The 57,671-nt window shown below is 38.1% G+C and carries 47 protein-coding genes and 4 pseudogenes; 10 read left to right on the top strand and 41 right to left on the bottom strand.

From position 1 onward, the window contains the following. Window positions 1-726: 726 nt before the first annotated feature. Window positions 727-1,086, bottom strand: a complete 360-nt coding sequence (locus tag J2S08_RS16915; RefSeq protein WP_307231592.1) for a response regulator — start codon at window positions 1,084-1,086, stop codon at window positions 727-729. A gap of 344 nt (window positions 1,087-1,430) precedes the next feature. On the opposite strand from J2S08_RS16915, the gene J2S08_RS16910 reads away from it, so the two are divergent. Continuing rightward, complete coding sequence (locus tag J2S08_RS16910; RefSeq protein WP_307231590.1) at window positions 1,431-1,955, top strand: DUF2529 family protein; 525 nt, start codon at window positions 1,431-1,433, stop codon at window positions 1,953-1,955. Window positions 1,956-2,141: 186 nt separating this feature from the next. Here the strand turns inward: J2S08_RS16910 and J2S08_RS16905 are convergent, their stop codons facing one another. The 13 genes and pseudogenes from J2S08_RS16905 to J2S08_RS16845 form a co-directional block, all read right to left on the bottom strand. Further along, a complete protein-coding gene (locus tag J2S08_RS16905; RefSeq protein WP_307231588.1) occupies window positions 2,142-3,752 on the bottom strand; it encodes a CTP synthase in 1,611 nt (536 codons plus the stop codon). A gap of 703 nt (window positions 3,753-4,455) precedes the next feature. Continuing rightward, the gene (gene rpoE / locus J2S08_RS16900) at window positions 4,456-4,998 is read right to left on the bottom strand and encodes a DNA-directed RNA polymerase subunit delta (RefSeq protein ID WP_307231658.1); all 543 of its coding nucleotides are present in this window, start codon (window positions 4,996-4,998) and stop codon (window positions 4,456-4,458) included. A 1,569-nt stretch (window positions 4,999-6,567) separates the two neighbouring features. Next, on the bottom strand, window positions 6,568-7,215 hold the full coding sequence (locus J2S08_RS16895) for a TetR/AcrR family transcriptional regulator (protein ID WP_307231587.1): 648 nt from the start codon (window positions 7,213-7,215) through the stop codon (window positions 6,568-6,570). 102 nt (window positions 7,216-7,317) lie between these two features. Next, complete coding sequence (locus J2S08_RS16890) at window positions 7,318-8,457, bottom strand: acyl-CoA dehydrogenase (RefSeq protein WP_307231585.1); 1,140 nt, start codon at window positions 8,455-8,457, stop codon at window positions 7,318-7,320. A gap of 216 nt (window positions 8,458-8,673) precedes the next feature. Next, on the bottom strand, window positions 8,674-9,822 hold the full coding sequence (locus J2S08_RS16885) for an acyl-CoA dehydrogenase (RefSeq protein WP_307231583.1): 1,149 nt from the start codon (window positions 9,820-9,822) through the stop codon (window positions 8,674-8,676). Window positions 9,823-9,888: 66 nt separating this feature from the next. Beyond that, the gene (locus tag J2S08_RS16880; RefSeq protein WP_307231581.1) at window positions 9,889-10,740 is read right to left on the bottom strand and encodes a 3-hydroxybutyryl-CoA dehydrogenase; all 852 of its coding nucleotides are present in this window, start codon (window positions 10,738-10,740) and stop codon (window positions 9,889-9,891) included. 71 nt (window positions 10,741-10,811) lie between these two features. Then, window positions 10,812-11,999, bottom strand: a complete 1,188-nt coding sequence (locus tag J2S08_RS16875; protein ID WP_307231579.1) for an acetyl-CoA C-acetyltransferase — start codon at window positions 11,997-11,999, stop codon at window positions 10,812-10,814. Between the two features lie 799 nt (window positions 12,000-12,798). Next, on the bottom strand, window positions 12,799-14,922 hold the full coding sequence (locus tag J2S08_RS16870; protein ID WP_307231577.1) for a (Fe-S)-binding protein: 2,124 nt from the start codon (window positions 14,920-14,922) through the stop codon (window positions 12,799-12,801). A gap of 313 nt (window positions 14,923-15,235) precedes the next feature. Then, window positions 15,236-16,648, bottom strand: coding sequence for an ATP-binding cassette domain-containing protein (locus tag J2S08_RS16865; protein WP_307231575.1), 1,413 nt, complete (start codon window positions 16,646-16,648; stop codon window positions 15,236-15,238). Window positions 16,649-16,650: 2 nt separating this feature from the next. Beyond that, window positions 16,651-17,712 carry a FecCD family ABC transporter permease gene (locus tag J2S08_RS16860; protein WP_307231573.1) on the bottom strand — a complete coding sequence of 354 codons (1,062 nt, stop codon included), beginning with the start codon at window positions 17,710-17,712 and terminating at the stop codon, window positions 16,651-16,653. After that, the gene (locus J2S08_RS16855) at window positions 17,675-18,652 is read right to left on the bottom strand and encodes an ABC transporter substrate-binding protein (protein WP_307231572.1); all 978 of its coding nucleotides are present in this window, start codon (window positions 18,650-18,652) and stop codon (window positions 17,675-17,677) included. The genes J2S08_RS16860 and J2S08_RS16855 overlap by 38 nt, the downstream gene beginning before the upstream one ends. Window positions 18,653-18,841: 189 nt before the next feature. Further along, window positions 18,842-19,171 (bottom strand): annotated as a pseudogene (gene queF, locus J2S08_RS16850) (preQ(1) synthase); the annotation flags it as partial. A 260-nt stretch (window positions 19,172-19,431) separates the two neighbouring features. After that, window positions 19,432-19,605 carry a hypothetical protein gene (locus tag J2S08_RS16845; protein WP_370875707.1) on the bottom strand — a complete coding sequence of 58 codons (174 nt, stop codon included), beginning with the start codon at window positions 19,603-19,605 and terminating at the stop codon, window positions 19,432-19,434. A gap of 503 nt (window positions 19,606-20,108) precedes the next feature. Between J2S08_RS16845 and cls the strand changes: the two genes are divergently transcribed. Continuing rightward, entirely contained in the window at window positions 20,109-21,308 is a 1,200-nt protein-coding gene (cls, locus tag J2S08_RS16840; protein ID WP_307231570.1) for a cardiolipin synthase, read from the top strand. A 142-nt stretch (window positions 21,309-21,450) separates the two neighbouring features. Here the strand turns inward: cls and argS are convergent, their stop codons facing one another. The 4 genes from argS to speE (J2S08_RS16820) form a co-directional block, all read right to left on the bottom strand. Continuing rightward, a complete protein-coding gene (gene argS, locus J2S08_RS16835; RefSeq protein WP_307231568.1) occupies window positions 21,451-23,121 on the bottom strand; it encodes an arginine--tRNA ligase in 1,671 nt (556 codons plus the stop codon). Next, window positions 23,121-23,570 carry a YwiB family protein gene (locus J2S08_RS16830; RefSeq protein WP_307231567.1) on the bottom strand — a complete coding sequence of 150 codons (450 nt, stop codon included), beginning with the start codon at window positions 23,568-23,570 and terminating at the stop codon, window positions 23,121-23,123. Before J2S08_RS16830 ends, argS begins: the two co-directional genes overlap by 1 nt. A gap of 294 nt (window positions 23,571-23,864) precedes the next feature. Then, on the bottom strand, window positions 23,865-24,737 hold the full coding sequence (gene speB, locus J2S08_RS16825; RefSeq protein ID WP_307231565.1) for an agmatinase: 873 nt from the start codon (window positions 24,735-24,737) through the stop codon (window positions 23,865-23,867). 28 nt (window positions 24,738-24,765) lie between these two features. After that, entirely contained in the window at window positions 24,766-25,596 is an 831-nt protein-coding gene (speE, locus tag J2S08_RS16820; RefSeq protein WP_307231563.1) for a spermidine synthase, read from the bottom strand. Between the two features lie 586 nt (window positions 25,597-26,182). Between speE (J2S08_RS16820) and J2S08_RS16815 the strand changes: the two genes are divergently transcribed. Further along, a complete protein-coding gene (locus tag J2S08_RS16815) occupies window positions 26,183-28,240 on the top strand; it encodes a transglycosylase domain-containing protein (protein WP_307231561.1) in 2,058 nt (685 codons plus the stop codon). 185 nt (window positions 28,241-28,425) lie between these two features. Here J2S08_RS16815 and J2S08_RS16810 read toward each other — a convergent pair whose 3' ends face one another. After that, entirely contained in the window at window positions 28,426-28,947 is a 522-nt protein-coding gene (locus J2S08_RS16810; RefSeq protein WP_307231559.1) for a YwhD family protein, read from the bottom strand. A gap of 240 nt (window positions 28,948-29,187) precedes the next feature. Next, window positions 29,188-29,841, bottom strand: coding sequence for a site-2 protease family protein (locus tag J2S08_RS16805; protein WP_307231557.1), 654 nt, complete (start codon window positions 29,839-29,841; stop codon window positions 29,188-29,190). Window positions 29,842-30,649: 808 nt separating this feature from the next. Between J2S08_RS16805 and J2S08_RS16800 the strand changes: the two genes are divergently transcribed. Then, the gene (locus tag J2S08_RS16800; RefSeq protein ID WP_307231555.1) at window positions 30,650-30,835 is read left to right on the top strand and encodes a 2-hydroxymuconate tautomerase; all 186 of its coding nucleotides are present in this window, start codon (window positions 30,650-30,652) and stop codon (window positions 30,833-30,835) included. A gap of 95 nt (window positions 30,836-30,930) precedes the next feature. On the opposite strand, the gene J2S08_RS16795 is transcribed toward J2S08_RS16800, so the two are convergent. Both J2S08_RS16795 and J2S08_RS16790 read right to left on the bottom strand, forming a co-directional pair. Then, window positions 30,931-31,428, bottom strand: a complete 498-nt coding sequence (locus J2S08_RS16795) for a YwgA family protein (RefSeq protein ID WP_307231553.1) — start codon at window positions 31,426-31,428, stop codon at window positions 30,931-30,933. A 38-nt stretch (window positions 31,429-31,466) separates the two neighbouring features. Further along, window positions 31,467-32,765: an HD domain-containing protein gene (locus J2S08_RS16790; RefSeq protein WP_307231551.1), complete on the bottom strand. Its 1,299-nt coding sequence runs from the start codon at window positions 32,763-32,765 to the stop codon at window positions 31,467-31,469. A 464-nt stretch (window positions 32,766-33,229) separates the two neighbouring features. On the opposite strand from J2S08_RS16790, the gene J2S08_RS16785 reads away from it, so the two are divergent. Next, a complete protein-coding gene (locus J2S08_RS16785) occupies window positions 33,230-33,940 on the top strand; it encodes an RsfA family transcriptional regulator (RefSeq protein WP_307231549.1) in 711 nt (236 codons plus the stop codon). Between the two features lie 134 nt (window positions 33,941-34,074). On the opposite strand, the pseudogene tnpB reads toward J2S08_RS16785, so the two are convergent. From tnpB to pta, 4 genes and pseudogenes are all read right to left on the bottom strand, one after another. After that, window positions 34,075-35,198, bottom strand: a pseudogene (gene tnpB / locus J2S08_RS16780) (IS200/IS605 family element RNA-guided endonuclease TnpB). 10 nt (window positions 35,199-35,208) lie between these two features. Continuing rightward, a pseudogene (gene tnpA, locus J2S08_RS16775) lies at window positions 35,209-35,606 on the bottom strand (IS200/IS605 family transposase). Window positions 35,607-35,828: 222 nt separating this feature from the next. After that, window positions 35,829-36,671 (bottom strand): lipoate--protein ligase family protein, encoded by an 843-nt coding sequence (locus tag J2S08_RS16770; RefSeq protein ID WP_307231547.1) that lies wholly within the window; start codon window positions 36,669-36,671, stop codon window positions 35,829-35,831. Between the two features lie 151 nt (window positions 36,672-36,822). Next, window positions 36,823-37,797 carry a phosphate acetyltransferase gene (pta, locus tag J2S08_RS16765; protein WP_307231545.1) on the bottom strand — a complete coding sequence of 325 codons (975 nt, stop codon included), beginning with the start codon at window positions 37,795-37,797 and terminating at the stop codon, window positions 36,823-36,825. A gap of 258 nt (window positions 37,798-38,055) precedes the next feature. Between pta and hemQ the strand changes: the two genes are divergently transcribed. The 3 genes from hemQ (at window position 38,056) to gerQ (ending at window position 40,748) form a co-directional block, all read left to right on the top strand. Next, complete coding sequence (hemQ, locus tag J2S08_RS16760; protein ID WP_307231543.1) at window positions 38,056-38,799, top strand: hydrogen peroxide-dependent heme synthase; 744 nt, start codon at window positions 38,056-38,058, stop codon at window positions 38,797-38,799. Between the two features lie 1,043 nt (window positions 38,800-39,842). Further along, window positions 39,843-40,265: a cell wall hydrolase gene (locus J2S08_RS16755; protein ID WP_307231541.1), complete on the top strand. Its 423-nt coding sequence runs from the start codon at window positions 39,843-39,845 to the stop codon at window positions 40,263-40,265. Window positions 40,266-40,307: 42 nt separating this feature from the next. Next, entirely contained in the window at window positions 40,308-40,748 is a 441-nt protein-coding gene (gene gerQ / locus J2S08_RS16750) for a spore coat protein GerQ (protein ID WP_307231539.1), read from the top strand. A 295-nt stretch (window positions 40,749-41,043) separates the two neighbouring features. On the opposite strand, the gene J2S08_RS16745 is transcribed toward gerQ, so the two are convergent. Then, entirely contained in the window at window positions 41,044-41,412 is a 369-nt protein-coding gene (locus tag J2S08_RS16745; RefSeq protein WP_307231537.1) for a DUF423 domain-containing protein, read from the bottom strand. Between the two features lie 92 nt (window positions 41,413-41,504). Continuing rightward, the gene (locus tag J2S08_RS16740) at window positions 41,505-41,777 is read right to left on the bottom strand and encodes a YwdI family protein (RefSeq protein WP_307231535.1); all 273 of its coding nucleotides are present in this window, start codon (window positions 41,775-41,777) and stop codon (window positions 41,505-41,507) included. A 189-nt stretch (window positions 41,778-41,966) separates the two neighbouring features. On the opposite strand from J2S08_RS16740, the gene speE (J2S08_RS16735) reads away from it, so the two are divergent. Continuing rightward, window positions 41,967-42,821, top strand: a complete 855-nt coding sequence (gene speE / locus J2S08_RS16735; RefSeq protein ID WP_307231534.1) for a polyamine aminopropyltransferase — start codon at window positions 41,967-41,969, stop codon at window positions 42,819-42,821. 44 nt (window positions 42,822-42,865) lie between these two features. Here speE (J2S08_RS16735) and J2S08_RS16730 read toward each other — a convergent pair whose 3' ends face one another. The 12 genes from J2S08_RS16730 to J2S08_RS16675 all read right to left on the bottom strand — a co-directional run bounded on the left by J2S08_RS16730 (window position 42,866) and on the right by J2S08_RS16675 (window position 56,418). Further along, window positions 42,866-43,546: a uracil-DNA glycosylase gene (locus J2S08_RS16730; RefSeq protein WP_307231532.1), complete on the bottom strand. Its 681-nt coding sequence runs from the start codon at window positions 43,544-43,546 to the stop codon at window positions 42,866-42,868. A gap of 276 nt (window positions 43,547-43,822) precedes the next feature. Continuing rightward, the gene (locus J2S08_RS16725; RefSeq protein WP_307231656.1) at window positions 43,823-44,842 is read right to left on the bottom strand and encodes a ThiF family adenylyltransferase; all 1,020 of its coding nucleotides are present in this window, start codon (window positions 44,840-44,842) and stop codon (window positions 43,823-43,825) included. Window positions 44,843-44,898: 56 nt separating this feature from the next. Further along, window positions 44,899-45,132, bottom strand: coding sequence for a molybdopterin converting factor subunit 1 (gene moaD, locus J2S08_RS16720; protein ID WP_307231530.1), 234 nt, complete (start codon window positions 45,130-45,132; stop codon window positions 44,899-44,901). After that, window positions 45,129-45,593: a molybdenum cofactor biosynthesis protein MoaE gene (locus J2S08_RS16715; RefSeq protein WP_307231528.1), complete on the bottom strand. Its 465-nt coding sequence runs from the start codon at window positions 45,591-45,593 to the stop codon at window positions 45,129-45,131. Before J2S08_RS16715 ends, moaD begins: the two co-directional genes overlap by 4 nt. A 361-nt stretch (window positions 45,594-45,954) precedes the next feature. Beyond that, window positions 45,955-46,587, bottom strand: a complete 633-nt coding sequence (gene mobA, locus J2S08_RS16710) for a molybdenum cofactor guanylyltransferase (RefSeq protein WP_307231526.1) — start codon at window positions 46,585-46,587, stop codon at window positions 45,955-45,957. Window positions 46,588-46,813: 226 nt separating this feature from the next. Then, window positions 46,814-48,070, bottom strand: coding sequence for an MFS transporter (locus J2S08_RS16705; RefSeq protein WP_307231524.1), 1,257 nt, complete (start codon window positions 48,068-48,070; stop codon window positions 46,814-46,816). 20 nt (window positions 48,071-48,090) lie between these two features. Next, on the bottom strand, window positions 48,091-48,861 hold the full coding sequence (locus tag J2S08_RS16700; RefSeq protein ID WP_307231522.1) for a formylglycine-generating enzyme family protein: 771 nt from the start codon (window positions 48,859-48,861) through the stop codon (window positions 48,091-48,093). 12 nt (window positions 48,862-48,873) lie between these two features. Beyond that, complete coding sequence (locus J2S08_RS16695) at window positions 48,874-50,712, bottom strand: hypothetical protein (protein WP_307231519.1); 1,839 nt, start codon at window positions 50,710-50,712, stop codon at window positions 48,874-48,876. Between the two features lie 237 nt (window positions 50,713-50,949). Continuing rightward, window positions 50,950-52,128 (bottom strand): bifunctional diaminohydroxyphosphoribosylaminopyrimidine deaminase/5-amino-6-(5-phosphoribosylamino)uracil reductase RibD, encoded by a 1,179-nt coding sequence (ribD, locus tag J2S08_RS16690; protein WP_307231518.1) that lies wholly within the window; start codon window positions 52,126-52,128, stop codon window positions 50,950-50,952. Window positions 52,129-52,130: 2 nt separating this feature from the next. Continuing rightward, the gene (locus J2S08_RS16685) at window positions 52,131-53,966 is read right to left on the bottom strand and encodes a WD40 repeat domain-containing protein (RefSeq protein WP_307231516.1); all 1,836 of its coding nucleotides are present in this window, start codon (window positions 53,964-53,966) and stop codon (window positions 52,131-52,133) included. A gap of 11 nt (window positions 53,967-53,977) precedes the next feature. Beyond that, the gene (locus J2S08_RS16680) at window positions 53,978-54,721 is read right to left on the bottom strand and encodes a GTP cyclohydrolase II (RefSeq protein WP_307231513.1); all 744 of its coding nucleotides are present in this window, start codon (window positions 54,719-54,721) and stop codon (window positions 53,978-53,980) included. A 467-nt stretch (window positions 54,722-55,188) separates the two neighbouring features. Continuing rightward, window positions 55,189-56,418: a helix-turn-helix domain-containing protein gene (locus J2S08_RS16675; RefSeq protein WP_307231512.1), complete on the bottom strand. Its 1,230-nt coding sequence runs from the start codon at window positions 56,416-56,418 to the stop codon at window positions 55,189-55,191. Window positions 56,419-56,825: 407 nt separating this feature from the next. Between J2S08_RS16675 and J2S08_RS16670 the strand changes: the two genes are divergently transcribed. Beyond that, a complete protein-coding gene (locus tag J2S08_RS16670; RefSeq protein WP_307231510.1) occupies window positions 56,826-57,356 on the top strand; it encodes a hypothetical protein in 531 nt (176 codons plus the stop codon). 128 nt (window positions 57,357-57,484) lie between these two features. Here the strand turns inward: J2S08_RS16670 and J2S08_RS16665 are convergent. Beyond that, a pseudogene (locus J2S08_RS16665) lies at window positions 57,485-57,633 on the bottom strand (zinc ribbon domain-containing protein); the annotation flags it as partial. Window positions 57,634-57,671 lie beyond the last annotated feature (38 nt).

The raw sequence follows: 57,671 nt of genomic DNA, 5'->3' as shown, positions 1-57,671 counted from the left end.
TTCGTTTTATCATTTGTATAATACCAAAACAACCGTATGATTACCATCAAACATACATATTTTTTGAAAAATATTTTTTAATTATTGCGCTTAACGGAGTATTGTTTGCTTTTTTAACGATTAAATGAAACTGCTATTCATGGAGTTTTCCCCTCATCTTCCATTAAGAGGATTCCAAGGTACAAACAAAGTTGTTCTCAAAAAAATCACTTTTTTCTCTTGCGATCCTGTTACAAGAAGCTCTGATAGTCCCAAAAATTATCCCCATCAAAGCTGCTTTTATTACTTTGAATCATAAAGTAGAAGGCTTATTGTCATTGAAATGTGAGATGTAATGAATAGGCTTTAGACGAAGTCCGGTTTACTGGCATTTTGATCAAAGGCAGAGGTGCAATTACGAAAAAAATGAATGATGAATATAAATAAGAGGTTGGATTCTGTAGGATTAGAATCTGCCAATTGTTTCTAAATAATAACATATGATGTAGAGGCGGTTACTAAATGGTTCATCAAAAAATCCTATCAGTACGTTTTTGAGTCAATACAATACTGTGGGGAGAAATACTCCCCATCCGACTAGTCAATAAGTGAACAAACTGAATATAGGAAAATCAGATAAACGCTTACTATCTGATTAAATCCTTTTCATAGAAGCTGTTTTTTGAATATATCGGCAGGTTGATGAATTAATGATGAAGTAATCCACTGCTAACAATCCTATAAACTTTAGGAAATATATTGTTTAACAGCCTGGCGGATATCACTGATGTCAAAAGGTTTGGCAAAATGGGCAAGTGCTCCTAATTCCTTCGCTTCTTGTATCATATCAAGCTCACCATATGCAGTCATAATAATGACTCGTATATCTGGTTCAATTTTCTTTATGCGTTTTAAAATTTCAATACCATCCATTCCTGGAATTTTCATATCTAATAAGACGAGATCTGGAGAATGTTTCTTTGCAATTTCTTGCGCCTGTATTCCGTTTGCCGCTTGGAAAATGTTGTAGCCCTCTTTTTGCAGGACTTCATTCAGCAAAATGCGAATGCCGAATTGATCATCCACAATCAGTATTTTCTTATTCATCTCATCCACCTCTTTTTTCTATTTTGTTCAAAGATTCGATGTTTTCTTCCAAAACGATTCTCCTTAACACTTCTCCCCGCAAGTATACTTCGAGAACTGCCCTACATTCTCCTGCTAATTACAAAATTTTTATTTAATGGGAGACAAGAAATAGCGCTTTTTTATTTATTATCGTAATATATTAGAGAAGTGCAATTGATGATCGGAACTGTCGTTATCCATGACATCCATCGCACAACTCGCACTGAACAAGAAAAAATAGCTGCTCATGTATAAGCTTCTTACTATTCTGACTGTTTAATAGCCAATTATTTATTGACACGCATGACAAAAGGAGCGTTTTTATGTTAAAAATGTTTACAACTCAGTTAACTGGAAGATTTCAGCAATGCCAAAAAATCAATGAGGAAATGATTGAAGATGGTGCGCGATTACTAGCCCAAGCGATTGTTGGAGAGGGTACAATATACATAAAGGGATTTCACGAGATGGAAGCTGTTATGTTCGAAGCGTTGGAAGGAATAGAGCCGCTAAAGAAAGCAAAGCCTTTTACAGACTTGATATCACTTTCTACTACAGATCGACTTCTTCTCATTACCCGATATTCTCATGACAGTGAGGCAGTCATGTTGGGTGAAGCACTTCTGGAAAAGCAGATTCCTTTTACTGCTATTTCTACACATATCACTTCAGAAGAAGCTAACTTAACTGACTTAGCAGATGTACATTTAAATCTCGGTTTAACAAAAGGGGTGCTGCCGGGAGAAAACGGTGAACGTTTTTGTTTCCCAAATGCGTTAGTAGCACTTTATCTATATCACTGTCTCAAACTTAGTCTCGATGATATTTTAGTTGACTATGCTAGATAAAGTGAAACTTCCATCAGTGGGGGTTTTCTCTCATCCCCCACTGATGGCTAGTTGAACCAATCGGACATTTACTGGCAGTTAACCCCCACCTAGACTTCTTGATACTCTAACTCCCCGAGATGGGGGTCTTACTGCCAGTTAGATGTGGGATAAAAAACGGTATTAACAGAGAAAAAAGACGCCATTTTAGTATGCGGCGTCTTTTTTAGTTAATGCTGCTTCAATAAAGCCATGAAACAATGGCTGAGAGCGAGTTGGTCTGGAAGTAAATTCCGGATGAAATTGTGTTGCTACAAACCATGGATGATCTGATAATTCAATAACCTCTACTAATTGCTTCTCTGGATTTATACCAGAAAAAGATAAGCCAGCTTTCTCCATTTGCTCACGATAAACATTGTTAAACTCATAACGATGGCGATGCCGTTCGTAGACTAGTTCTTTATTATAAGCAGCAAATGCCTTCGTTTCTTGTTTTAGCTCACACGGATATAGGCCTAGACGAAGTGTTCCACCTAGATCTTCCACCTCTTTTTGTTCAGGCAGCAAATCAATGATTGGATGCTTTGTTTCTGGATTTATTTCTGTCGTATGCGCATCTGCAAGACCGAGTACATTCCTCGCAAATTCAACAACAGCCAGCTGCATACCGAGACAAATTCCTAAGAAAGGAATCTTGTTTTCGCGTGCATATTGAATCGCCATTATTTTTCCATCTACTCCCCGATCTCCAAATCCTCCAGGAACGATGATGCCATCTGTCTCTTTTAAGAGCTCATTTACATTTTCTTCATTAACTTGTTCTGCGTTTATCCAATCAATCTCTACATCCGCATCAAAGTCATAGCCAGCGTGCTTTAATGCTTCCACAACAGAGATATAAGCATCTTGCAGCTCTACATATTTTCCAACAAGTGCAATCTTTGTTGTCTTTGATAAATGGGTAACTTTGTCCACTAAAGCCTTCCATTCTGTCATATCTGCTTCATGGCAATCTAGTTTTAAATGCTGACAAACAATGTCATCGAGGTGCTGATTCTGAAGAGCTAAAGGAATAGCATATAATGTGTTTGCATCTTGGACCTCAATTACTTCATTTGTATGGATATCACAAAACAATGCAATTTTATCCTTCATTTCTTGTGAGATTGGTTCTTCTGTCCGCAAGACGATTACATTCGGCTGAATTCCAAGGCTGCGAAGCTCTTTCACACTGTGTTGTGTCGGTTTTGTTTTCATTTCTCCTGCAGCTTTTAAGTATGGAACAAGGGTACAATGAATATACATCACATTTTCATGACCTACATCCGATTTGATTTGACGAATTGCTTCAAGGAAAGGCAATGATTCAATGTCGCCGACTGTCCCTCCAATTTCTGTCATCACAATATCAGCATTGGTTTCACGAGCTGCACTGAATACTCGGTTTTTAATTTCATTTGTAATATGTGGAATCACTTGTACAGTTCCACCTTGGTAATCTCCACGCCGCTCTTTTTTCAGTACTTCAGCATACACTTTACCAGTTGTAATATTGCTGTATCGATTTAAATTAATATCGATAAAACGCTCATAATGGCCTAAATCCAAATCCGTTTCAGCACCATCATCCGTTACAAAAACCTCACCATGTTGATAAGGACTCATTGTACCAGGGTCCACATTTATATAGGGGTCGAACTTTTGGATGGTTACTTGTAAACCTCTATTTTTTAGCAAACGTCCCAATGAAGCTGCTGTAATTCCCTTCCCTAATGACGATACGACACCGCCAGTAATAAAAATATACTTTGTCACTTTCTTTTCTCCCTTCATACATTGTTCCTTTTACATCCATTCTTGCAGAACAACATTTGTACTACCCATAGTTTTCCGGATAAAGTGATACTTCACTCATTGGGATTTCTCCCCAGAAGAGGATCTCAAAAGAAAAAACTTTCTTCGCAAGGTCCCGCTGTCGAAGCAGTCCTTTCCTATTGCAACACATGTGATCTGAGTCCTCGAAAAATGTACAATGACGATTCAAACACTTTCCATTTCGGTACGAACCAATCGGACAAAAACGAAATAGAAGTGAGAGATGAGAAAGGAACTTGCTTCCCAATCACTTCTCACTTCCCATCCCTAGTATTGGTGGATATGGGATAAAGTGAAACTTCCATGAGTGGGGGTTTCTCTTATCCCCCATACAAAGGATCTCAAGCTAAAAGCACGACGTCCTCGAAAAAGGAAACCGCTTTTTCTTCGTGCGATGTTGATTCAAGAAGCTTTCCTTATCCTGTAGGCCCGAACCAATCGGACATTTGACTTTCAGTTATCCCCCACCTAGCGCTTCTGATTCCTCTTACTCCCTAAGGTGGGGGGCTTACTGCCTGTTAGATGTGGGATAAAAAATAAAACGCCCCACTTACAACAATGGTAAGGGAGCGCTCGGTAATTTCGTTCTTTTTAAGGAGCCCAAATAAAATACTACCCATCTAAATAAAAGAAGTCAAGTGGATTATTCTTCTTCTGCCTCTTCCAGCTCATCTTCTGAATCTAATTCAAATTCATCGTCATCAATGATCTCTTCATCATCAAATTCTTCCTCGTCTTCTTCAAGCTCTTCATCAAATTCTTCAACTTCTTCATCTTCTTCATCATTCTCAAGAAGATCATCTTCTTCATCAAATTCATCTACATCGTCATATTCTAGATCGTCGTCTTCCAAAAACACTTCTTCTTTCACTTTTTTACCTTTTTTCTTTTTCGTTTTTACTGATGGCACCACTTCTTCATCAATTTGATCGATCGGATACCAAGCACGAAGTCCCCAGCGATTTTCCCCCAAAGCCATAAAACGGCCGTCAATATTCAAATCTGTGTAGAATTGAACCATTCGAGCTCGTACTTGCTCTTCAGTCAATTGAAGTGATGAAGCAACTTTATCTAATAATTCTTTAAACGTCAGCACTTCTTTTTTGTTTTTAAAAATACTGTGTGCGGCATCAATAAAAGATTGCTCTTCAAGATTTTCAGTCGGTAATTCTTGCAGGCTCAACATCGGCACTTCCTTTCCCTCTTTAACACTATTTATCCCGCATTAACTGCTGGTAAGACCCTCATATTGAAGGGCAAGTTGTTCTGTGATGAACTGCTGGAAAGTTCCATTCATTATTTGAGACATGATCATTATTCAAGCTTTAAAAAAATGTAAAATATAATGGCTTTTTGTTGGCTTTTTAAGCTTGTTTTTTAGAAATGGCTCATCCTTGTTTGAATGGATTATTTCTTATCTCAATTTACTAAATGAGACTAACGGCTTTATTCTACCTTTTAAATGACAAGACAACAATACTTAAAACAAATAATTTTTAAGTATTAGCTTAACCGTAATGATTAAAGATCAAGATTCCTGCTTAAAAGATCGATTCTTCCATTAAGTGGGAGAAGCACCTCCGTCAGATCGTTTTGAATGTTGTAGATTCATTCAAGTACAACATGATTTTTCCTACAAATGCAGAAAATCATACTTGCCTTTAAAAAATAAGATTACAATATGGAAAAAATCGTACTAATCATTATAAACAATTTCTTTGCTTTTATGCTAGGCTGCTTAGATATTTCCCTCCTAATCTTTTCGCTTTTTAGGGGCATTTCCTTTTTTTGAACAAATTACGTGGGAAGCGTACTTGTGAGTGGTTTATGTCTTGATACGCTAAATAAAATAAGTAAAAAGATATCATCAATAATGGAATTGCTCCTAACATCCTTTGATATAGCATAAATGTTATAATGCAAACCCCAACGAAGACAGCATATTTCAATAAATATCTCACTAGATCGCTCCCTTCTTTCTTTATATGATACTTATTTTGTTCCTATATTCCCTTTTTGTACAGCTTAACTTTTTATCATCTATTTTCGCAAGTCCCTTTCCTTCTATGCTAAAAGTGATAAGGAGATAAGCAGCTAAAAGATGTCGAGGATTCATTCAAACAGCAGCATGTGAAGAGATATTAATAAGGAGTACTATACTTATCAAAATGTCATTAGTGGTTACCAATTTGCGAGGGACAGTTCTTTTATCTCGACAGGATGCCCCTTTCATTTCTCTGATATGCACAGCAAATTGAAACTTCTTGCACCTAATTGTTCGGTTTGAAAAGAATGTCTGCTATCAATTAGGTGAATGGAGAACCTAATTGATAGCAGATTGTCGTGATACTTCTTGTTTTTTGCCATGGAAACTCCCATTCATATAGAAAACATTTTATATCTTACTGTTCTTAATGTTGTGATAATGAACGGAAGCATCATGTGCAGCAAACAAACTAGATGCAGACATAAAGTGAAACTTCCATCAGTGGGGGTTTTCTCTCATCCCCCACTGATGGAAAATAGAACAAAGGCTAAGATCGCAGGCGTCCTCGAAAAGGAAACCGCTTTTTCTTTGTGCGATGTAGATTCAAGAAGCTTTCCTTATCCTGTCGACCCGAACCCATCGGACATTTGACTTTCAGTTATTCCCCACCTAGCGCTTCTGATTCCTCTTACTCCCTGAGGTGGGGGTCTTGACTCGCCAGTTAAATGTGGGATAAATGTATCGCTTCTTTTGGCACACCTCTATTTTTTATCTCCTTTCCTTTTGTCTATTTTCAAATCCTTCTATACCGGTAAACAATAAGTCTATTTGCAGTTGAATATATTCTTCCAGCGTATACGTTTTATGCAATGTCCAACGCCTAAATCCCCACATTTGACCCTGGACAAAAATGTTATTGGCTAATAGATGGACTTGAGCGGGCGTCATTTCCAGTTCTCCTTTTTCAATACAACAATTAATCAAACGCTCAAACATCCCAACCATTTCTAATTCCTTTTTCAACACATAAGGCAACGCTTCTTTGGAAAGAGACTTGGCTTCCTGATACATGACGAGCACTTCATCCTGCATCTCATCCATAATTTTAAAAAAATATGCAATCTCTCGTTTTAAACTAGCTAAATCTCCTATTTCGGCATTCATTTTTTCTAGGCGTTCACTTACTTGACTATAGATGCTATCGCAAACTAAATATAAAACATCCTCTTTTGTACGTATATATTCATACAATGTTCCAATACTAAAGCCTGCTTGACTAGCAATTTCTCTCGTTGTGGTTTTATGGTATCCTTTTTCTTTAAATAATGAGACAGCACCGCGAATCATTTGATCACGACGTACTTTCACAAGCCGTTCATCCTTCACTGATGCCTGTACTTCCCTTTTTTTATTCACCGCTTAATTGAACCTTCTCCCTTTTACAAGAAGTAAAGAATAGCTCCCACATCTTGCTTATTTTTAAAATGTTACGAAGTGGTTTGTTCAAAAAACCAGCCCTTATTTTGTGAGCATGCGTGAGATGACAAGACGTTGAATCTCCTGAGTGCCCTCATAAATTTGTGTAATTTTAGCATCTCGCATATAACGTTCTACCGGATAATCTTTTGTGTATCCATAGCCGCCAAATATTTGTACTGCTTCTGTTGTCACTTTCATCGCAGTGTCACCAGCAAACAACTTTGACATTGCTGATTCTTTTCCATACGGGAAACCGTTTGATTCCAGCCATGCAGCTTGGTACGTTAACAAGCGGGCAGCTTCAATGCTAGTTGCCATATCAGCTATTTTAAAAGAAATACCTTGATGTGCAGCAATCGGTTTGCCAAATTGTTTGCGTTCTTTCGCATATGCAACTGCTGCATCAAACGCCCCTTGTGCAATTCCTACTGCTTGAGCCGCAATTCCATTGCGGCCGCCATCTAATGTCATCATTGCAATTTTAAAGCCCTTGCCAACCTCTCCCAGTACATTTTCTTTTGGCACTTTACAATTCTCCAGGATCACCTCTGTTGTTGGCGAAGAACGAATTCCTAGTTTCTTCTCTTTTTTCCCTACTGAAAAACCTGGAAAATCAGCCTCAACAATAAATGCTGTCGTTCCCCGATGCTTGTCTTCTGAAGCTGTTAGTGCAAAAACAATATAAGTATCGGCAATGCCGCCATTTGTAATGAAGATTTTGGAGCCGTTTAAGAGATAATCGTCTCCATCGAGGCGAGCTGTTGTCGTCATTGCACCGGCATCAGAGCCAGACGCTGGTTCTGTTAAACAATATGCTCCAATTTTCTCACCCTTTGCCATCGGTTTCAAATATTTTTGCTTTTGTGCCTCTGTTCCAAAAGTAAAAATTGGCCAACCAGCAAGCGACGTATGTGCAGACAATGTTACACCTGTTGAAGCACAAACCCGTGATAGCTCCTCTACGGCAATACAATAGGCTACATAATCACTCCCAATGCCGCCATACTCTTCCGGCCATGGAATGCCTGTCAAGCCAAGTTCAGCCATTTGGTCAAAAATAGCCCGATCGAATCTTTCTTCCTCATCTCGCTCTGCTGCTGTTGGCGCCACTTCATTCATCGCAAAATCTCGAACCATTTTTCTAATCATTTCATGTTCTTCAGATAGTTTAAAATGCATGTTGATGCCCCCCTGAATTATATAAGATAGCTTGTAGTCTTCATACTGGTTATTATCCTTATCACTCTGTGTAAAAGATCCTAAGCGAAAAGCAAGAAAGCGTGTCATTCATTTTCCTTATCTTTTTGCTTCGAACTGAATAGAAGTGAGAGGTGCGAAAAACACTTTCTCACTTCCTATCGTCCACACCTGCTTCTCAGCCTTAGACGGGAAGCTTTAGTTGATGCTACAACGCAAAATATGCTTAGAAATAACAAGCCGTTGGATTTCGCTTGTACCCTCGTATATTTCGGTTATTTTTGCATCACGGAAATAACGTTCTACTGGATAATCTTCTGTATAGCCATAGCCGCCAAAAATTTGAATTGCTTCTATCGCTGCTTTCATCGCTGTTTCTGAAGCAAAAAGCTTCGCCATCGATGCTTCATTGCCGCATGGCAAACCTTTTTCACACAGCATTGCAGCTTGATAGACAAGAAGTTTTGCTGCTTCAACACTTGTTGCCATATCAGCTAATTTAAAGCCAACCCCTTGTTGAGCAGCAATCTCTTTTCCAAATTGCTTACGCTCTTTTGCATAGGCCGTGGCAGCTTCCAATGCTGCTTCTGCTATTCCGAGCGCTTGTGCTGCAATGCCAATTCTGCCAACATCTAAATTTGAGAGCGCAATTTTCATTCCACTTCCTGTTTTCCCCAGAAGATTTTCAACAGGAATCTTCATGTCCTCAAATATGATCGCTACTGTTTTTGACCCATGCAGACCCATTTTCTTTTCATTTTTACCAATAATAAAGCCAGGTGTATCTTTTTCGACAATAAAGGCTGATATTCCCTGCTCTTCTGTTCCTATCTTCGTTTGTGCAAAAACAAGATAAACTTCAGCTTCGCCGCCGTTCGTAATAAATATCTTTGAACCATTCATAATAAAATGATCGCCGGTTTGTACAGCTTGCGTCTTTAAGCTTCCTGCATCTGAACCAGAACCTGGCTCTGTTAAACAAAATGCACCAAGAGATTTTCCTTGAGCAAGTTTTGGCACATATCTTTCTATTTGTTTTTCTGTTCCAAACTGAAGAAGCGGATTGATAACAACAGATGTATGAACCGATAAAATGACACCGATTGTTGCACTTACTTTCGATAGCTCATGAATAGCAATAATGTATGAAATATAGTCCATTCCAGAACCGCCGTGTTTTTCTGGAGCGATGATTCCCATTAGCCCTAAATCTGCCATACGCATAATGATTTCTTTGGGAAATTCGCCAGCTTCCATTTTTGCAATAAATGGTGATATGTCAGACTCCGCAAAATCCCGCACCATTTTTCGCATCATTTCCTGTTCTGCTGTGAACGATAAATACATAACTTCCTCCTCCTGAAAATCTGAATCTTTGATACTGACGTTTAATTTTTAAATGGGAATTCGCTTTTACTCATATGTGTAGAAGCCTCTCCCAGTCTTCTTTCCGAGCCAACCCGCTTTTACATACTTTCTGAGCAAAGGACATGGCCGATATTTGTCATCTCCAAAACCGTCATGCAATGTTTCCATAATAAACAAACAAGTATCAAGCCCAATAAAGTCAGCAAGTGTTAATGGCCCCATTGGATGATTCATTCCCAATTTCATGACTTCATCTATCGCTTCTTTTGAAGCGACACCTTCATATAGTGCATAAACTGCTTCATTAATCATTGGCATTAATACACGATTAGAGATAAATCCAGGAAAATCATTGACAGCAACTGGCACTTTCTTTAATTTTTTCGTCATCATTTCAATGACAGAAAATACTTCTTCTGTTGTGGCCAACCCACGGATGATTTCTACTAATTTCATCACAGGCACCGGATTCATAAAGTGCATCCCAATCACACGATCCGGGCGCTTTGTTGCAGCAGCAATTTCAGTAATTGGCAAAGATGACGTATTGGATGCTAAAATTGCATGAGCTGGAGCATAGCGATCAAGCTCTGTGAAGATAGCTGTTTTCACTTCCACCTTTTCAACTACGGCTTCAATGATGATATCTGCGTTCTCCGCATCAGTTATTGTTGTCGATTTAATAACATTTGCTAGAATCATATTTTTATCGTCTTCTGTCATTCTTTCTTTTTCTACTTGTCTTGTGAGATTTTTCTGAATCACAGCTAGGCCTTTTTCGACTGCGGCCTCTTTGATATCATGAAGCAGTACCTGATAACCTGCTTGGGCACATACTTGTGCAATGCCAGCACCCATTTGGCCAGCACCTACAACCATCACATTTTTAATTTCCATCAGTTTTAACCTCTCTTTCCTCATCTAATACAGTTTTCATTTGATGCTGCTTTAAGATGGCTAATCTCTCTTTAATTCGTTGGCACTTCAATCATGATGGCATCGCCTTGCCCACCGCCTGAACAAATAGCTGCTATGCCAATACCACCGCCGCGGCGCTTTAATTCATAAGCAAGCGTTAAAATGATGCGGGCGCCACTTGCTCCAATCGGATGGCCAAGCGCAATAGCTCCACCGTTCACATTTACTTTCTCTCGATCTAGGTCTGCAATTTCTATACTTGCCAGCGCTACTGCAGCAAACGCTTCATTAATTTCAAACAAATCAATCTCTTTTATTTGTTTTTTCGTTTTCTCTAAAAGCTTTTTAATAACAAGTCCAGGTGTTTTCGGAAAATCCTTTGCTTCAACAGCGATAGCTGCATGACCTAAAATCTTTGCTAAGACTGCTTTCCCTTCTTTCCGCGCACGTCCTTCATCCATTAATACAAGCGCTGCTGCACCATCATTTATTCCTGGAGCATTGCCGGCAGTAATCGTTCCTTCTTTTGAAAAAACAGAGGATAATTTGGCTAGTTTTTCTAATGATGTGTCTCCGCGCGGCCCCTCATCTTTGTTGACAATGCTTGGCTCCCCTTTTCGTTGTGGTACTGCCACAGGAACGATTTCTTCGGCAAATTTTCCAGCTTCAATCGCTTTGATTGCACGTTGGTGGCTATGGAACGCCCATTCATCTTGTGCTTCGCGTGATATTCCTAATGACTGTGCCGTCTCATTCCCATAAATCCCCATGTGAACGCCGGAAAAGGAACAGGTTAAACCATCATGTAAAAGTAAATCCTTCAATGATGAATCTCCCATTCGCAAGCCCCAACGTGCTTTAGGGATAAAATAAGGAGCATTCGTCATCGATTCCATTCCGCCTGCAACGATGATGTTTTCATCGCCAGCACGAATAATTTGATCAGCAATCGTTACGCTTCTCATACCGGAAGCACAAACCTTATTAACTGTCTCTGTTTTCACTTCCCATGGAATTCCAGCATATCGGGCAGCTTGCCGTGATGGAATTTGTCCTTGCCCACCTTGCAATACTGCTCCCAACATTACTTCTCCTACATCCTCAGGTTGTATTTGTGCCCTTTTTAATGCTTCTTTCACTGCGGCGCCGCCAAGCTCTGCAGCAGTTAACGGACTAAAAGCTCCGCCAAATTTAGTAAAGGACGTTCTTGCACCACTGACAATCACTGTATTTGTCATGTTCTTCTCTCTCCCTTTCTCGTTATAAAGTGAAACTTCCATCAGTGGGGGTTTTCTCTCATCCCCCACTGATGAGAAGTAGAACAAAGGCTAAGGTCGCAGGCGTCCTCGAAAAGGAAACCGCTTTTCTTCGTTCGATGTATCGCTGCCGAAGCTTCCCTTGTCCTGTTGCAACGCCTTTGTGACCGACATCCTCGAAAAAGAAGAGCACTTTTTCTTCGTGCGATGCTGATTCAAGGAGCTTTCCTTATCCTGTCGGCCTGAACCAATCGGACATTTGACTTTCAGTTATCCCCCACCTAGACTTCTTGATTCCTCTTACTCTGAGGTGGGGTTCTTACTGCCAGTTAGATGTGGGATAAAATATTCACTCTTTTCCTCATCACTAACTAACAATGATGAAAGCTATTAAAAAAACAGTTCCCTCTTCGTAATCGCTTACATTTCTAGTGTTCAATTCAAGTATAAAATGGAGGACAAAAGCACAAGAATTACGATGAACAAGCAAAACGCATACTAATACGTGAGGAAACGCAGCTGCAAAGCGACAAAGAAATTCGCCGGTTGTTTTCTCCGGACATGATGAACATCATATACCCCTAAGCTAAATCACGAATAATCAGCACCTGATGACTGAACGCTCGCTCATGCTACTCTTACATTTTTTTCTTTCTCTTTATTGTAGCGGAAGAAAAGATGTTTTAAAATACCTTATTTTCAAAAAAATTCAAAAGGAAAGCGCATAACGAAGCTGCGCTTTCCAAAACGAGCTGTTTTAAAAATATTTCGAGTACTTTCCTTAGTTAGATGAAGCTGCCTCTAAATGGCCTGGCTCTCCGCAAACTGCTTTTTCAAGCAACTCTGCCACATCATATGTTTTTACTTCGTCCTCTACTTCCTTCGCTTTCGTTCCATCGGAAAGCATTGTTAAGCAGTATGGACAGCCTGAGCTGATGACGGAAGGAGCAACAGCAAGTGCTTGTTCTGTTCTGACAACATTCACTCTGTGACCCGTATCTTCCTCCATCCACATTAAACCGCCGCCAGCTCCACAGCACATTCCTGTATCACGATTTCGTTCCATTTCTACAAGTGTTACACCTGGAAGTGATTTCAAAATTTCCCGAGGAGGATCATACACTTCATTGTATCTGCCTAAATAGCAAGAATCATGAAAGGTAATCGTTTCTTTCACTTCATATTGCGGCTGCAAACGCCCTTCTTGCAGCAATTGATGAAGCAGTTCTGTATGGTGGTACACTTCCGCTTCTAGTCCAAAATCAGGATATTCTTTTTTGAAAATATTATAAGCATGAGGATCGATCGTAACGATCTTTTTCACATGATTCTTTTCAAATTCAGCAATATTAGCAGCAGCTAGCTCCTGAAATAAAAATTCATTCCCAAGCCGCCTTGGTGTATCCCCTGAATTTTTTTCTTTGTTGCCAAGGATAGCAAATTTTACTCCTGCTTCATTAAGAAGCTTTGCAAATGATAATGCAATTTTTTGGCTGCGGCTGTCAAAGGCTCCCATGGAACCAACCCATAATAGGTATTCAAATTCCTCTCCGGCTTTTTTCAGCTCTTTCACTGTTGGAACATGTACATCATCTCGCACTTCTCGCCATTGTTCTTTTTCTTTTCTGTTCAGCCCCCAAGGATTGCCTTGCCGCTCAATATTTTGCATCGCTCTTTGCGCATCAGCGTCCATTTTTCCTTCTGTTAATACAAGATATCGCCTAAGATCGATAATTTTATCAACGTGTTCGTTCATGACTGGACATTGGTCTTCACAATTTCGACAAGTTGTACAAGCCCAAATTTCTTCTTCTGTAATCACATCACCGATCAAACTTGGATGATAGTCAAGGGCAGCAGCAGCTTCTTTCACACCTTCACTACCACTTGCTGCAGCAAGCTGGTTGCCCAGCGTATGGGAAAAAGCATAACTTGGAACCCATGGCTGTTTTCTCGTTACTGCGGCACCGTGATTAGTAAGATGATCACGCAATTTTAAGATTAAATCCATTGGCGAAAGCATTTTTCCTGTTCCAGAGGCGGGACACATATTCGTACAGCGTCCGCATTCGACACAAGCATATAAATCTACTAGCTGCTGTTGTGTAAAATCGTTTATTTTGCCAACGCCAAACGTTTCCTGTGTTTCATCTTCAAAATCAATTGGTGATAGTTTTCCTGCTCCATCCAATCGATGAAGATAAACATTAGCCGGCCCAGCAATTAAATGGGCATGTTTTGACTGTGGAACGTAAACGAGAAAAGCGAGCAGTAAAAGCAAGTGAATCCACCAAGAAAGATAGAAAACAATGGCCGAAGCCGAAGTACTCATCCAACTAAAAAGCAAAGCAATTCCTGATGCAACTGGCTCCGACCAGCTAAGCAGTTCATGATGCCAAATAATCGCCATACCATTTCCTAATAAAACAGAAAGCATTAAACCGCCAATAAAAATTAATACTAAACCTGACTTAAATCCGCGTTTCAATCGGACGAGTTTTTCCACATAGCGACGGTAAAACGCCCAAAAAACAGCAACTAAGATTGTCAAAGTAACAATTTCTTGAAAGAATTTAAATGCTGGATATAACGGCCCAAGCGGCAAATGTGAACCAGGTGCCAAGCCTTTCCAAATAAAATCTATGGCGCCAAATTGGACTAAAATAAAGCCGTAGAAAAACATCACATGAATGGCGCCGCTTTTTTTGTCCTTTAATAATTTTTTTTGTCCAAAAACATACACCCAAATATTCTGTAAACGCTTCTTTACATTACGATCAAACTCTGCTTTTTTCCCAAGTTTGATATATTCGATTCTTGTTTTTACTACATAGGCAAATAAGTACACCGCGTAAACGGTTACAAAAATAAATGCAAGCCAGTTTACCAATAGTAACGTATTCATAATAACAGAACACTCCCCCTCTTCATCGGTAATCTCTTTGGGTGAAACCCCCATTTTTTTCTTTTGTTCCTCATGATACATTATTTTCTGATCAATGACTACTTTCTGTCGCTATAAAATATTCTGAAATGTTATACCATTACTTTATATGTGAATGAGCATTCAGTCAATGCTTTTGTATCATATTTCTTTTTCTTTATCATATGAAATAGCAGATTTGTTCGTGATGCCTAAAGAGGAAACATGACACCCTCGATTTTAATACCTTTATTTTAAAATATAACGCAAAGCCGCTCATGTTAGAAATAAAAAATCATGAGCGGCTAAATATGGCGGCTTTTATACTTGCTTTAACGCCGTGTGCAATCAGTTTTCCTAATGGCGTACTTGCACTTGCTTCATTAAATTGCTTGCCATTTTGCGCTGCTGCGACTAACAAGCTATCTGTTGCAGCTGCTGTTATTTTCTCTTCGATTTCAAGCTCCCGCAATATCTTTGCCTTTGCTTCTGTTGCTGTCACAATACTTTGCACCAATGCTTCATCAGTTAAATTCCCGTTCACAAAAACCCACAAATTCATTCCCCCAGCTTCTTTTCTATCAGTATGCTGTTCGTCTCCTGCTATTGCCACCATAAAAACAGAAAATCCATCCCCTTTAAAAAGTTGATGAAAAACATGTCTTAGCTTCGCCGTTGTCATCATCCCGACTGTCTCTGTTGCTAAAAAGCCTTTTTCTGTAAAAAATACTGCTTTTTCTTGTTGCGAATGAGGATCGTGATTATTTTTTTCGACGCTGTGATTCACAAATGTATGACGCCATCCTATTCCTGAACCGACTAAAGCAGAAGAGATTGTTTTTAAAAATATCGGCGTATGAAACACAATCATTTCCTTTGTTTGTTGCAAATATCGTTCATCAAGGAGCAGAATTGGCTGTTCACGAGACTGTTCGTCAGGAACAAACATCATTTGGGGCTTTGAAATACATGGATGAGGGATAATTTTTATATTCGTCTGATATACTGCTTGCACAGGCCCTTCTTTTAACACTTCATTCGGATGATGAATCATTTCCATTTCGCCGTTATGTAACAGCAGGAGACGATCACAATAGAGTGCTGCAATATTTAAATCGTGAAAAATAGAAACAACAGTCAAATTACGTGTTTTCGTCCATTTTTTAAGCAGCTCTAAAAGCTCCTTTTGGTAAGAAAGATCCAAATGATTCGTCGGTTCGTCCAAAAGCAAGATTTCTGGTTGCTGTGCCAAGGCCTGCGCTAAAAATACACGCTGTTTCTCACCCCCCGACAGCGTTTGCAGATGCTGATGCTGAAATTGCTGGACACCAGTTTGTGCCATCGCTTCTTGAACGATTTTTTCATCATCAAAACTCCAGCTATGGAACAAACGTTTTTGATGAGCATATCTGCCTAGAGATACGGTTTCTTTTACCGTATAAGCAAAGGAATCCGTACTAAGCTGTGGGAGCACTGCCATAAGCTTTGCCAATGCTTTAGCAGAATAGCTTTCAAGCGGCTTTCCCAACACCGTTATACTTCCATGCTTTGCTTTTAACATGCCGCTTAACAGTTTCAGCAGTGTTGTTTTCCCACTGCCATTCGGTCCTAATATGCCAAATAATTCTCCTTTTTCAACAGAAAAAGAGAGGTTCTTTAATACTTTTTTTCCTGCATAGCCGCCGGAAAGAGCTTGTACTTTTATCATCCTTATCCTCTTCTTTCTGTTCGTCTTTTCAGCATAATGCCAGCAAATATTGGAGCGCCTATCAAAGCTGTAATCACACCAATTGGGAGTTCTGTCGGAGCAATGATTGTCCGGGAAGCGAGATCAGCTAAAATAAGAAAACTGCTGCCAGTTAAAAATGACAATGGCAATAAATGCTGATGAGTTGGCCCCCAAAGCATTCTTGTCAAATGTGGAATGACTAAACCGACGAAGCCTATTGTTCCTGATACGGCAACAGCTGCTCCTGTTAAAATGGAGGCAGCAATCAAGACAATTTTTTTCCGTTTTTCAACATCCACTCCTAAGTGCTGCGCCCTCTCTTCGCCAAAAGACATCGCATTTAATGCTCGCGCTTGAAATAGCAGCAAAAAGAAACCAATGAATAAAAATGGCAGTATGAGGAATACATATTCCCAGCCCCTCATCGATACACTCCCAAGCAGCCAGCCGATTATTTGCCGCAGCTCTTTTCCAGTCAACGCTATCATAAGTGAAATCAAGGCGCCTAAAAAAGAACTAAAAATGATACCAGTTAAAATAAGTGTTTCTACACGCATGGACTCATCTAACATACGAGCGAAAAACAGCACCATGACCATTGTCAGAAAAGCAGCAATCATACTAAAAAGCGGCAATGCAAATAATCCAAGCAATGGAAAATGAAGCTGGAAAAAGATTGTCATAACAGCCCCAACCGAAGCGCCAGACGAAATGCCCAATGTGTAAGGGTCTGCAAGTGGATTGCGCAAAAGCCCTTGAAATGCTGCGCCGCTAATTGCAAGAGCAGCACCTACTAACCCTGCCAAAATGACTCGCGGCAGCCGAATATTTAACACAATGTTTTCATGCATTGGATCAATGGAAGCAGGCATTGGCATGCGGAATATACTACGGGTAATAATATGAAAACTATCGAAGATCGGTACTGATACAGTACCGATGGAAACACCTAGCAGCACTGCAGCCGCGAGGATCGCGACTGCAATGACATATGGAAAGAACGTCTTACTTTGCAAAGATTTCTGGATAGACTGCTTTGGCAAGCTCTTCTACTCCTTCTGCCAGCCGTGGTCCAGAACGAGTAACAAGATCAGGATGAACTTCATAGACCTGCTGTGCCTGAATCGCTTTTATATCCTGCCATCCCTTCCGTTCTAGCACTTGGGCTGGGGCATTATCAATATAATCTCCATACGTTGTGATAATCGTATCTGGATTTAATGCAATAATTGCTTCTTCATTAAGCTGTACCCAGCCATCTTCATCTTTGGCTGCATTTTCAGCACGAATGATTGTTAACATTTCATCCATAAAAGTTCCCTTGCCTGTTGTAAAAATATCTGGTGCAGGAGACACTTCAATAAATACGGTTTTACGATCCGCTTCTGGAATTTTCGCAGCTTTTTCTTCAAGTGCTGCGAACTGCACTTTCATATTTTCCGTTAATTCAGCAGCTTTTTCTGATGTTCCTGTTGCCTCTCCTATTAAGGCAAAGGAATCATACATTTTGTCAAAGCTTTGTGCATCTTGAACGACAATGACTGTCACACCTGCATTTTTAAGCTGCTCCAACCCTTCCTTTTTTGACAATCCTGATTCATGAGCCAATACAATGTCAGGCTTTAAAGCAATTATTTGTTCGACATTAAATTCCATACCGCCAACCTTTTCTTTCGCGGCTGCTTCCTCTGGATAATTGTCAAAATCCGAAACACCGACTACGGCTTCGCCAAGTCCTAAAGCAAAGACCGTTTCTGTAATACTTGGAACGAGTGTCACAATTCTTTCTGGTTTCGCTTCAATTGTTGCCTTATCACCTAAGGCATCCGTTACAGTAACGGGGAATGCTGCAGTTTCTTTTGTTTTTTGCTCTGTTTTAGGTTTTGTTTCGGATTCTTTTACAGGTTCTTGTGCTGTATTACATCCCACTAACATGCTTGTTGCAAGCAACAGCATTGTTAAGAATGAATAAAAACGTTTCATCACTAATCCTCCTACTTGACTCCTGACAGTTCTTTTCTTCGATTATACATGAAATAGATTTATTTTCCCAAAGTCGTACTTCAATAAGCGTGAGCATTTGGAATGCCGTTCATGTTGGTTATTTGGAGGAATCAATGATAGAAAAAATATGGCATCAGGAGGAAGTTTTCTCCACCTGATGCCATGGGATCAGCGATTATCCACTTTTTCTGGATACATATCGTGGTTCATTAATCGGTTGTCTGCCATTTCTGCAAACTTTGTTCCAGGCTTTCCATAATTGCAATAAGGGTCAATTGATAGACCTCCCCGCGGCGTAAATTTCCCCCATACTTCTATATAACGCGGGTCTAATAATTCTATAAGGTCATTCATGATAATATTGACGACATCTTCGTGAAAATCGCCATGATTGCGAAAGCTGAACAAATAAAGCTTCAATGATTTACTTTCTACTATCTTTTTATTCGGAATATAACTTAAATAAATCGTTGCAAAGTCTGGTTGTCCCGTTTGCGGCGCTGCTGTTTTTTACAGCAGATGGACTATATCATATTCTTATTTAGCTGCGATACTATCATAAGAACCCTCGCGCTTCCATCATAATAGATGTACTCTACTCCCTTCCCTCTTTGCTACTTTTATTCGCTTTTGCAATGAAGTGGTTTCGATAGTCTCTGCACCTTCCTTCTATCAAGGCTTGGCTCAGGATTAGAAAAAAATTTTCCTCCCCTGAATTCACGAGGTTTAAGCGACAGTGTCACCACTGAAGTGTGCCCCTATTGACACAAGCTCGTAAACTCTGGACAGTTAAACTTTACAAAATAATCTCTGTATGGATGCAAATTTTCAATTGCTTCCAGCACTTCAGGTGCGTAGTTGTATTCATATGTTGTTTGTTGATTGCCTAATAACGATATATCCTTTAAACTTTCCTCTTTTCTTCCAACCATAAAAAAACCTCCCCTGTTTTTCTTGCCGCAAATCTTGGGAGAGGTTCTACAAAACCATCTAAACGATATCGTTTTTATTTATTGTCTCAATCACCATAGTTTTTTATAGAGGGTTTTTGCTATGAACCTCTCCCTGTATAGGTATGCGATTTATGACTTTAATCGTATAGAAGTTCCAGCGTATTGTCAACTGCAAGACAATTTTTATGTACATATTCAAATGCGCAAAATAGATCTGCTTTAAAAAGAAGGATGTTGGTTCGCCTGTCATTATTTTTGTTCACATACGGATACTAAATAAAGCTTTTTTGGCAACAATATAGTGGAGCTTACTTAGCCAAAGTACACATGCTCCTGACTGCAAACAGCTGTGTATTTAGTTTGGTCATGATGAAATTTGTTCTATTTTAGAAATTTTTATTTTAGGAAGGGTTCTTCCAAGCTTGTTGAGAAAAGCCCTCATACTTTAAATACTTATTTTATGGTTAGGTGAGTGATAACGTGTGAAATGGATTTTGATTATCTCCATCATCATCATTGCTTGGTGTGTGGTCGATTTTCATCTTGGAAAAAGACTGCACCGAAAAAAATTGAGAAAGCGGGAGTATCCTCTTCGAAATGGCGAACTTACCTTTATTACAACCGGAAAAGATTTGTTCAACATGTTTTTTTCCGATATTCAACATGCAGCATCCACCATCCATATTCTTTTTTTCATCGTAAAAAATGACAAAATAAGTATGGAATTTATGACTTTACTTCAAAAAAAAGCTAAAGAAGGCGTTCAAGTACGACTGCTATTAGATTGGGCTGGCAGCAGATTTCATGTATCACGAAAAACCTTACAGCAATTAAAGGCCGCAGGGGTTGAAATTGAGTTTTCTCATCAGCCTTCTTTCCCATTCTATTTCTTTTCATTACAACAGCGCAACCATCGCAAAATTACTGTCATTGATGGAAAAATTGGATATACTGGCGGTTATAACATTGGAAAAGAATATATCAACTTAGATCCCGTTCTATCGCCATGGCGCGATTATCACTTGAGAATAACTGGAGAAAGTGTTGGCGACCTGCAACAGGAGTTTCTTATTGATTGGGAAAGGATACATCACATTGACGGAAAAATTCATTCCATTTCTCCTTCTCCCTCATTAACGGCTCATCATGTCCAACATCGTTTTTTCCCTTCGGAAGGACAGTATTTAGAAGAGGAGTTTGGCGACCTGATAGATGGTGCGAAGCAGTCAATTGAAATTGGCACACCTTATTTCGTACCAACAAAAATATTATTTGAAAAGCTGCTTGCTGCTGTCCGCAGAGGAATTGCGGTCACGATTTTAATTCCAAACAAATCTGACCATTCCCTAGTGAAGGAAGCATCATTTCGCTATTTGCGCCCACTATTGCGTGAAGGTGCAACCGTTTACCAATACATGAATGGGTTTTTTCATGCAAAAGTGATGATTATCGACAGAAACATGTGTGATATTGGAACAGCAAATTTTGATCGAAGAAGCATTGCACTTAATCATGAAGTAAACTGTTTTATTTATGACCAAGCGTTTACCGATCAAGTAGCATCTGTCTTTCAGAAAGATATTCTTCATTCAGAGCTCTTAACATTAAGAGATCTTCAACAGACAACATGGATAACAAAAATCAAAGAATTGACTGCCTGGATGATACAAGATTATTTATAAAAAGAAGGGGTATTTAGCACCCCCTTCTTTTACGATAACTTTCATCATGACAGTTTTACGGACAACCCGAATAATACGAAAAAACTTCCTGCTTATTTGAACATATTGACTACCAACGCGTTAAAGCTTGCTGTTTGATAATTTACATTTTCTCAGGAGCAGAAACACCAATAAGCGCTAATGCATTTTTCAATGTTATTTGTACCGCTTTGACTAAAGACAGACGTGCTTTCATTAATTCCATCTTCTCCATATCTATGACTTTTTCTGCATTATAGAAACTATGGAATGCGGCAGCAAGTTCATTCATGTAGTTGACAACCCGGTGGGGAATTCTTTTTTCAGCTGCGTCTGCGATAACAGCTGGAAAATCCCCAAGTTTTTTCAGCAGATCCATTTCTTTTTCTGACTTAATATAAGAAAAATCTGCACCATCTTCTGTTTTTATTCCCTTTTCTTCCCCAGCCCGAATGATGCTGCAAATACGAGCATGTGCATATTGCGTATAATATACTGGGTTTTCATTAGACTCTGCCACAGCAAGATCAAGATCAAAATCCATATGTGTATCAGCACTTCTCATCGCAAAAAAGTAGCGAACTGCATCTAGACCAACTTCTTCAACTAGCTCACGCATTGTCACTGCTTTCCCTGTTCGCTTGCTCATTTTCATTTTTTCGCCATTTTTAAATAAATGGACAAGCTGGATAATTTCGACCTCAAAATCATCTGAATTGTAGCCAAGTGCTTCGATTGCTGCTCTCATTCTTGGTACGTATCCGTGATGGTCTGCTCCCCAAATATTGATCACCTTATTGTATCCTCGTTGAAACTTATCTTTATGATAGGCAATATCTGGTGTTAAGTATGTGTAAGTGCCATCACTTTTAATTAGCACGCGGTCTTTATCATCCCCAAAGGTTGTAGAACGGAACCATGTAGCACCATCCTTTTCATATATATGGCCATTTTCACGCAATATTTGAAGCGACTCATCAATTTTGCCATTTTCATAAACCATTGACTCAGAAAACCAACTGTCAAAACGAACCCGAAAATTTTCTAAATCTTTCTTTAGCTTTGCCAATTCATGCTTTAAACCATATTCGCGAAAGAATGTATAGCGTGCTTGTTCGTCCTCATGAACAAGTGTCTTTCCATGTTCCTCTGCCAGTTGTTTTCCGATATCGATAATATCTTGTCCATGATAGCCATCCTGGGGCATCTCTTTTTCATAGCCAAGTGCTTGATAGTATCTTGCTTCAACTGAAAGTGCCAAGTTATGTATTTGATTTCCAGCATCGTTAACATAATATTCTCGTGTTACTTCATAGCCGGCTTTTGCAAGTATGTTGCATAGCGAGTCGCCTACTGCTGCACCGCGGGCATGGCCAAGATGGAGATCACCTGTTGGATTTGCTGAAACAAACTCGATCTGAATCCGTTTCCCATTCCCGACATCAGATTGGCCGTACTGTTCTCCAGCCGTTAAAATAGATGGAATCAAATTCGTTAAATATTGATTATTCATATAAAAGTTAATAAAACCTGGTCCAGCAATATTCATGCTTTCAATAGAGGCCTTCGATTTATCGAAATGAGCTACTAGTTCTTCAGCAATTGTGCGCGGTGCTTTCTTTGCTATACGAGCAAGTTGCATTGCCATATTAGTAGAATAATCACCATGGGCTTTTTCTTTTGGCATTTCCAGCATCACTTCAGGTATTTGTTCTGCTGATGCTAGTCCTGCTTTTAAAACCGCTGCTTTTATTTCTTCTTTCAATTGCTCCTGCATATTCGCTACAATATTCATTACTCTCTTATATCCTCCTTATATTCAATCCTCATGTCATAAGTACCAACTGTTGTGCCTTGCATGATCATGGAGTACGCTAGTTGTACTTCTCCCTCTATTATTCCTTCTTCTGTGTATGTGTGGCTTAGTTTTTTCGTTTTCGTTGATAAAGCCAACGTACCATAAGGACTATCATAGGAACCATTCATTTTTTCTTTCAAGCGAAAAGGAAGGCGCATCGTCACAGCTCCTTTTCGCAAAATCAACGCTTCCTCTCCTGAAAGTTTGACAATGGTATTGATTGTTCCTTCTTCTTGAATTTCGTCATATTTTAAAAAAACAGCATCCTTTTTCCGATAGTGGCTGCCAAACAGCGTAAGTTCATATTTTTCCGGTTCCTCTTGAAAAAAAATAGTGGTTGTCAAATGAATTTTAACTGGGATGAATTGGACTTCAGTAGTTGGCAACGTCGTTCACATCCTTTTATCGAGTCGTTATAATCCTTTCATTATAAGAATAAAAAAAAGGAAAAGCAATGTCGTATTCAGGTTTTTTGAAGGACGATGATGCCTAAATACTAAAACGTCTTGCATAAAGCAAGGAGAACTTCAACAAAGGCGAGACCATCTTTTATAAGCGAATAAAAAATCTATCGTTTTATTATACCACTTTGCTTCATTGCCAACCTCATAGATTCGAACACATGTACACTAAAAGAGACGTTCTCCAAAAGAAGAACGTCCTCATTAGGATTCATAACACTATTTCACCCATCCGAGCATCATTTCTCTTATGAGCTTGCTTGCCGTATTCACTGTCTGTTCTGAATGGTCATAACTCGGCGCAACTTCAACAAGATCGCCGCCGACAACGTTGACATTGGAACGGGCAATTTCATGAATAGCTGCTAGCAGTTCTTTTGTCGTAATCCCTCCGCCATCAACTGTTCCAGTACCCGGCGCATGTGCCGGATCCAGCACATCAATGTCGATTGTGACATAGACAGGGCGTCCGCTTAAACTTGGCAAGACTTCCTTTAAAGGGTCTAAGACGTCAAACTTTGCAATTTGCATCCCGTTTTGCTTTGCCCATTCAAATTCCTCTTTCATACCAGAACGAATGCCAAAAGAATAAACATTTTTGGGGCCGATATGTTCCGCAACCTTGCGAATAGGTGTCGCATGTGAAAGAGTCTCACCTTCATATTCCGTCCGTAAATCTGTATGAGCATCCATATGAATCACTACGAGATTTGGGTATTTTTTTGCCATCGCTTTAATAACTGGCCAAGATACTAAATGTTCGCCGCCCATTCCTAATGGAAATTTGTTATCTTTTAACAAAGTATCGATATAATCCTCTATCATTTCTATACTGCGTTGAGGATTGCCAAATGGCAGAGGAAGATCGCCTGCATCAAAAAAGCACACTTCCTCAAGCTCCCGATCAAGATATGGACTGTACTCCTCTAAACCAAGCGAAGCTTCTCGAATCCGTTTTGGGCCAAAACGAGAACCTGGTCGATAGCTTACGGTCCAGTCCATTGGCATCCCATAAATGACAACTTTGCATTCTTCATAATGTGGTGAGCTGCCAATAAACACATTGCCTGAATATGCTTCATCAAATTTCACTATTCTCTCTCCTCTTTCTCCCAAAATCTTACTCTGTCAGATCCTTCACGAATTTAGGGAGCACAAATGATGCTTTGTGCAATTCCTTTGTGTAATAAATGGTTTCAATTTCGTGGAAACGATCTTCACTTACTTGCAATGGATCATATTTTTTTGAGCCGATTGTAAACGTCCACATCCCACTTGGATAGGTAGGAACATTAGCGTGATACAAGTTTGTAATTGGAAAAATTTCTTTAACATCTTTTTGCACTTCACGAATTAAATCAGCTTTAAACCAAGGATTATCCGTTTGTGCAACAAAAATGCCATCGTCTTTTAATGCTTGGGCAATTCCAGCATAAAATCCTTTTGTAAACAAATTAACTGCTGGGCCGACAGGTTCTGTTGAATCAACCATGATAACATCATACTCGTTTTTGCTTTGTGCAATATGCATAAAACCGTCGCCGACTTTTACTTCCACACGTTCATTATCAAGTTCACCGGCAATGTTAGGCAAATATTGTTTGGCATATTCAATGACTTTGCTATCAATGTCAACTAAAGTGACTTTCTCGACACTTGGATGTTTTAATATTTCGCGAACAACTCCACCATCACCGCCGCCGACAACGAGTACTTTTTGTGGATGAGGATGAGTAAAAAGCGGCACATGAGCAACCATTTCATGATATACAAATTCATCCTTTTCGCTTGTCATCACCATATTATCTAAGAGAAGCATTTTCCCCCATTCAGCAGTTTCAATCATATCTAATTTTTGAAAATCAGTCTGTTCTGTATGTAAAGTACGATTTACTTTCATCGTAATCCCAAAATTTTCTGTCTGCTTTTCGGTAAACCAAAGTCCACTCATTATGTTTCCTCCCAATTTTTTTATCAAGTAAGTTGTATAGCATGAGAAAAATTATAGAGAAATTTTAAGAAAATACAAGATCATTTTTTTTATGAATTTGGAAAATGTTAGTTGACAGTTTATTTTCAGAAAATGTTTATTATTTCATTGAACAAAAATGTCTGAACTGGGCAGTAAAATAAGTAATGCTTCTCGTCTTTGTTTTAAGCCTAGAAAAAATGATCTTCTTTTTCCTTTACGAAAGTCTCTCAAGCTTTGCAACAGAGACGATGCGTCCTTAACTTGTACGGTGTTGAGAGACTTGATTCAATCACTTTATTTTCGCATTGGGTTTAAAACAGCGGTTTTTTTTTCATACTGTTATTAATAGCAGTGTTAGAAGAATGATGTAACTACGGTGGCTGCTCATGTAAATCGATTTTTTTACTCGTTATGTTGTAAAACTGATACATCGAATTTATTAAACCTTCATCAACCATTTGGTTTGTGTAAATATTGTTTCGTATATTTCTAGCGAACATACGATAAAACCGAAAGAAAAGATCTGAACATTTTAATAAATAAAGAAAGAAATGAGAGAATGCTAATGGAAACAATGGCTATTTTAAGCAAAAAAAGAAAATATTTTCGTTTTTTTATTCGAGCAAGTATTTTTATTGGCATTTTGATGCTCATTTGCTTACTTGCCGTTATTTTATTAGCAAAAGTGCTGGGCCCTCCTCCTTTGACTGTCTCACAGTCCAACCTTTTTTATGCAGATGATGGTACAGTTGTTGGCGAAAGCAATAGCGGCCAAAAACGATTTTGGGTTCATTTAGATGAAATTTCGCCAAACATTGTAAATGCTACTATCGCTGTAGAAGATAAGACCTTTTATAAACATTACGGTTTCGATTTAAAAAGAATGATGGGCGCCGTTATCGTAAATGTGAAAGCAATGAAGAAAAAGCAAGGTGCAAGTACCATTACACAGCAATATGCTAGAGCTCTCTATCTTGGCCTTGATAAAACATGGAAGCGAAAAATAACGGAAGCATTTTATACATTAAGATTAGAAGTGAATTATAACAAAGAAGAGATATTGGAAGGGTATTTAAATACGATTTATTATGGCCACGGTACATATGGCATTCAAGCTGCCAGCCAATTTTATTATGGAAAAAACGCAAATGAACTTTCACTTGCAGAAGCAGCGATGCTGGCAGGGATTCCAAAAGGGCCTAGCATCTACTCTCCTCTGTTTTCTGAAGAAAAAGCAAAGCAGCGTCAGCTCGTTGTTTTGCAGGCGCTTCAGACAAATGGCTTCATTTCAAAAGCTGAAGCAAAAGCAGCTGCAAACGAAGCGCTGCATTTAGTGGGAGAGCATACACATCATCAAATAAAGACTGCTCCTTACTTTCAAGACATTGTGAAAGCGCAATTGCAAACTGCCGCTGGTTTTGATCGCCAAATGATTGATAGAGGCGGTCTCCATATATACACTACTTTAAATACAAAACATCAACAAATTGCTGAAAAAGTAATCAGGGATACGATTTCAGATACATCTGATATCCAAGTCGCCTTGACAGCAATTCAGCCTCATAATGGATATGTAACAGCAATGGTTGGCGGGCGCAATTATAAAGAAAGTCCGTTTAATCGTGCGGTACAAGCAGTAAGACAGCCTGGTTCAACAATGAAGCCCTTGCTATATTATGCAGCACTAGAAAAAGGCTTTACACCGACAACAATGATACGCAGTGAAAAAACAACTTTCCGCTTTGATAACGATCGAGCAAACTACACACCAAGGAATTATAATCACCAATATGCAGACAAAGCGATTACGCTAGACCGGGCGTTGGCACTTTCCGACAATATCTATGCAGTTAAAACCCATTTATTCATTGGAGAAGAAGTGTTAATAAATACAGCAAGACAATTTGGATTGACGACAGAGATTGAAAAAGTGCCATCATCCGCGATCGGGGCGTCCGGTGTTAGGCAGCTTGAGATCGTCAATGCCTATAATTTATTTGTGAATGGTGGAAAAGAAGTGACACCAACCTTTATAAAAAAAGTAGAGGATATGGATGGCAACATCCTTTATGAAGCAGACACTTCAAACGAGCAGGTCCTTAACCCAGCCCTTGCTTCTATCATGACACAGATGATGACAGGAATGTTTGACCCAAGTTTAAATGACTATGCGACGATTACAGGAAATTCGATTTTGCAGCAGATGACAAGACCATACGCTGGCAAATCAGGCTCAACCAACAAGGACAGCTGGATGATTGGCTTTGCCCCCCAGCTTACTGCTGGAGTATGGACAGGTTATGATAAAGGGAAAGATATTACTTATATAGCGGATGCAGCCTATGCAAAGGATATCTGGATACGCTTCATGGAAGAAGCTTTAAAGACGGAGCCTGTGCAAACATTTCTTCCTGAAAAAGGAGTGGTTGCAAAAATGATTGATCCTGACACTGGAAAAATCGCGACAAAGGCATGTCCGACTGCCCCACGGCTAACTTACTTTTTAAGAGGAACAGAGCCGAGTGAATATTGCAGTAATCATTTGGAGGATAAAGGCAAGCAGCAGAAACAACGAAGCAAAGCAAAAAAACATTGGTTCCGGCGTCTGTTTGAGTGGAGATAATGCAGCCGAATCTCATACATGCTTTTCTCTCTTTAGATATAAAAAACTCGAGGTTGTGCGAACCTCGAGTTTTTTATATCCTAGTTTGCATTGTGCAAATCATGTTAAGTGTACATTTTTTTTATTGAATCAGCAAGCTTCTGGTCGAAAACAAAGAAAACTTCACAAATTGTTCATAATAACAATTATTTTTCAGTTTGCAGTGCGCTTTTTAGTTCATCGCTAGATAAACGCCAAAATTCCTCATTGTAATTTTTTAGAAAATCACTCAAAATCATTTTTGACTTATCATCCATATGATCCACTATAATCTTGCCTTTTAATGATTTATCCATATGATTTACATGCTCAGGCATTGATTTATAGCCGCGCCGCTCTGGACGGTTAATGACCATTTCACAAGCACCGACACCAGCATAATATAGACCTTCCTCTTTGCGGTCCACTGTAACCCAAACGAGCCAATAAAGCTTTGCTCCTTCTTCTGGAACAGTTGATCTATCGGGAGAAAATCTAATTTTTCGTTCTATCTGGCTGCGTCCATGCATAGCGCCAACATCAATAAATGCTTCTTCAGCTTCTACGTCAACAAAGACTGGCGAAATATTTTCTAAACTTAAAGAACCGATTCCAAAGCCTTTATGGCCATCAGTAGGAGCATCTTTAATAATATTAAAACCGACTTTTTGCTTTTTTTCATTTTCCATCCTAACATCATCCTTTCAACTACTCATTGCACCTTCCAATCGCCGTATCCTTACGAATGCCAGCTGCCATTGCCCAATTTTACTGCTAGGTACTCGAATAAGGCAAAATGTGCTGCACCTACAAGGCTGTTGCATAAAAAGTCAGCAAATGAAGGGAGAACAGAGGCGCAGCCGATTAAAAATTGATGGATCGTACTGTATTCACACGGAACTATTTTTCAGGGATTTTTTTAATAAGCCTTAAAAGAACAGCGAAAACAAACCTTGAAGCTGTTGCACTAAGAATGGCAATACTTGTTGAAAAATAGGCCTAATTGTATATTGAGACAATGGAGTGATAACAAGAACGAGAAAAATAAGTGCACCATACTGCTCAAATTGTGTCATCTTTGCCCTAATGTCAGTTGGTACAAGATCCTCCACAATTCGATAGCCGTCTAATGGAGGGAGAGGTAAAAGGTTAAACACGAACAGTACAAGATTTAACCAAACAAAAAGCTCCAAAAACTTTAGCACGAAGAAAGGAACAGTCGCACTAACACCTGAAACAATTAATGCATAAAATACACCATATCCGATAATCGCCAATAAGAAATTACTCATCGGCCCCATTAAAGAAACGACGATACCTGCAAGCCGTGGCTTGTTAAAATAAAAACGATTAACAGGCACTGGACGAGCCCAGCCAAAGCCAGCAATAAAAATAAGGATTGTTCCAAGCGGATCAATGTGCTGCATTGGGTTTAGTGTCAATCTTCCCTGCTTCTTCGCCGTTGGATCGCCGAAGCAATACGCTGTATAGGCATGAGCAAATTCATGAACAGTAAATGCGATAATTAAAACGACTGCAACAATAGGGATTTCTTCAAGTTTAAAAGCTAAAAAACGTTCCACACATCCGGCTCCTTTTTGGCAAACTTCTCACTTCCTTAGTATACAAAATTAAATGTATTTATTCATGCAATACACATTACAATTGAGTTCATTTATATGTCTGAGGCTGTTAAATGGAGGAGGATACGGTCTTTTGATAAAGTGAAACTTCCATGAGTGGGGGTTTTCTCTCATCCCCCACTGATAAGAATTAGAACAAAGGCTAGGATCGCAACGTCCTCGAAAAAGGAAAACGCTTTTTCTTCGTGCGATGTATCGCTGCCGAAGCTTTCCTTGTCCTGTTGCAACGCCTTTGTGACCGACATCCTCGAAAAGGAGAACACTTTTTCTTCGTGCGATGCTAATTCAAGAAGCTTTCCTTATCCTGTCGGCCCGAACCAATCGGACATTTGACTTTCAGTTATCCCCCACCTAGCGCTTCTGATTCCTCTTACTCCCCGAGGTGGGGGTCTTACTGCCAGTTAGATGTGGGATAAAAATAACCATACTATTTACCTATACATTGTATGAACTCTCCTCTATCGTGGTGAACGTAAATGAATATAGCAAGGTACCCAAAAAAGCTGCGAAGCTCCTTCGAAATGACGCTTGCTTACAGCAGTAAAACGTTCTACAATTTTAGAGGCAGCAGAGAGGCTGATATAAAGATAAATCAACCTCTCAAAAATGCTGAAAAAAAATTTCGAGAGGTTCAATAAGAAAGCGCAATTTTCAAACAGCGAACGTTGTGATCTTCATACGAGAAGATGTCTTGAACTTGGATGGTCTTTGAATAACCTCTTCGAATGAAAAAGGAGGCGGGAATATCATGCCAATTATTACTGTTCAAATGCTGGAAGGACGTACTGACAATCAAAAAAGAGCACTAGTAAAAAAAGTAACGGAAGCAGTATCCGAAACTATAGATGCTCCAGAAGAAAAAATAACCGTTGTGATTGAAGAAATGGCCAAAAACCATTATGCGATTGCAGGAAAGTTAGCTAGTGACAAATAAGAGAGTCATATATGGAGATGCTCAAAGTTTGATATTGAGCCTTTCCTGGAGGGGCATTGAGACAGATGATAAGCGTAAAGCAGCTTTCCCTAGCTTTACGCTTTATCGAGCTTCTCAATATATGCATAAGCAGCTTCTATTTCTTCATCTGTATAGCGTTGACTGCTTTTTAGTGTCGCAATTTTATCTGCAACTTCCGCTTTAGATAAGTGATCAAAATATAAAATTGTAGATACCAATTCTAAAAAACGGGCGGTTTGTTTATTAAGATCAGTAAAAATAGTCGTTAAATCTGGCATCTTTAATTTTTGATTTTCTAAAAACTCTTTGCCGCTCTTCGTCACTGAATAACGGTATTGGTAATAATTTCCCTTTTCTTCTCGTGTTTCCTTTAAAAAACCCAGATTTCCTAATTCCTCTATTCTTAATGTTAATTCTTCTGAGTATGGGCCATAAAAATGAAATTCAAACTTTTCATCGAAGGGAAACAATCGTTTCTTTGCGATATAAATCATTTTCTGGAGCTTCTTTCTACCGACAATCTCTCCAGAAGCCGCAATTGCACTAATTAATTTGGCATGGTCATGTAACAAATTTACCCATCCCCTTCCATCAAAATTACATGATTACTTTATTTCTTTCCTAAGAGGACACGAATTTGCTGCTCAAGATTTTTGTGTTTGCCATCAACTGCCAGCAACTCTCCAGGAAAATAGAGCTTATGATCAGTTCTACGCTTGCCAGATATTGCATCAACAATCGTCGATTCACGGGATAGTTCTCTTAATTCCCCATCCGCCATCAATAAATGGATAGGCAGTCGCTCTCCCTCTTCCCCTGGACGGTAAAAATCATAAGGGAGATCTGAAGAGGAGTCTACCACTAAGTAGTATTCAGGATCTAATCCTGCCTCCAAAAACAAAGATTCCAGCTTTGCAAGTACTTTATATTCTTTTGATGGATCAAATTCAACATACTTAAACAAATTCCTATTGACAAAGCGTGTACACAAATCACGTAAAATCTGATCGTCTTCCTCTTGCCACATCTGAAAATAGTAAAGTATAATCGACTCGTCTAGCTTTAAATAGTCTTCTAACGTTACCTTTTCTTGGAACAAAGAATAGAAATGATGCGGATCACTCTGAAATTTGTATTGCTTATCATACAACGCCTTGGCACGATGCAAAATTTTCCGCAAAATGACATCGGCACTTCTTGTTACTGGATGGAAATATACTTGCCAATACATTTGATAACGACTCATAATATAATCTTCTATTGCATGCATGCCTGTATACTTAATGACAATTTGATCTTCCTGCGGACGCATGACACGCAAAATTCTTTCCATATCAAATTGACCGTAGCTGACACCTGTAAAATAGGAATCACGCAATAAATAATCCATCCGGTCAGCGTCAATTTGACTGGAAATTAAATTGATCACTAGTTTATGTTCAGACGTTTTTGCAATGACATCTGCGACCTTTTGGGGAAAATCCTTGCCTACTTTCGTCAATACATCATTCACTTCTGTCTTGCCTAAAATAATCTCCTGTGTAAAATGTTCATGGTCAAGGTGGAACACTTTTTCAAATGAATGAGAAAAGGGGCCATGACCTAAATCGTGCAAAAGCGCGGCGCACAATGACAGCAATCGCTGGCTGTTATCCCATTCTTGACGGTTTTTAAAAACATTATCAACAATTCGCCTAACAATTTCATAAACCCCGAGTGAATGGTTGAAGCGACTATGTTCAGCACCATGAAAAGTTACATACGTTGTCCCTAATTGCCGAATTCTTCTGAGCCGCTGAAATTCTTTCGTTCCGATTAAGTCCCATATTACTTTATCTTTCACATGCACATAGCGATGAACAGGATCTTTGAAAACCTTCTCTTCCTGAAGCTTCATTGTGCCATACATTTTATCACCTACTTTCAACAAACCATGAATCTATTATAGCGATTTTTTAATCCTGTTAAAAGACAACGTTGTTTTTCCTCGTCAAAATAAAAATCTAGTAGTTTTTTAAACATATTGGTATAAAAATTTCCGATTATGTCCATGCTTTCTCATAGAAGGATCGTTCATCATCCTCCTCTTTTTGAAGCTGGGCTGGTTTAGCAGAGCCGACATGCTTACTAAAGACAGAATCGCTTTCTTTTTACAAGTATTGAGCTTGCTGTATTGCTTTCATACTTCACAAAGCGCTTCATTCTCAAATAAAGCTTTTTCTCACAAAAACTTACAGTGCAATTGGATCATTTTCGTTTTTAAAACAAGCCGAAAAGAACCTGATGAATCGTAAGCTTAGTAGTGGATAGAGGATCATGAACAATCAAATTTCTATAAAAACCATTAAAAAAATAGTAGGGAGTTGGAATAACATGAAAACACGCCAAGACGCTTGGACGGAAGAAAATGATTTGCTGCTGGCAGAAACAGTGCTGCGGCATGTTCGTGAAGGCAGTACACAATTAAATGCTTTTGAAGAAGTTGGAGATAGGCTAAATCGAACGTCTGCTGCTTGTGGCTTTCGCTGGAATGCTGTCGTAAGGCATCAATATGAAAAAGCATTGCAATTAGCAAAAAAACAACGAAAACAACGGCAACGATTACTAGGGAAAGAGCAAAGCGGCAAGAAAAAATTACTGTATCAGCCGCCTGCCGTTACTATTGAAGAAATCGAATCGTTTCCTGTTGTTACGGACGCGAACCTAGACGAACAGCAGCATGATCTGCAAGAAATACCAGTAAAGTCTACAGAAAGCACTACGTACAATGAAAAAGAACTAAGCTTAAGCCATGTGATTGTATACTTGCAACAACTGAACTCAAGAGAATTCCAACATATTGGGATGAAAAGGGAGAATGAGAGATTGAAGCTGGAACAAGCTGAATTAAGGAAAGAAAATGAAAGTTTACGCAAAAAGGTTGAGGAGTTAGAAAAAAATAGTCTTACGATGAAGGAAGACTATGAGACGTTAATGCAAATTATGAATAGAGCACGTAAACTAGTGCTTTTTGATGAAGAAGAACGTCCAGCAACTTCTTTTAAAATGGACAGAAATGGAAACCTTGAAAAATTAGCCGAATAAGAAATCTCATAGATAGTGGGAATCCTGTGATGATCCCGCTATCTATGTTTTTTTGAACTACTCACCACTTAACCCTTACGGGTTGTTTGAAGTGGGAGATTCCTAAGTACGGGATTCTATCGAACCCTAATTGATTAGGCTATCCCCGTAGTTCCTACGGTTAGAAGTCTTATGGCTTCGTTTTTAAGATTTTGTCCTGCGTTAATATCTCTATTATGATGTGTACCACAAGAAGGACAATACCACTCACGAAGGTTGAGATTCTTAACGTCTTTGTTTTTGTATCCACAACACGAACAAAGTTGGGAACTAGCAAATGTTTTAGATACCGCAATGACTTGTTTACCATACCATTTTGCTTTGTACTCAAGCATAGTTCTAAACTGTGACCAAGATACTTCACTGATTGCTTTTGCTAACTTGTGGTTCTTTAGCAATTGGATACTTGCAAATCTTCAATACCTATTACATCGTGGTTTTTGATGATTTCAGTAGAGATTTTTTGCAAATAATCTGTTCTTGCGTTCGTAATTCTTTCATGTATTCTCGCAACCTTGATACGTTGCTTGTTCCAATTTGAACCACCTTTTGTACGTCTGGAAAGAATATGCTGTGCCTCAGCCAACTTCTTTTCCAATGTACGAAACCATTTAGGGTTTTCATAAGGTGGCGTACCATCAGATAGAATAGCGAAATCTTTTAATCCTACGTCTACACCAACGGAAGAACCTGTTTTTTCTAACGGTTGTATTTCTGTTTCTGCAAGAATGGACACAAAGTATTTTCCACTTGGATTCCGTCTAATAGTCGCATTAAGAATACGACCTTCAACTTCACGACTTTTAGCAAAACGAACAAGACCAAGTTTAGGCAACTTCATTCTATTGCCTACAATGGCAATATTTCCGTTTGTATACTTGGTTGTGTAAGATTGAACCTTGTTCTTTTTAGACTTGAAGCGAGGTGCTTTATTTTGCTTCTTGAAGAATCGACTATATGAATTAGCAAGGTTTTTAAGTGATGACTGAATAGCAATGCTGTCAACTTCTTTTAACCATACTAATTCTTTCTTTAGTTGAGTTAATTGAGAAGAGCAAGCGTTATAAGTTAGTCCCCTACCTGTTTCTTTGTATATATCGTTCCATTGTGCTAGAAAATGATTGAACACAAAACGTGAACAGCCAATTGTTTTAGCAATTAGTGTTTTTTGTTCTTTATTAGGGTAGATACGAAACTTATATGCTTTATTGACCAACATTGCTTTCACCTCACTTCATGCCTTGATTTTCAATATATTTTTGACTACGTTGATAGGAGAACCACCAGTAGTTAGTAAGCAGAAACTTCTTGACCAAAACATTTCTTTCCAAAGTTTTTTGCGAACTGTAGGAAAGTCACGTTTTATCAATCGAGAACTAGCACTTTTGTATGCGTTGATGAACTTTGATAATGCTGTATTAGGATGTGCTTTGAATAGGATATGGACATGGTCTTTATCATAATTCCATTCGACTAGTGAGATATTGTATTTCTCACCTAATTTTACAAACATATCCTTAGCATAGTCAGATACTTCATCATCAAAGACTTCTCTACGATATTTCACAACTAACACAAGTTGATAATACATCAAGAATACTGAATGATTATTGCTATCTAATTTCATTGTATAATCAGCCCTTATTTTATCTAAGACTGATTATATCATTAAAGAATGAAGTGGGAAACAAAAACCTTTAGGCTTACGCCTAACCGACATTCATCTCCCACCTATCGTTGAGCTTCACCCTTTACACGATTGAGGAGGTAGTCTTCTGTCGGAAAACGATAAAAAGCGCATCCAACATTCCATTCTTTAAGGTGTTAGAAAAAAACCTGTCTATCATGTTTAATCAGCCTGTTGTCCCTTCTCATTGCGATCCTTCATTCGTTGATAATACATAGGATACCAGTTTGTTTCTTGTTCTTGAAGCTGACCAATATAGAAATTTTCACTGTATTTGTTTAAAAAATCAATAAAACGTTTTTTTGCTGCTTCCATTGTTAGGTCTATATTCAATAGCTCTGATAAAGAGGCCATTACATCTGGGCGAACATCTGGAAATGTGAATTTTGTTGAGGCATCCTTTTTGGCTTTTTCATAAAACTGTTGGATTACTTTTGCCCGTTTTTGTCCATTTCCTTGCACACATAAGTATATTTGAACCGCTACGCCTTTTCGAATTCGCCGCTGAGAAATACCAGCAAATTTTTTTCCGTTGATGCTTAAATCATAACTGCCCGGACAGTATGAACCTACTATTTCATTTGCTTCAATTACCGCTGGAAAATCAACAAACATCTGCCGAATCAACGCCCACATCGCATCATACCCACGGTTAATATCAATCCCCTTTTCCGTATCAGGAAAGATAAGGGAAATATTAAGAACGCCATCATCTAACAGAACAGCTAAGCCCCCTGAATTGCGAATAACCGTTCGATATCCTTGTTCTTTTAAGAAATCCAATCCATCCTTTAACTGCGGAAGTTTTGTATCTTGAATTCCTAAAACGACAGTCTTATGATGAACCCATAATCTAGCAGTAGCAGGGACAATTCCAGCTCCAACAGCTGTACAGAGTGTATCGTCCATTGCAAAAGATTCCATTGCAGAAAAGAGCGGCCCTTTATTCGATTGATCGATCAAACGCCACTCTTTTCGTTTTAATAAAGTCAATGCTTGTTCCATGTCGTTTCTCCTTATGTCTATTGCCGCCTTTGTCATCCTATTATTAACACACATTGGAAAATATGTGAAGTCTCCATCCGTGATATCGCTATCAAAAAGAGATTGATCTCGTGAATAGCTTGACCACAAATGGAGACTTCAATGATAGTGATTAGATGAGTGATTGTGCAGCAGTAATTAACGCTAGCTTGTACACGTCTTCTTCGCTGCAACCGCGGGAAAGGTCATTCACTGGCTTATTCAAGCCTTGAAGAATTGGCCCGACAGCTTCAAAATTTCCAAGTCTTTGTGCTATTTTATAACCAATGTTGCCCGCTTCCAAGCTTGGAAATACAAAAACATTCGCATCACCTTGCAATACAGAATCAGGAGCTTTTTTCTTTGCGACATCAGGAACGAATGCAGCATCGAATTGAAATTCACCATCCAGTACAAGATCAGGCGCTTGTTCTTTAGCTAGTTTTACTGCTTCAGCCACTTTCTCCGTTTCCGGTGATACAGCAGAACCTTTTGTAGAAAAGCTTAGCATTGCTACACGCGGATCTACTCCAAACATTTTTGCTGTTTTTGCACTTTCAATTGCAATTTCTGCAAGATCTTGACTTTCAGGTGCAATATTGATCGCACAATCAGCAAACACATATTTTTCATCGTCTCTCACCATAATAAAAGCTCCAGACGTTTTTGATATTCCAGGTTTTGTTTTAATAATTTGCAAAGCTGGGCGCACTGTGTCAGCAGTTGAGTGAGCAGCACCGCTAACAAGTCCTGCTGCGTCTTCAAGATAGACAAGCATTGTACCAAAATAATTCGTATCTAAAAGGATTTGACGTGCTTGTTCTTCCGTAGCTTTGCCTTTTCTTCTTTCAACAAACGCATTTACCATCTTATCAAATCTGCTATCCTTTGCTGGATCAATGACATCCATATCAGCTAGAGAAACATTGAGTTCTTTTGCACTTTTAGCAATTTCATCTTGATTGCCTAGTAAAATGGGAGTGATTAGTTCTTCACTTCTTAGCCGATCTGCTGCGAGAAGAATACGTTTGTCCTCTCCTTCGGGGAAAACAATTTTGATTTGCTTGCCCTTGATGTTTTGTTTTAAATTGTGAAATAAATCACTCATTGTCAAAAAAGCCTCCTTGATTTTGTTTTCCAAAGGTTTAGAAGCAACTCACTTTTTATACAAAACTTGTGAAAAGATGAACAACTCCTTATTAAAGGATAAATGTTTTTGCGGGGATTATCCAGTCAAACACGTCAAAAATGATGATATTTTATGATAAGGCTGTCACATTTTTAACATTTGAGCGCGAAAGAGAACCTATATGAGAAAACTATGATATAGTAATGTTGCAATGATATTAGATCAGGAGTGATATCGATGAATGAAGCTGCACAAACTTTAGATGGATGGTATTCCTTACATGATTTGCGTGCAATGGATTGGGCTGCTTGGAAAACGCTTTCCAGCGACGAACGCCAAGCTGCAATCCATGAATTTCTGCATTTTCTTGAGAAACTTGGAAAATCAGAAGGCAGTCATGCTCTTTATACAATTATTGGTCAAAAAGCAGATTTTATTCTTATGCTATTACGTCCAACAATGGATGAATTAAACGAGCTTGAAACAGAATTTAACAAACTGAAACTAGCCGAATATACAATCCCTGCATATTCCTACGTTTCAGTTGTAGAATTGAGCAACTACTTAGCAGGAGAATCGAATGAAGATCCTTATCAAAATCCTTATGTCCGCTCACGCTTATATCCAGAGCTCCCATCTAACCAATATATTTGTTTTTATCCAATGGACAAGCGCCGTGAAGGAAACGATAATTGGTACATGCTTTCAATGGACGAGCGCCGTGAGTTAATGCGCAGCCATGGAATGATCGGCAGGAGCTATGCTGGTAAAGTGAAACAAATTATCACTGGTTCTGTAGGCTTTGATGACTATGAGTGGGGAGTTACTCTTTTCTCTAACGACGTACTTCAATTTAAGAAACTCGTCTATGAAATGCGCTTTGATGAAGTAAGTGCTCGTTATGGCGAATTTGGTTCTTTCTTTGTCGGCACGATCCTCCCTCCTGAAAAAGTCGCCAATTTTTTGCATGTTAATGGCTAAAAAAATAAAGTGAAACTTCCATCAGTGGGGGTTTTCTTTCATCCCCCACTGATGGTTAGTTGAACCAATCGGACATTTGACTTTCAGTTATCCCCCACCTAGACTTCTTCGATCCCTCTTACTCTTGAGGTGGGGGTCTTACTGCCAGTTAGATGTGGGATAAAAAAGTGTCTTCGTTTGGAGAACTACCTCCCCCATTTTTTAAAATGGGGGTTCTTTTATATGCAAGAAAGCTAGCGATTCATTTCGCTAGCTTTCTTAGAAGAGGGGGGTAATTTTATATATATATTCAAGAAAAAGAGTATGCAATTTGGAAATCTTCATTCTACACTCATCGTGATTTTGAAATACCGATTAAATAATAATGATAATCATTTTCAACTATATAATAACGATTCCCCGAACACTTGTCAACCATAAAACTAAAAAGAATGTGCGATCATTACCTCGCTACTTATAAAGTGAAACTTCCATGAGTGGGGGTTTTCTTTCATCCCCCACTCATAAGAAGTAGAACAAAGGCTAAGATCGCAACGTCCTCGAAAAAGAAAACCGCTTTTTCTTCGTGCGATGTGTCTCTGCCGAAGCTCTCCTTGTCCTGTTGCAACGCCTTTGTGACCGACATCCTCGAAAAAGGAGAGCACTTTTTCTTCGTGCGATGCTAATTCAAGAAGCTTTCCTTATCCTGTCGGCCCGAACCAATCGGACAATTGACTTTCAGTTATCCCCCACCTAGCGCTTCTGATTCCTCTTACTCTTGAGGTGGAGGTCTTACTGCCAGTTAGATGTGGGATAAATCTATTTTCTTTCATACATATCTTTCATGATGTATTCATACAAATAACATGATAAGTGATAAAATACACTTCTAAATTTGTCACCTTTTAATGAACAGAATGGAGTTATTTTTCTTATATGTTAACGAAGCATGCAGCAAGTTTATTTTTAAGGGGTAAGCTTCCTGCTTCAAAAGCTTAGAATTTCTATGATGAGGCAGAATCCACTTTCTAATTTCTCAAGATTTACTTAAGTGAGGTGAAGAGATGGCTGTTATTGCGCATACGGACGCAGAATTAAGACTGTTAGCTCGGCTTATGCGAGCAGAAGCCGAGGGAGAAGGAAATCTCGGTATGCTGATGGTAGGGAATGTTGGTGTCAATCGGGTTCGTGGAGAATGTTTAGACTTTAAAAATATTACTTCATTACAAAAAATGGTGTTTCAACGTCCAGGGGGATTCGAAGCTACCCAGAAGGGGTATTTTTATCAACGTGCTCGCGATAGGGATATCGAATTAGCTAGAAAAGTAGTAAGAGGGAATCGCTATCACCCAGCTTCTTTTGCTCTATGGTTCTTTCGGCCTGCAGGGGCCTGCCCAGCACAATGGTATAACCAGCCAAATGCTGGCCGTTTCAAAGCTCACTGCTTTTTCCAGCCTACGCAAGCAGATTGCCCTAGCGTCTTCTAGCACCTAGCTTTCTTTTGAACTTATTAAAGGAGGTAACGTCTGATGTCACAATCAAATGCAAATCAATTTATTGGTTATCAAATGATGGGAGGACAGCCTTATATGTACTACCCACAAGCTTATGGCCAGCAGCAAGCTCCGCCCGCTTTAACTGCACCAGCAGCAGCACCTACACCTAGCCCAGCCATTCCAGGTATGTTGCCTTTAGAGGAATCTTATATTGAAAATATTTTACGATTAAATAAAGGCAAACTAGTCTCCATTTATGCCACTTTTGAACATAATCCTGAATGGAATGCAAAGATTTTTGAAGGGATCATAGAAGCTGCTGGGCGCGATCATGTTGTCTTAAGTGATCCGCAAACCGGAGAACGATACGTGATTCCGATGATCTATGTAGATTATATTAAGTTCAAAGAACCGATTGAGTATGAATATCCATTAGGCGCGAGGCCGCCACTAGCCGGCTATACTCCTAGATAAAGTAAACTTCTATCAGTGGGGGTTTTCTCTCCTCTTTCACTGATAAGGAGTAGAAAAAAAGACTAAGATCGCGAGCGTCCTCAAAAAAGGAAACCGCTTTTATTGATTCAAGAAGCTTTCCTTTTCCTGACAGCTCGACCAATCGCATTTAATGGCAGCTATCCCCCACCTCTTACTCCCAGAGGTGGGGGTCTTGACTTGCCAGTTAGATGTGGGATAAAATGCTGGATTAGGCTGATAGCTTTCTATGATTCACGATAAATTGCAATAAATAGCAGCATCTATAGAAGCTAGATTATAGTTTCCAAACAGCTATGATCAGCAAAATCCAAGCAGCCAAAAATGAGACGCCGCCAAAAGGTGTAATTGCACCAAGAACTCCGATTCTTGTGACGCTTAATACATACAAACTCCCCGAAAAAAGAACAATGCCAAAAAACATAAGCCATCCAGACCAAGCAAGGTACGAGCTAGCTTGAATATTACCTGCCAATATGCCTATTGCGATGAGACCTAATGCATGAAACATTTGATAAGTAACACCTGTTTCCCATGTAGCCAAATATTTTGGCCCTAGTGTTTCTTTTAGACCGTGTGCTCCAAAGGCACCAAGTGCCACGGCCAAAAAAGCATGAATTGCTCCTAATATAATAAATAATTTCATTTTGCAACACTGCTACTGAAGCGACGATGCTAGCTGTCTCCTTCAACGTAGCAGATACACCCCCTTTTTTGAACATGAAAAAAATAGGACAATCAAAAGTCTAAAATAGAATCCCCGTTTGCATCATCATCTGTTATTAATTTTTTCCCTTGATCAATCGCTAATAGCGATTGTTGGTTAGAGGGCATTGGGAGCGTACTCTCCCCTTCTTGCCGATAATGCGAATGATTCCTATCTAATAGCAGCTCACATAGTACTTTCAGTGAGTAAACGTGTTCCCTCACTTCACTTAGTTGCTCCGCTTGCCGCGCTTTACTACATTCATAAGTCATTTTTTCCAGCAGCGACTGATAAGAAACCTCCATTATTGATCACTCCAGTCTTTTTACCATTCTTCACTTTATTCCCCATTTATATGATTTTTTTTGTTACAATGTAAGGCATATGTGCTTTATTTTATCATAGACTTCTGCTTTTTCTGAATAAATAACGCAGAAGTCCCTAAAAAGTTGGAATTTATCCACTTTTACATCATGGGAAAGTAAGGTGATTAGATGAAACAATACCCTGAATGGATTCAAGAGGTCAACGGCGAGTTATGGTTAACAGAAAATGATCGAGGAAATATGCAAGTAAGCTATCGACTTAAAAAAATTATTTTCTCTAAGGAATCTTCCATTCAACATATTATGATTGTTGATTCATATGATTTTGGCCGTATGCTTGTTTTAGATGGTGTCGTACAGTCAACAGATCGAGAAGGTCATATATATAATGAAATGATTACTCATGTCCCATTGTCACTCCATCAACATGCAAAAAAAGTGCTTATTATAGGCGGTGGAGATTGTGGTGCTGCTCGTGAAGCAGTCAAATATAAGCACGTCACTGCTGTCGACATGGTCGAAATTGATGAGATGGTTGTTCAAGCATGCAAAGAGCATTTGCCATCCGTTTCAGGAAATTTGGCAGACGAGCGCGTTCAATTTCATTATCGAGACGGTGTCCAATTTATTGCAGAAAAGAGAAATGAGTACGATGTTATTATCATCGATTCTTCTGATCCAGTAGGCCCTGCAATCCAACTGTTTGAGTACGGTTTTTATGAGCAGATCAAATATGCTTTAAAGGATGACGGAATCATGGTATGCCAAAGTCAATCCCCATTATTCCAACAGGAGCTTGTTAAAGGAATCTATGAAAAAATAAAAGACTTGTTTACACACGCAGCTGTATATCAAGCAACTGTTCCGACATATCCAGGCGGGTTCTGGAGCTTTACAATCGGAACCAAAACGACTCCAATAACAACTGAACACATACAGATACAAGATGATTTACAAACAAACTATTTTAATCAAAATATCCTTCGGAGCTGTTTTATGCTGCCAGAGGCAATGAAACTATAACGTATTCTGTTCCCTCTCCAAGAAGAAGAGAGGGAACAAATATGTTAGCGATCAGAAATTTGCCAATTAATCGGCTCATATCCACTTGCTTGTAAATAAGCATTTGTTTTCGAAAATGGCCTGCTTCCAAAAAATCCGCGGCTCGCAGCTAATGGACTAGGGTGCGGCGAACGAACAATATAATGCTTACTCGTATCAATAAGCGCGATTTTGCTTTGTGCAGGCCTGCCCCAAAGAATAAAGACAATTGGTTCATTCCGTTCACTTAGCAACGTAATTATTTTATCAGTAAATTGCTCCCACCCTTTTCCTCGATGAGAGTGCGCCTGTCCATTTCTTACCGTTAACACCGTATTGAGCATCAGTACTCCTTGTTTCGCCCACTCAACCAAGTAACCATTATTCGGTATTTTACATCCTAGATCATCGTGCAATTCTTTATAAATATTTCTTAATGACGGTGGAATTGCTACTTCAGGTTTCACAGAAAAGCTTAGCCCGTGCGCTTGATTTGGGCCATGATAAGGATCTTGGCCAAGAATGACGACTTTTACTTCTTGATAAGGGGTGAGATGCAGTGCATTATAAATATCATACATATCTGGATAAACGATGTTTGATCGATACTCTCTTTTCAAAAATTCTCTTAAGGATAAATAATAATCTTGCTTGAGCTCATCTTCCAGCAGCGAAGCCCAATCGTTTGTTAATATTTTTGTAGCCACGTAGGTCCCTCCCTGTATGTTATGTTTAAAAAATATAGTAAGCAAGCAAAATCAAATCTCCCAGACAGAAAGCTGCGTGCAGTTATACATGTGATATATGATTATCTTCTATATTTTAAGATCGTCCTCCCATGTACTTTCTCTTGCATTCTACCAAATATTGCATTATATCGTAAGAGATTTGCTGTGAGCTTCTAAGTTATTTGAAACTTCCAATCGTATTTGAATGAAAAAAGGTGCTGTAAAAAACGTTTAGCGTCTTTTAACCGCACCGATTTATCCAATAAAAGAATGATAGATCTTTTTTGCTTGCAATGGATCATTTGTGCCATGAACAAGCGCCCGGCCATCGTGAAATAAAACCATTCGCATGTTATCTTTCCACACTGAAATCAAATAAGGATTGCCAGCAACCTTATAGCCAGCTGTTTTCCATTGGAGGACAAGTTCACGTAAAGAAATGCTATTTGTCTCAGATGGCCGAATTTGAACAGTATTTCGACCGCAAAGAATCGCTGTTTTTAATTGTGCATCTGGCGTCAAAAAAGGATACGTTCGCTCATGACCGCATGATAAGCATGCATCATTTTTTATTGCGCCTGCTTTCAACGCTAAATACTGATTTTGCCACAAATCAAACGTCACACAAGTTTCTCTTACGTCTTGCCAATTCTCAGTAAGAATTTTTAATGCTTCTGCAGTTTGATAAGCAGTGACCATTTGCACTGTTGGTGAAATGACGCCGACCGTATCACATGTTTGTCCTTTCATCGGCATGTTCTTTACTAAACATTGCAGACAAGGAGTTTTCTCAGGAATGATCGTAAAGCTCATTCCAAAGCTGCCAACACATGACCCTAAAATCCACGGAACTTGAAATTTTTGTGAGATATCATTGATTAAAAATCTTGTTTCAAAATTGTCCGTCCCATCTAAAATTAAATCGACTTGCGGAGCAAGCTGTTCAAGTAAGGTAACATCTGCTTCGCCAACAATACTATTGATTTCGACCGCACTGTTGATTTCATGCAATCTTTTTTCAGCTGCTGCTGCTTTCGGCCATTGTCCCTCGACATCAGCCTCCGAAAAAAGATGCTGCCTTTGCAAGTTGCTAGCTTCTACGTAATCACGATCAACAAGTGTTAATGTACCGACTCCAGCACGTGTTAACATTTCCGCTGTGCTCGTACCAAGTGCACCTACTCCAACAATCAGAACATGTTTTGTTTGAAGTTTGTTTTGGCCGGATGAACCGATCGGCGTAAATAAAGTTTGTCGTGAATAGCGATCCATCATCATCTTTCACCTTCTTTTTCTCGTCTAGCTTTGCACTTATCTAAAAGATTAATAGATCAACCACCACTGACAGGTGGAATGAAAGCTACAATATCACCATCTTGAATCTGTTGATCATCATTTACAAACGCTTCATTAATCGCAACCATGACATTCGCAATATCAGGCATTTTCTCATTCTCCTGTATGATTGCTTTTAGTTCAGCGACTGATTTTCCTGCAGCGTCAATCTCCAAACATTCTTGGCCAATCTGTTCTCTCAGATGTGCGAACAACTTTACCTTGATCAAGCCTCTCCCTCCCCCTTTGGTTTTCCATCCTTATATTCTTCGGTTCCTAATTGATTGCCAATCCATGCTTCGCCATCTTCCCAATGTTCTTTCTTCCAAATTGGGACTAATTTCTTGATTTGTTCAATTGCATAACGATTTGCTTCATAGGCAGCGGGGCGATGAGGAGTAGAAACAGCAATCACTACGGCAAGATCGCTTATTTCTAGCCTCCCAATACGATGGGAAATGGCAACCTTTGCACCTGGCCAGCGTTTCTCGATTTCATCGCCAATTTGAGCAAGCTGTTTTACCGCCATCGGTATATACGCTTCATACTCTAAATATAGTGTTTTCCTGCCGTTCGTCAATTCTCTCACTGTACCGATAAAGGTTGTAATGGCCCCTGCTTCGCGCTGCATCACTTTTTCAATAACTGATTCGATGCGAAGCGGCTGATCTGTGATCTCATATCTCTCCATTGTGTCACCTCTTTTTACGAAAGAAACTTCCATTTTCATTGTATTATTTTTCTTTCATCTTCATCATTTAACTGTATCAGTTTTATATTGTGTCTACAACAAAAGAAGCGTTTTCAAAATCATAACTATTTATCCAACATCTAACCGGCAAGTTAAGACCCTCACCTCGGGGAGTAAGAGAAATCAGAAGCGCTAGGTGGGGGATAACTGAAAGTCAAATGTCCGATTGATTCGGGCCGACAGAATAAGGAAAGCTTCAGCATCGATATATCACACGAAGAAAAGCGGTTTCCTTTTCGAGGACGCCTGCGATCTTAGCCTTTGTTCTACTTCTTATCAGTGGGGGATGAGAAACTTTATTTTAAATGCCCTGTGTTTTATTGTTTGCCAATTGCTGCGCCCTTTCAAAGTCTGATCTTGTATTCATATTCCATAATACGTTATCCCAGTTTGCTTGAAAATGTGCAGGGGAATCCGAAGTCTCTACTATCCTCGTATGAATGCTATTGATTAACGTTTCCATTTTCCTTTCACCAGCGGTTAGATTATTACATATGTGCTGGGAAATACGAGTATGATAGGCGCCGAATAAAGGATGGATTCTCCCGTTATGGCGAGGAATAGCAGCATCCTTATCTCCCCATTCACATTCTTCAATCAACCATTGACTTAATACACCAGAAGCAAATGGCATGTCGCAAGCAACGACAAAGCAATAGTCCGTTTTTGCAGCTAATAATCCTGTATAAATGCCTGCAAGCGGCCCGTCGCCTTTAAAAGTCTCCTTATCAACTAGCTTTTTCACACCGTGAAGGGATGGATAGTTTTCCGGTTGATTGACAATCATAATGACTTCTTCTGATATCGGAGAAAATGTATTAACTAATCGATCAATGACCCTCACCCCACCAATCGTCAACAAAGCTTTGTTTTCTCCCATTCTACTTGATTTCCCACCTGCTAAAATGATCGTTGTAAATTTTGTTTTCGTCATGTTTCCCCTCCGTTTTGCCCTACTTTCTTTTAGTATATATGAGATTTCGGAAAATGTTTTTACATGAAGGAGAATTGGAGGAATGATGAAAAGGCCAATCAAGTTGAGCGAAAGGCTCTAGTGATTGGCTAAGTGATATCGATTTCTTTTTCATTAAACTTTGTTTATTACTTTATGATGGTGTACTCTTTTCCCCATTAAATCACTTTTGTTCATTAAACTTCTCCTATATTGATTTTATATGTTCATTTTTTGATGTTGGTAATCCATCCTGCTTTTTCGGTGTACTCATCTTCATTCTCGAAAGGAACATAATGAATAGTGCAACAACCATGATTACTGACATAAATACGAATGACATTCTTGCACCTGTTTTTCCAATGGATAAACTAAAAAATCCTACTAATAGTGACTGCGTTAACAAACTTAATGAAGTCATAAAACTATTTACCCTGCCAATAATATGATTTGGAATTAAGTCCATCATAATATTTTTCCTTAAAACCCTTGAACCAGCATTTCCTATTCCCGCAAAGGTTCTTAATATTAAAAATGGAGCTAAAAATGGAAAAACAAAGATTCCGATTAGTCCAATTAAATAAATTGTATAAGTAATAAATACAGAGACATAGTTTCCAAATTTTGTTGATAAAAAGGAAGCAACTACTCCCCCTAACATGGCACTAATAGCATAAATAACACTGGAATATCCCTGAACATCAGGTTTGCTTCCTAAATCTTTATAAACAAATACTGGATTTACATAATTTCCAACAAGCACCATAATCGATGGAACTAGCGTACATAATAAAAATAACATGAGTGCTACGTTTTTTTTCATGAATGATAGCGTCAACATGATATCTTTTATAAATTGTCTGTCTTGTTTCATTGCAGTAGATTCTTTTTTAAATGAATGTTTATAAGGGACAAACAACAAGATAAAAAAAGCAATCATAAAGGAACCGATATCTAATACAAAGATTATCCATATATCTATTTTTCCGATTAATAACGCCACCAATCCAGCACTAATAAATGTTGCAGATTGACTTTGAACTTCCATCGCACTATTCACTTTGTTATAATCTTTCTGTTCAAAAATTTCTTGTGTAAACGCCAGTAAAGCAGGGATTTGCACAGCAATATATAAAGAACTTACGATTGTCAATATAATTAGCATAGGAAATGATATCTCACCTGTCGTAAAATAAAACCCAAGTACAGACGCAAATGTTAAAGCCCCAATGGATTCACAAAGCAATAAGATATTTTTCCTAGAATATCGATCAATAAGCACCCCTAAATAAGGGGTTAAAAAAAAGACAAAAATCGTCACACCTAAAAATAAATAACCATAAAGCTGTTCGCCATTATCCATGTTTATGATCAACCATGGAACTGCGAAGCTAGTTATCCCTGAACCAACAGAGGAGATGATATTTGCAGAAAACAATAAAAAGAGCTTCTTGCGTACATTCATGATTAGGTTCAACTCCGATTCTAATAATTCAATACCAATCTAAATCCAGTAAACCTAAACACATCGTCAGGATGCCTCCCATGTCTTCTAGAAATCCTGCACAAATCTCCTCCTCTGGCGAATGATCCGCCCTTTAGGACAAAATAGTCCTCTCCCAAAGCCTCTATTAGGTCATCTTTTATAAATTCACCATTTGGATAAGGCTGGTATGTTGATAGAACCCACTCTTCCACATTCCCAGCCATATCGTATAAACCAAAGTAGGATCTTCCTGATTCATATTTTTTTACAGGAGTGGTAGTATTTATTTTAGATTCGATTGAATTACATTTTAAATGAGAAAAGCCTTCTCCCCAAGGATATTCTCTTTTTGTATTTCCTCTCGCTGCATATTCCCATTGTGCTTCTGTAGGAATACTCACTTTTTTTTGCAGTTTATTACTTAACCATTTGGTGAAGGCAATGGCTTCTTCCATTGACACTCCCCAAACTGGATGATTTGGTCCGCCCCCTAATTCTTTATTTTTCAAACTTTCTGGCTTTTTATCATTCACTTCATTGCAATATTGTTCGTATACATCATTTGTAACTAAGGTTTCACTAATCTGAAATTCTGGTACGAACACTTGATGCATCGGATATTCTTTCATTAACCAATCTTTAAAATGTGCCTTATATTCGTCTTTTAAAAGTCGATCTTTCCAATCATTGTATGCCCTTTCTATTTGATTCATTGTACTTCCAACAAATACGTATCCTTCAGGAATGTGAATGAAATTGAAATGATCCATACCTTTTTCTCCTTAAATATAAAATTCCCTTACTTTTATCGGAGAACCATCAATAATACGATACGCATTTATAAAACCGCCATTGCCTCCCACAAGCAATAATTGGTTTCCTTCTTCATCCACTTTTCCTGCTAAACCTTTAGGATAATCGTATAAAGGTTCAACTAAATCAACCATTTCAACAGAATCAACATGATAGGCACCGATCTGTTTTCCATAGCTGATAACAAATGCATTGTCTCCTAAAACAATCCCATTCTCTTTTGTATTCCATAACAATTCAATAAATGTCTTCAGCGGCTTTCCATCTTCCAGATCAACTTCTACAAAACCAAAAGATCCAACAATATAGTGCTTGTCATTTATCCCCAAAAATCTTTTCGGATAACCATCTAAATTGAAACTATTTATTATGTTAAACTGTTGGTCATAAACAGTAATATCTCCTTGTTTCGTACCAACAATTTTTTTATCATCCTTTGTATAGCCTGTAATATAAACGGGAGATTTAAAGCTTAATCTCTGTAATACCTCCCCTTTATCCATGTTTATTTCATATACCATGCCGTTGTCTAATCCAACCATTGCTTTATCAAAGCTATCATTTACATACACATTTTTCGGCAAATCTTCAAATCTTCGATACCAAATAATATGTCCTTCAGGATCCGCTTTAAACACTGTATTGCTTCTTGACAGCGCTAGATAGGAGCCATCGTTTAATGGACAAATTCTAAATAAAATGCCAAAGCTATGTGAATGATGTGCAATTTTTTTCATTTTAATACTATTATAAGCAGCAGCACTATATTCTATGACATCAACATCGTAACCAGAAGCACTGTAAACGATGGCATTATTTTTCGGATGATGTTCCAGCGCCCATACACACTTGTATTGAAAATCCGCCTGAGTGATAAGGTTTCCCTTTTCATCTGTTTTAATAAACTCTCCGCTTTGCATTAAAAGATAGATGTTTCCTTCTACATATACGGCCATGACAATTTGATGATTGAATGGACCAATAACATCTGTTAATTTTAGTTCTCTCTCTGTATTATCAAAAACATAGAGACATGCATCAAACCCGCCTGTATAAACCTTGCTGTAGTCCTCGTTAAACTCTAAAAATTCAACATCATCAGTAGTAAACGGATATTCATGTTTCTCTAAACTATCAAAATCTAATGTTACAATTCCGTTTTGAACATTTCGATCTTCATCAAGACCGTAATCTTGAGTTGCGATAAATCTATCATGTCTTTTATCATAGCGAATAATATGCACGTTGCCGCTATCTATGGAAATCTTTTTATCAAAATGTAGTCGTTCTAAATCTCCTAAATGAAGCATTCCACATGTCTCTGATATAGCCTGAATTTTTTCGTTTTCCGTATTAACACAATCTACAAAGGAATTTTCATTAAATTTCGGTAAAATGTTCATTACCTCAAATGTTTCTTGATCTAGTACAACAAACTGCCCATATCCATTATTTGTGAAAACCTTGCCATTATATGCACCGATGCCTCTTGATAAGCTTGGAGAAGGTTCTTCTTCCATTGATTGTAATAACTCGTTATCTCTAAGGGAATAAGGATCATGAAAATCAAGAGGCTTTAAAGTTAATAGATCCCATTTGCCAATTGTTCCTTTAATGTCTTTTGTAAAAACATAGTTATCATCATATGTAATCGCATTAATCATGTTTGTGTAATGTGTAGATGGAGAAGAGCAGATTAAATTTAAATCTCTATCAAACAGATGAATTTTTCCTTTTATGTCTGCCGATAGAAGCGCATCTAATTCTTTAATATACAGTAATTTTGTTAACCTATCTGATATTTTCACCTTTAAACATCCTCCTCTTTTTACCAAACATTTAGAAAAGCGTTCGCTGTCTGTAAATGCTCCCATTGCTGCATTCTCAATAATATAAGAGGTAGAGCAACACGCTCTACCAACTTCATTTCCGATTTTGAAAAATAATAATAGCTAATTTACTTTAGTCTATTATTATTTTTCTGCTACAACGATAGAACGGATTGGTTTTTTAAAATTATTACGTTTCATTTATATCCCTCCTTTCTATTTTTCATTGTTAGCTCCTACACTAACATCTTCATTTTCATTTATCTTTTCCAACTTTTCAATTGGGAAAATCCCATCTTTTCTGTCAATATATCCACTTATTTTTATTTCATCGACGGAAATTTTTTCACAAGAGGGATTTATCAACTGGACAGCATCTTCTATTTTAAGTCCTTCTCCATCAATTAAAGTAATCGCATTCTTTCCGCCAATGAGATTTAACTTTTTATAGATGATCACTTTATTGACCAAATTCTCTTTTAAGAAAGAAAAGTTCACATTTCCTCCTCCCTCTACAAGAACTGATATCACACCAAGGCTGTAAAGTATCTTCATTACTTTGTGCAAGTTCATTACTTTGCCCGTGCGGAATACTTTCGCACCTTTTTTCTTTAGTGCTTGTTCTTTGACAGGAGAAGCATGATCCGTTGTAAATATGATTGTTTTGCCTTCTTCATTCTGAAAGACTTTACTCTCGATAGGAATCTTTAAATTTGAATCAAGGATTACTTTAATCGGTTGAGTGTAAGTTGGAATTTCTCTCACAGTCAACAAAGGGTCATCATGGATAATAGTATTGATTCCTACTAAAATCGCATCATACTTCCTTCTTAATTCATGCACTTCTTTTTTTACGTGATCAGATGTAATACGACAAAAACCTTTCCTATAATCGGTAATTTTCCCATCTAATGTACTTGATGTTTTCAAACAGACAAAAGGTTTTTTCGTTTTCATACTAAAACAATAGCATTCATTGAGTTGTTTTGCTTGCTCCTCTAAAACCCCAACTGATACTGATATATAATGATTCATTAATGTTGATATTCCTTTTCCTGACACTAAAGGATTAGGATCCTCCATTGCAATGACGACTCGTGCAATTCCAGCCTGAATGATAGCATCCACACAAGGAGGGGTTTTGCCAGAATGGGAACAAGGCTCCAAAGTTACATATAAAGTCGCTCCTATTGCTTTTTTTCCAGCCATATGAAGAGCATGAATTTCTGCATGATTTTCACCAGCTTTTAAATGTGTTCCAATTCCAACTATTTCTCCATTCTTTACTATTACCGCACCTACCATTGGATTAGGGCTTGTTTGACCACCCGCTATTTTTGCCAAGCAAATAGCTTGTCTCATGTAAAAAATGTCTTCTGGATTCATTACTTCCATTGCTAGATTCCTCGTTGGATCATCGCTGTGCGTTTTTTTAATACATGCAGATTTTCACGATCCAGCTGATAAACACTTCCATCATAAGAAGCTGCAAAAATATCATTTTCTGTTCGTGCTAAACTACTAATGCCGTTTGTTGCAATTTTTTGAGTAGAAGCTGTTTTTTTCGCAATGTTTACTTTTATGATATTGCCCCAATAGTCGCCTACAATTACCGTATTTTGATCTAAAAATAATACGGACTTTAGAGACTTAGCGCCGAGTTCAATTGTATGAAGGAGCTCGCCAGTACGGAATTGGAAGATTTTTAATGAAAAGTCTCTGGAAACACTCGCAATCATTTCACCAGTTGGGTCAAAATCAATGTCATTAATAATGGCATTATGTCCAGCATAACTTATATATTTATTTCCACTGTAATCCCATGAAATCAATTCCCCACCTGCAGAACAGCTTATGCCAAAAGGTTCGTGAGGATGAAGAGAAATGGCTTTCACCGCTCCATCGTGCAGAACAAATTTATTCTTCTTGTTTCCTGTTTCATCTGTTTTGACAATTGCTCCACTATAGCATCCTATAAAAACGCTAACTGTTTCAAATTGAGATGCCTTTATCGTATTAATTGGGCCTTCGCCAATTAGAGTTTCTTTTTTAATGATGGTACAATCTGGATTTTGACAGCCATTTGAGCAAGGTTTTTTTAAAAGAAAGGTGTGCAGCTTTTGGTTATGTGCACCTGCATATATCTTATCTTTATGAAAATGAACTGCATTCATTAAATATCTTCCAGAGGATGGTTCAATTTTGTCTATAAAAATATTTTCATCTATACACCCAGTTCTGATATAACCATCATCACTTACTACCGCAAAATTTCGCTCAAAAACGCTAATATCATTAAAACATGCATTGCCATCATTATTTTCTTTTCCAATTTCATCTTCCATTTTTCCTGTTTCGGCTTCCCATATACAAACAGTGCCATCAAATGTTCCCGCAATGATTTGTTCTCCTGAAGGCGACCAAGTTAAAGACCGTTCCCACTTAGTATTGATGTTTTCCAACTCTAGCTTTAATGAGTAGTCTTTTGCATCCCAAATGAGTAATCTTTGATCATAAGCTGCGGACAAGATGTCTCCATTGATTGAAACACTTACTTTCTTAATACCAGAAAGATGTGCTTTTATTTCTTTCAATGGTTTTCCACTGCTTAAAGAAAAGATACGAATAATACCATCATCACAACCTAATACGACTCTATTATGATGAATGTCTACGGCACAAGTATCTGTCTCTACATCAAATGGCCCCCACATGTAAAGTAATTCGCCTGTATGGATATCCCAAACTCTAAGTGTTTTATCATCACCAGTTGTGTATATCTTCTCGTCATAATAATCAACAGAAAGAACATCTTTCTCATGACCATAAATCTTTTTACTAATCGTTCCAGATTCTAAATCCCAAAAGATGATTTGCTTATCTCGCGAAGTGCTTACTCCCATAAAATTATCTAGAAATGTAAAATCCTCCACATCATCAATATGGCCTTTTAACGTATAAATGCACTTTTTTGCAAACACATCCCAAATCTTAATACTGTAATCAGATGAGGCTGAAGCTATTAGCGTACCATCCTTATTAGATACAACCCTATTTACAAGATGATCATGATAACCTAATAATGAGAATTCCTTAGACGAGAGATTGAAACAGCCAACAGCACCATCATATCCAGATGAAATAATGGCATTAATCGTTGGTACCAATACAACACTCGTAATAGGGCCCCTATGTTTTTTTAACACTTCCTCCGACGTTATCGTTTTAATCACAAAGATCACTCCTATTTGATATGTCCATTTTTTAATCGTTTTGTTTTAAGATAATTTTCGTTATATTCGTTGCTGTTGCTCCATATTGGAATTGTATTTTTAATTTTAATGCCGCTATTCATTAAAGAATCAATTTTACTAGGGTTATTCGTCATGATGTCTACAGGTTTGTCTCTGAAATGTTTTAATAAGAGAATAGCCTCTTCGTAAGTTCTACTATCATCATTAAATCCTAACTGATGGTTGGCCTCGACTGTATCGAACCCTTTTTCCTGAAGTATATAGGCCAAATTTTTATAAAATAGGCCAATGCCCCTTCCTTCCTGATTTGCTAAATAAAATAGAGCACCGCATGAATAGTCAATCACTTTTTCAAGTGATCTGTTTAATTGATAACCACAGTCGCATTTTTGACTATGAAAGATGTCTCCTGTATGACATATACTATGAAACCGTATAACTGCTGATGGTGAATGAGCAAAGTCCCCGAAAATAAAAAGAGAGGAGTACTGTATAGATGAATCGAGAATCTTTACATTTCTCAAAAATTCTTCTTTCTTTAAATGTCTTAAATGGTAAGGTAATTTAAACCATGTATACCATTGAAACATATAGGTCTTTTCTTTTATTTCTATTGGCAAGCTCGCAGGTCCTGATACAATAAGTTTTATCCCCTCCTTTTCAACAATTTGAATTTTTTCTGCTAAATCTATTGTTCCTATTAAATGCATTTTCTTAAGAGTTTCTGTTTTCATCTGTATTAACTCCTAACTTTTAATCTCTTATAAATAAATTAATACAAATGTTCATCGTCTTGTATTGGGAAAATTCCGATTTTTCTTCATTTTTTTGGACAACAAGACTTTATTCATTGTTGCCTGATGCTTTCAAAGAAAAAAGAACACTGTTTGCAGAACAGTGCTCGATAAAGTGAAACTTCCATCAGAGAGGGTTTTCTCTTATCCCCCTCTGATAAGAATTAGAACAAAGGCTAGGATCGCAACGTCCTGTTGCAACGCCTTTGTGACCGACATCCTCGAAAAAGGAGAGCACTTTTTCTTCGTGCGATGCTAATTCAAGAAGCTTTCCTTATCCTGTCGGCCCGAACCAATCGGACATTTGACTTTCAGTTATCCCCACCTAGCGCTTCTGATTCCTCTTGCTCCCCGAGGTGGGGGGCTTGACTCGCCAGTTAGATGTAGGATAAAATATAAAACGTTGTTTATATAAAACGAAGTAATTTCTGTGTCAACATTTTGTATGTTTTATCTTCCATTTTACTATTTGGTAAATTAAGTAATATTTTATAACAAAAAATGATACTCTTTTTTGAATTTTGTTTTTCAAAATATGGTATTGCAAAACGAAGTAAATATTTCTCTAATTTATTATTTTCCTTATTTATTTTATATGATTCTATTTTTGCTTTAATGAATTGATCTTTATCTAAGAGCTGTTTGGAAAGTCGTAGAACTTCTTCAATGATTTTAGAGGCTTCATGTTGGTTTTTATGCGAAGATTGAATATGCATTAGTTCCATTAAATTGTTTAAACAATTCTTTTTATCGCCTATACTTTTATTGTATTTGAGGCTTTTTTTCAAATAAAACTTTGCTTTTTCTATTTTATTTAATTTTCTCATCACGATCCCAAGATTGTGAAATGCTGCTGCTTTTAAATGAGGAGCTCCTACTAAATCTGATTTATATAGCACTTCTTCAAAATATTTTTGTGCCTTCCCCAATGACTCTAACTGCATCAAAATAATTCCGAGCAATAGATTAGCGTGTAATATTCTTATATAGTTTTGCGATTGCTTATAAATTTCTAATGCTCTTATTGCAGATTCCATCGCATTGCCATAATATTCAGACTTCCCATTTGCTATCGCGTAGTAATAATAAAAATCAGCCTTATCTATGGTAGTAAAATGGAAACATTTAATCAATTGCTTCTTTGCCATTTGCAACTGATTGGATTTCAGCAGCATAATTCCTTCTAAAAAAATAAATTTTTCTGCTTCACTGTTGTTTAATGAACAAAAAGATTTTCTTAAAATCGCATAATATTTTCCTGCTTGTTGGGTATTTTCAGTATAGAGACAATATTTGAATAGTAACAAATAGTAATCAGATATTAATCCATAAGAAAGATAGTCTTCTTCCATTTTATTTAATTTATTGAAATATTTTTGAGCTTTACTAAAGTTACAATTGCATATTTCTTTGTTAAAGGATTCTAGTATATGAGAAAGGAATTGATATTTTTCTTGTACAGAACCAATTGTTAAGTCTAATTTTTTGAAAAGAAGGTCAAGCGTTTCTATGTTCACTTCTTTATATCCATTTTCAATTTTACTTAAATGGGTAACAGAACAAATTCCTTCTGAAACTTCTAACTGGGTGAATCCTTTTTTAACTCTACAAAACTTTAGTATCTCACCGTATTTCAAAACTAGTCACCACACTTTTCTACGATCTCTAAAGGAGGCCAAATAGGATCATTCCATTCTCGATTCTTTAAAACATTTGAATGTTTAACAATACATAAAAAAAGTAAACGTTCTTTCATCTTTAATCTCCTCTCTTTCTTTTTTGAAATGATTGAAAATAATCTTGGAACTTGTTTTTTTCTCAGAATTTTTTTAGCCCCTATTTAGATTATATACAAATTATAAATAATTACAATATTCCCAATCTTAAAATAGGTTAAAGGTAACATTCATTTTTAGCAACTGAAATTGATTTGTTTTTCGTTATTTCAGTAATTGACAAAACTTCTTACTAATCAACAAAATTAGAGAAAGGATAAACTTCGCATAGAGTGGAAGTATGTATTAATAGCAAGGAGGGATGGTACGTGGCACAAGTCTATTTTAGTTCAGAGGCTGCAAAAAAACTAGGTATTGGCGGGAGTACGATTCGGAGATATGCGCATACACTCGAAGAACAAGGCTATTACTTTGAGCGTGGGGAAAATAATGCAAGGGTTTTTTATGAGAAAGATTTGCTCGTCGTCAAAGAAATCATCTCAGCTATTTCAAAAGAACAGTTATCGCTTAATCATGCAGTGAAACAAGTTGTAGCGAAGCATCTTCAAAACAATTTAACTCCCTCTGTAATAGGAAAAAATCACTCAATAGAGGAATTCTATCATCGTATCGAACAGTTAGAATCGAAACAAGCACAACTTATTGATATTACCAATGATTTAGCTACGCAAATAGAAAAGCATCAAAGCTGGCTGCGAGAAAAAATTGAAGATCAAGACGAAGCTTTGCGAGATCAAGCACTGCTCGTTAGCTTGCGAACAATTCAAGAGGAAAAAATAAAGAAAAATAAAAGATTTTCCTTTTGGCACTTTTTCTTTAAAAAAAGCCGAGAAGCGTGAACTACTCACCACTTTTCGACCTTGCGGTCTAATTGAAGTGGGAGCTTCTTGGGAACTAGATACTTTTGTTAGCTATCTATATTTACCAAGCTATAAGGGTAGTCCCTACCCCTAAAGAAAAATACCAACTACATAGCGAGTTTCAGCAAATTTTTACTTGCATTTACGTCTCTATCGGATGGCTATTACATTTTGGACAAGTCCACTCACGAAGATTTAAGTTTTTTACTTCTTTATTTTGGTAGTCACATTCAGAACATAATTGACTACTTGCATAGTATGGTTACAGACTTAATCAAGCCAAAAAATTGTCTG

This window comes from Bacillus chungangensis, from assembly GCF_030812995.1.
Classification (GTDB): domain Bacteria; phylum Bacillota; class Bacilli; order Bacillales; family Bacillaceae_C; genus Bacillus_CF; species Bacillus_CF chungangensis.
The sequence above is the reverse complement of the archived record's forward strand: the minus strand, read 5'-3'. Positions and strand labels throughout refer to the sequence as shown.

Coding starts and splice junctions, on each gene's coding strand:
- J2S08_RS16790 (WP_307231551.1), bottom strand. CDS start 32,765: ATGTATGGCACAATGAAGCTTCAGGAAGAGAAGGTTTTCAAAGATCCT.
- J2S08_RS16715 (WP_307231528.1), bottom strand. CDS start 45,593: ATGGAGAGATATGAGATCACAGATCAGCCGCTTCGCATCGAATCAGTT.
- J2S08_RS16870 (WP_307231577.1), bottom strand. CDS start 14,922: ATGAATACGTTACTATTGGTAAACTGGCTTGCATTTATTTTTGTAACC.
- J2S08_RS16880 (WP_307231581.1), bottom strand. CDS start 10,740: ATGGAAATTAAAAATGTGATGGTTGTAGGTGCTGGCCAAATGGGTGCT.
- speE (WP_307231563.1), bottom strand. CDS start 25,596: ATGAGTGGACTTTGGTTTACCGAAAAGCAGACAGAAAATTTTGGGATT.
- J2S08_RS16800 (WP_307231555.1), top strand. CDS start 30,650: ATGCCAATTATTACTGTTCAAATGCTGGAAGGACGTACTGACAATCAA.
- J2S08_RS16875 (WP_307231579.1), bottom strand. CDS start 11,999: ATGACAAATACAGTGATTGTCAGTGGTGCAAGAACGTCCTTTACTAAA.
- J2S08_RS16855 (WP_307231572.1), bottom strand. CDS start 18,652: ATGAAACGTTTTTATTCATTCTTAACAATGCTGTTGCTTGCAACAAGC.
- J2S08_RS16810 (WP_307231559.1), bottom strand. CDS start 28,947: ATGGAAAATGAAAAAAAGCAAAAAGTCGGTTTTAATATTATTAAAGAT.
- J2S08_RS16745 (WP_307231537.1), bottom strand. CDS start 41,412: ATGAAATTATTTATTATATTAGGAGCAATTCATGCTTTTTTGGCCGTG.
- J2S08_RS16740 (WP_307231535.1), bottom strand. CDS start 41,777: ATGGAGGTTTCTTATCAGTCGCTGCTGGAAAAAATGACTTATGAATGT.
- J2S08_RS16700 (WP_307231522.1), bottom strand. CDS start 48,861: ATGGATCATTTCAATTTCATTCACATTCCTGAAGGATACGTATTTGTT.
- J2S08_RS16865 (WP_307231575.1), bottom strand. CDS start 16,648: ATGATAAAAGTACAAGCTCTTTCCGGCGGCTATGCAGGAAAAAAAGTA.
- J2S08_RS16785 (WP_307231549.1), top strand. CDS start 33,230: ATGAAAACACGCCAAGACGCTTGGACGGAAGAAAATGATTTGCTGCTG.
- J2S08_RS16705 (WP_307231524.1), bottom strand. CDS start 48,070: ATGAATGTACGCAAGAAGCTCTTTTTATTGTTTTCTGCAAATATCATC.
- pta (WP_307231545.1), bottom strand. CDS start 37,797: ATGAGTGATTTATTTCACAATTTAAAACAAAACATCAAGGGCAAGCAA.
- ribD (WP_307231518.1), bottom strand. CDS start 52,128: ATGGAAGTAATGAATCCAGAAGACATTTTTTACATGAGACAAGCTATT.
- hemQ (WP_307231543.1), top strand. CDS start 38,056: ATGAATGAAGCTGCACAAACTTTAGATGGATGGTATTCCTTACATGAT.
- gerQ (WP_307231539.1), top strand. CDS start 40,308: ATGTCACAATCAAATGCAAATCAATTTATTGGTTATCAAATGATGGGA.
- speE (WP_307231534.1), top strand. CDS start 41,967: ATGAAACAATACCCTGAATGGATTCAAGAGGTCAACGGCGAGTTATGG.
- rpoE (WP_307231658.1), bottom strand. CDS start 4,998: ATGTTGAGCCTGCAAGAATTACCGACTGAAAATCTTGAAGAGCAATCT.
- J2S08_RS16885 (WP_307231583.1), bottom strand. CDS start 9,822: ATGTATTTATCGTTCACAGCAGAACAGGAAATGATGCGAAAAATGGTG.
- J2S08_RS16845 (WP_370875707.1), bottom strand. CDS start 19,605: ATGGTTGGAAGAAAAGAGGAAAGTTTAAAGGATATATCGTTATTAGGC.
- J2S08_RS16770 (WP_307231547.1), bottom strand. CDS start 36,671: ATGGAACAAGCATTGACTTTATTAAAACGAAAAGAGTGGCGTTTGATC.
- argS (WP_307231568.1), bottom strand. CDS start 23,121: ATGAATATTGTAGCGAATATGCAGGAGCAATTGAAAGAAGAAATAAAA.
- J2S08_RS16755 (WP_307231541.1), top strand. CDS start 39,843: ATGGCTGTTATTGCGCATACGGACGCAGAATTAAGACTGTTAGCTCGG.
- J2S08_RS16815 (WP_307231561.1), top strand. CDS start 26,183: ATGGAAACAATGGCTATTTTAAGCAAAAAAAGAAAATATTTTCGTTTT.
- J2S08_RS16910 (WP_307231590.1), top strand. CDS start 1,431: ATGTTAAAAATGTTTACAACTCAGTTAACTGGAAGATTTCAGCAATGC.
- J2S08_RS16890 (WP_307231585.1), bottom strand. CDS start 8,457: ATGCATTTTAAACTATCTGAAGAACATGAAATGATTAGAAAAATGGTT.
- J2S08_RS16915 (WP_307231592.1), bottom strand. CDS start 1,086: ATGAATAAGAAAATACTGATTGTGGATGATCAATTCGGCATTCGCATT.
- J2S08_RS16725 (WP_307231656.1), bottom strand. CDS start 44,842: ATGATGGATCGCTATTCACGACAAACTTTATTTACGCCGATCGGTTCA.
- J2S08_RS16680 (WP_307231513.1), bottom strand. CDS start 54,721: ATGAAAACAGAAACTCTTAAGAAAATGCATTTAATAGGAACAATAGAT.
- mobA (WP_307231526.1), bottom strand. CDS start 46,587: ATGACGAAAACAAAATTTACAACGATCATTTTAGCAGGTGGGAAATCA.